This window comes from Microbacterium sp. Y356, assembly GCF_059445355.1.
The window spans coordinates 222428-279293 of the sequence record NZ_JCAIUE010000001.1; the positions used below are offsets into that span (position 1 = coordinate 222428).

Consider the following 56866-nt stretch of genomic DNA (forward strand, 5'->3'; position numbering starts at 1 on the left):
GCCTAACCTCTCACCACCACTCGCGGTTAGTTTTTGGAGAGGGTGATCGCGGTTCGGATGCTGGCGCGCGCGTCCTTGCGCCGACCCGCGGCATCCTGGACCACGCCCAGTCGATACATTGCGCGCCAGTCGGTTGATGCGGCATCAGCCTCAGCTGCGTAACGCTGAATGAGCGGCTCCGCGTCTGCCTTGGTGATGCGGCCACTGGCGGTCAGTTCGGTCTCAGCCTCCGGCATGCCGCCCTCGGCATTGAGCTTCGTACCGAGCTTCTCGGCCTGCACGCCGAACTGGATCTCGCGCACAAGAGCCCAGACTCCAATCAGCGGAAGCACTATCAGTGCGATCCCCATCGCGATGCCGATCGGGTCACCACTCGCGATGAACAGCACCGCCTTCTGTCCCATGAGCACGAAGTAGAGGATCAGGGCAGCCCCGATCAGCGCCACCCCGATGCGCGTCATCACGAGCGGGCCTGAATTCCGATGTCGATCATGTTCTCCAGCCCGACAACGACACCGCGTGCCTCTGCCGCAAACGGGACAGCGAGACGGATGCCGGGGGCATAAGCCTGCGCGGATTCCACCGTGTCGTGAGTGATCGTGAGTGACTCTCCCGGCCCGGAGAGGATGACATCCTGACGAGCGATCACACCAGGACGGCGCAGCGAGTGGATCGGCACGCTCGCCACCTGCTGCCCGCGCGCACGTTGGTCGACATGGGGCGCGTTGACCGGCCCCTCATCCGCGCGAGCTGCGGCGATGAGCTCGGCCGTGCGCACAGCCGTGCCACTGGGCGAATCGATCTTGGTGTCACGGTGCGCCTCGATGATCTCCACGGACGGGAAGAACGGAGCGGCAGCGGCTGCCAAAGCTGAGCCGAGTACCGACCCCAGCGAGAAGTTCGGAATGAAGACCACGCCAGTTCCGGCAGCCTCCACCAGCGGACGCACCAGCGCGATGCGCTCGGATGACCATCCGGAGGTGCCGACGAGCACGTTGATGCCGAGGTCAATAGAGGTACGAACGACCTCGACACTCACCTGCGGAGTCGATGCATCCACGACGAGGTCCGCGCCCTCGAGCTCGGCGAGATCACTCGAGGAGGAGAGCACTCGCGTCACCTCGAAGCCATCAAGGTCATTGATCACCTGCTTGATGATCGTCCCGAGCTTCCCCGTACTGCCGACAAGTGCCACCTGCTTGGTCATAGCTCCAGTCTATTTAGACCAGCACTGCGCCAGCGCCAGGCGCACGGCAGGGACCGACACACGAGTAGCGTTGATTCATGCTCGAGTTCCGCCCCGCATCACCCACAGCCGTTGAGGCTCACGCAATCCTCGTCGACTATTTCACTCTTCGCGCAGAAGAATTCCCCGGCGGCACGTACACACCAACCTTCCCGACGGAGTCGGCCTTCCAGCCTCCGGCCGGTGTGTTCCTCCTCGCCGGCCCATCAGGTGCACCGGTGGGATGCGGCGGCATCCGACGCCTCGAGGACTCCCCCGCCGGCATCCGCTACGAGGTCAAGCACCTGTTCCTGCGTCCAGAGACCCGAGGCCAGGGTTGGGGTCGCGCGATCCTGGACGAGCTGGAGCGCCGCGCACGCGAGTGGGACGCTGTCGAGCTCGTGCTCGACACCCACCACACGCTCGAGGCCGCCGGCGCGCTCTATGCCCGCAACGGGTTCGAGCCGATCGAGCGCTACAACGACAACCCGAACGCGACCCGCTGGTACCGCAAAGCTCTCTGAGAGCGTCGGCTCAAACCGGAATCGGATCCGGCAGACCAGTTCGCAATTCGACCGGCAGGTGCCCGAGATCGTTGTGATTGATCAGCGTCCAGGGTCGACCCTGTTTCTGCGCGATCACCGTCAATCCACAGTGGGCCTGGTTCAGCGTCATCCAACGCCATTCAGGGGCCCCGAGCACTTCACGCACGAACCATGAGATCACGAAGTTGTGTGTGATCAGTACCTCGTGCACATCGCCCTGCTTGCGGACGAGAAACTCGTTCACGGCATCTGCCATCTGAGCGTTGCCAGCCTCAATTTCCGCGTCAGTCACCGAGCCGAAGAATGGCTCGTAGGCTGACGGCGTCTCGTCCGTCATGCCCGTGGGCACGCAGTCGAACAGCAGCGCAGACGGCTCAGGCACAACGGATGGGAGCCGTTCAGCGATCGCTCGCGCGGTCTCTGTCGCCCGCAGCAGCGGCGAATGCCAGACCCGGTCGAGTGGAAGACCAGAGAGCCGGTCGGCGATCAATTCTGCCTGTCGCTGCCCCCGAGATGAGAGAGGTCCGTCGTCGATGCCGTACTCGGCATCCTGATGTTCGCCGTGTCTGACCAGATAAATGTAATGCGTCACAAACCACTCAATTCGTCGTCGGCTTTCGCCCAGGCGTCATTCCACCCTACCCGGAGCCCCCGACAGTCGGTGGGAGTGTCTCAGTTTCCGGCGCGCGTGAGTTCAGCGATCTGCCCACGAGAAAGGCTGATGCCGGCGCCCTGCATCAGTTCCTCCACGTGTTGCGTCGCAAACGTGTTGACGATGGGAGCGGCGACGGTGCGTTGCGCGAGTAGCCACGCAATGGACACAGCCGCGACCGGAACTCCGAGTTCAGTGGCGACCAGATCGAGCGCACGAAGAATCCGGATGCCTCGGCGATTCAGGTGCCCGCGAAGCTGCTCACCGCGCACCCCCTGCGAGACCAGCGCCTTGCTGCGGTGACGACCAGAGAGAAATCCGTGTTCCAGCGCGTGTGACGGTGTGACCGCGAGGTTCTGAGCCCCGGCGACGAGCCTCAAATCACCTTCGAAGGCCTCACGCCGAATAAGGTTGTACGGCTCATCGAGAACCTCGATGCGTGGGTAACCGGCGGATGCGAGGATGCGTGCCTCCACAAGCCGTTCCGGGGCAAAGCGGAAGGCACCTAACGCACCGATCTTGCCAGCATCCTTCAGCCATTCAGCGGTCGAAAGGGTGTCTTCGAGGTTCGTCGTCTTATCGAGCGTCGCGTCGAGGTAGAGCACATCGATACGCTCGACCCCCAGCCTGGTGAGGGAGCCTTCGACCGCGCGCACAAGGTTGGTGGAGCCAAGGCCGGGATTGTCAGCGTGAGCGCCGATGCGTACGCTCAGCACCGCTCGATCACGAAGACCACGGGATCGAAGCCACTGACCGATAATGTGCTCGCTACGGCCTCCGGAGAACCCGTCAGCCGTGTGAACTGCATTCCCACCGAACTCGATGTACCGGTCAAGGATCGCATGGCTGGTTTCGAGATCGACATTCCAGCCAAACTCGGCGGCTCCGAGCATGAGCGGGAAGGTCTCAATGCCGGTCTCGCCGATCGCCACGCGAATACTTTCGCCGATGCCGGGGCCGACGACGGGAATCGGAGCAGAAGGATGCTCGAGCTGGCGTTCCTCAGCGCTCACTGGCCGAGGATCTGCCCCTGTGCCGAACAATCGCATCTCTCATCCACCTCCGCGCCTGTCTCCCCGTGGAGACCGCCAGCTATGCATGCACCCCCCGGTGCGTAATTCGAGGGTAAGCGAGAACCGTGACCTAACCCGCCATTACAGGTAACAGCTGGCAAACTTCTCATAACGTTTTGATCACTTCAGATACGAAGAAGGCCCGGCTTCCGCTCTCGAGGAGCAGAAGCCGGGCCGACGTCGACTACTTAGGCCTCAGCGGACTCCGCCTCGGGCACAGCTTCTGTTGCAGCAGCTCCGTCGACAACGGGCTCCAGCGACAGCTTGCCGCGGTCATCGATCTTCGTGATCTTGACCAGGATCTTCTGGCCGACGGAGAGAACGTCGTCGACGTTCTCCACACGCTTGCCGCCGGCGAGCTTGCGCACCTCGGTGACGTGCAGCAGGCCATCCTTGCCAGGCAGCAGTGAAATGAACGCACCGAACGATGCGATCTTCACGACCGTGCCGAGGAACTGCTCGCCGATCTCAGGGTTGGTCGGGTTGGCGATCGCGTTGACCTGGGCACGAGCGGCCTCGGCCGACGGACCGTCGACTGCACCGATGTACACGGTGCCGTCTTCCTCGATGGAGATCTGTGCGCCGGTCTCGTCCTGGATCGAGTTGATCGTCTTGCCCTTCGGGCCGATCAGCTCACCAATCTTGTCGACCGGGATCTGCACGCTGATGACGCGAGGCGCGGTCGGCGCCATCTCGTCAGGCGTGTCGATCGCAGCGTTCAAGACACCGAGAATCGTCAGACGTGCGTCGCGAGCCTGCGTCAGTGCGCCGGTGAGGACGTCAGACGGGAGTCCGTCGAGCTTCGTGTCGAGCTGGATCGCGGTGATGAACTCGCTGGTGCCTGCGACCTTGAAGTCCATGTCACCGAGAGCGTCTTCTGCACCCAGGATGTCGGTGAGCGCGGCGTAACGCGTCTGACCGTCAACCTCGTCAGAGACAAGACCCATGGCGATACCGGCAACGGCTGCGCGCAGCGGCACACCCGCGTTCAGCAGCGACAGAGTCGATGCACAGACGGAACCCATCGACGTCGATCCGTTGGAGCTGAGAGCCTCAGACACCTGGCGGATCGCGTAGGGGAACTCCTCGCGGCTCGGCAGCACCGGCACGAGGGCGCGCTCGGCGAGGAAGCCGTGCCCGATCTCGCGACGCTTCGGCGAACCAACGCGGCCGGTCTCACCGGTCGAATAGGGCGGGAAGTTGTAGTGGTGCATGTAGCGCTTGCTCGTGGTCGGAGACAGCGAATCGATCTGCTGCTCCATCTTGAGCATGTTCAGCGTGGTGACACCCATGATCTGGGTCTCGCCGCGCTGGAAGATCGCGGAACCGTGCACGCGCGGGATGACCTGTACCTCTGCATCCAGCGGGCGGATGTCAGCAAGGCCACGGCCGTCCATACGGACGCCCTCAGCCAGCACGCGGCCACGAACGATCTTCTTCGTCAGCGACTTGTAGGCACCGGAGACCTCACCAGCGGCGGATGCCGGCAGAGTGCCAGCCTCAACAGCGGCAGCGACCTCAGCCTTGACGCGGTCCTTGACCTGGTCATCGGCCGTCTGACGCTCGATCTTGTCGGCGATCAGGTAGACCTTCTCGAGGTCAGCCTGTGCGGACGCAGCGATGAAGTCGTACGTAGCCTGCTCGTACGCCGGGAAGACCGGGTAGACGCCCGGAGCCTTCGAGGAGTGCGAAGCCATCTCGGCCTGCGCCTCGACGAGCTGCTTGAGGAACGGCTTGGCGGCCTCGAGGCCACCGGCGACGACCTCTTCGTTCGGCTTTACTGCGCCGCCCTTGATGAGGTTCCAGCTGTTCTCGGTTGCCTCAGCTTCGACCATCATGATGGCTACGTCTTCGGTGCCGTCGGACTTCTTGACGACGCGACCGGCGACCATCAGGTCGAACACTGCTTCAGCGACCTGAGCCTGGTTCGGGAACGCGACCCACTGGTCAGCGTTCTCGCCCTGGCCGGGGATGAGTGCGAGGCGCACACCGGCGATGGGGCCAGAGAACGGCAGACCAGAGATCTGCGTCGATGCGGAAGCCGCGTTGATCGCAAGTGCGTCGTAGTACTCGCCGGGAGCGATCGACAGCACGGTGATGACAACCTGGACCTCGTTGCGAAGACCGTCAACGAACGACGGACGCAGTGGACGGTCGATCAGACGGCAGACCAGAATCGCCTCAGTCGAGGGACGACCCTCACGACGGAAGAACGAACCGGGGATCTTGCCTGCTGCGTAGGAACGCTCTTCAACGTCAACGGTCAGCGGGAAGAAGTCGAAGCCCTCGCGCGGGTGCTTGCCAGCGCTGGTGGCGGAGAGAATCATCGTCTCGCCGTCGAGGTATGCCGCAACTGAACCCTGTGCCTGCTGAGCAAGACGACCAGTTTCGAAGCGGATGGTGCGGGTGCCGAAGCGGCCGTTGTCAAGAACGGCCTCGGCGGCAGTGATTTCAGGACCTTCCAAGAGGTCTCTCCTTCTTTGTTTAGACTCGTCCGTCCGTGTGACGGGCGAGATATTACGTAAGCGTGAACATTGAAGCACGCAAACTGCACACAGCAGTCCACCGTTTACCCTATCAGCGAGCGCCTGAATTCCCGTGATCATCTGGGATCGCGGCGTACGTTCACCGCCCGGCAGTGTGCCGCTGCATGATGGATGCGCGGCCGATATAGACGTAGTCGTCGTGCTTGGCGACCAGCCCGTCACCGGCCACACGTCCGCGCATGCGTCGCCACACCCACGGCAGCGCGTGCTGACGCCACCAGGCCGCTCGCGACGTCACATCCACATCGTGCAGCACCTGGTCGAGCGCCCCGAGCGTCTCAGCGTGCGGCACGCCGAGCAGCTCCCCCGCGCGGTACGCGAGGAAGCGATGACCTCGGCTGCTCAGATGCACGAGGTCCTCACCCCAGTTGGGCCTTGAGGGCAGCTCCGGATGCAGGTCGGTGTCAAGCAGGATCGCCCCATGCCGCTGTGCGATGCGTGCAAGCAGGCTGGCAAACTCTGCGAAGCGTGCGCTGAACAGGCGCGCGGCGCGGCGGTCAGGCAGGAAGGGTGTGACGAGCAACACGTCCGCACCATCTTCGCGAAGTGTGCGAACCGCGACTTCAAGCTGTGCGGCGAGCCCTTCGACATTTACGTGCGACTTCACCAGGTCGTTGGCGCCGATCAGGATCGAGACCAGATCGGGTCGCAGCTCCCGTGCCCTGGTGAGCTGCTCTCCACACACATCACGAACCCGACGTGAGCGCACCGCGAGGTTAGCGAAATGGAGTCCGCCCCGAGCGGAAAGCAGCAGGGCGAGACGGTCGCCCCAGCCGCGCAGCGCACCATCGGGGGCCGGGTCACACAGTCCCTCTGTCAAGGAGTCGCCCAGTGCGACATAGCGCTGCCAACGACGCCCCACGCTCGGTGTCGACAATTCTGGCCGCCTCTGCCGAGGTGAGCGAAGCGAACGGTCCACACCGTGCAGTTCCCGCGCCTCATCGAAATGGCCGAGCAGCTGATCGCAGATCACCTGCCAGCTGCGTCCCTCGACAGCAGTACGGCCTGCGACGCCGAAGGCACGGCGCTTGCGCGCATCGCCGGCGAGGTCAGCAACCCGCATCCGAAGGTCGTCGAGGTCGCCGGGGCGGTACAACCATCCATCGATTCCCATCCGCACCAGATCGAGAGGTCCGCCGCGTCCGGTCGCGATCACCGGGACTCCACTGGCGTGGGCCTCCTGCAGCGTCTGCCCGAAGGTCTCACTTTCGCCCGGATGCACAAAGATATCGATCGAGGCCATCGCCTGCGCAAGCGCATCACCGTCGAGGTGGCCAAGGAACACAGCATTCGGAAGCAGCGCTTGCAACCGAGCGCGCGACGGGCCCTCACCGATGATCACAAGGCGAACACCAGGGATCTGCTGCACGACGCGCAGATCCTCCACCTGCTTCTCTGCGGCAAGTCGTCCCACATAGCCGACGATCACCTCGCCGGCATCATCGCGCTGCCACCGCTCGTCACGACGCGAGGGGTGGAAGCGTTCCGCATCGACTCCCCGTCCCCAGCGGCGCAGGCGGTCGACGCCCAGCGCGGCGAGCTGGTGTTCGGATTCGGCGGAGGGCGCCAGAGTGAGCGTCGCCCGACGGTGCAACCGGACGATGTGGTTCTGAGCGAATGCCGTGGTCGCCGCAACATGGTAGCGCTCGGTATAGGCGGCGATATCAGTCTGGTAGGCCGCGACCGCGGGGATGCCACGGTGCGATGCCGCCGACACGCCACGCCACCCCAGAGCGAACGGCGAGGCGAGGTGCAGGACATCCGGGCGGAAACGGTCGAGCGAGTTTGCAATGCGGCGGGTGGTCGCCGTTCCCACCCGAACATCGCGGTAACCAGGCAGGGGGACGCTCGTCACCGGCTCGACGTGGGCGCCGTGCATCGTTCGTGGAATACCTACGGCATCCGGAGCGATCACGTGCGCCTCGTGTCCGGCGCGCTCGAGGTGGCGCAGGATCTGCAGCACAGACCCCGTCACACCGTTCATGTGTGGCAGGAAGGATTCGGTCACGATTGCGACTCTCACGATGTCAGGATGCCGTGCAAAGTCGCCACTTCCGCGCACAGACGGGGGCTGGCATCGAGTGTTCACCTGTTGCATGGCTGTCCTTCACCAGCCGTCCCCAATTCGGTTTCCGTTCACCTCCGCCAGACACTCTGGCGGAGTGAATCTGGATGCACTCGCGGACGCGGCGAACGGTCCTTGGGCCCTGGGCGTGATGGCGTTGCTCGTACTCGGAGATGCCTTCTTAGTGGTGGTTCCAGGTGAGATCGCGGTGACGGCGCTCGGCGCTCTGTCGATATCCACGGGGAGTCCCCCACTATGGCTGGTGATCGTGTGCGCCGCGGCAGCCGCCACCATCGGAGACCTGCTCTGTTACAGCGTCGGGCGGTGGGTGGGTGTTGATCGTTGGCGGTGGATGCGCGCCGAGCGCGTGCAGCGCGCACAGCACTGGGCGCGAGGGCGTCTGGAATCAGGAACGGCCGTGGTGCTGTTCACTGCACGCTTCATCCCCTTTGCACCCCTCGCCATCAACCTCGTCGCCGGTGCAACCCGAATTCCGATCGGACGGTACGTAGGCCTCGTCGTCCTCGCCACCACAGGCTGGGCCACCTACCAGGTCGCGGTGGGCGCATTCTTCGCCGCGATCCTGCCAGGCGGCCCCATCGTCGCGATCCTCGTGTCGGTCGCCGTCGCGATGGCGATTGGCGCGCTCATCGATCTGCTCATCAGGCGACGGGCTGGCAGTCCCAATTCCTTCCCGGCCGAGCCCCCGTCAGAGTAGGCTGATCCCATGAGCACCGAAGAAGGCGCAGCCTCCTCCTCTGAGGACATGAAGCGCAAGTTTAAGGAAGCGCTCGAGAAGAAGAACGCACATCACCGCAGTGGTGAGACGCATCTGGATGGCGACTCCGCCGTCCATGCGGCACACGCCCCGCAGACGCGGCGCGAGTTCCGACGCAAGAGCGGTTGACCGTCTGAGGGCCACCCCGATCGGGGTGGCCCTCATCTTTTTCCGTTCGCGATCTTCCGTTCGCGGGGTGTTATTGCTCAGCGTTGGGCGCGGGCGCGGGCACGTTGTTCTTTCGCCGCGAGTTCTGCGACGGCCGCTTCTTCCAGGCCCTGTGTGCCGACAGCGTCAGTCGCGGTGGACATCCCGTCGTGAGACGACCCCTCGAGCATCGACTCATCGAAGGGCCGCTCACCGCGGAGCACGCGTCGTGCCTGCTCCGGGTCGATCTCCTTGGTCCATGTACCGATGAGGAGGGTCGCCACTGCGTTTCCGGTGAAGTTCGTCAGCGCGCGCCCCTCCGACATGAAGCGATCGATACCGACGATGACGCCGACGCCGTCGACGAGGTCAGGGCGATATGCCTGCAGGCCACCGGCGAGTGTGGCGAGCCCCGCGCCGGTCACCCCCGCTGCGCCCTTGCTCGCGATGATCATGAAGGCTAGTAGGCCGATCTGCTCGCTGATCGACATCGGCTGTCCCATCCCCGCGGCGATGAACAGTGACGCCATCGTCAGGTAGATCGCCGTGCCATCGAGGTTGAACGAGTAGCCGGTTGGCACCGTGATCCCGACGACCGGTTTGGACACGCCGATGTGCTCCATCTTCGCGATGAGTCGGGGCAGAGCCGACTCGGAGGACGACGTGCCGACGATCAATAGATATTCACGTGCCAGGTACTTGATGAGCTGGAAGATGTTCAGCCGCGTGACGAGGTACAGCAGCGTACCGAGCACGCCGACGATGAACAGGATGCAAGTGATGTAGAAGGCGACCATCAGCAGTCCCAAGCTCCAGATCGCCGCGACACCGGTCTTTCCGACGACGGCGGCGATCGCACCGAATGCGCCGATCGGTGCCAGCCACAGAATCATGCCGAGGATGCGGAACACGAGCACCTGGAGGTGCTTCACGAAACCCATAATCGGTGCACCCTTCGTCCCCAGCCCCTGTACGGTGAACCCGACCAGCAGCGCGATGAAGAGAACCTGCAGCACGCTCTCGCCGGTGAACGCGGAGAAGAACGTGGTGGGGATGATCCCGAGAATGAACTCCTGAGTCGTCTTCGCTTCGGTGTCAGAAGCGTCATAGGAGGCGCCGGCCATGTCGAGGCCGGATCCAGGATGGATGATGTTGCCGACGACAAGACCGATCGCCAACGCGAAGGTGGACATCACCATGAAGTAAGCCAGCGCGAGCCCGCCGATCTTTCCCACCGTCGCGGCCTTCGCAATGGACCCGACGCCCACCACGATCGTGCAGAAAATGATCGGGGCAATCATCATCTTGATCAGTGAGACAAATCCCTTGCCCAGTGGCTCAAGACTCTGGGCGAATTCCGGCCAGATCAGCCCGATCGCAGCGCCCAGCACGACGGCGATGAGAACCGAGACATAAAGCCAGGTGTGTTTGTCCCAGGCGCGCTTGCCTTTGCGCCAGTTGTACCCGGGAAGTGTGAAACCCGTTGTGATAGCCATGTTGTTCCTCCGTGATCATGAACTGCGTCGTCGCATGACGTCCGGCACGTCGCCGGTGAATGGGTATCACCCTCTCGGGGTTCTCAGATGCGCACCATTTGTGGTCGTATTGGTCGTGGACCGCGGAGCCGGTCAAGGATGCAGGAGGAGATCGCGATGACGCGTTCGGAGCGCAGCCGCAGTGCTGCATCGCACGTCTTCCTCGTGCTGCTCATCACTGCGGTCCTGGTAGGAGCCCTGGCCGCGATCATTCTCGCCTTCGAGAGCCAGCGCGCATCACGCGCCGAGGCAGAACAGCTCACCATCGCGCTGGCACAGTCGATCGCCGATTCTCCGAGCGTCATCGATGCTCTCGACGGAGATGACATCGACGGCGCATCCGCCGCACTTCAGCCCTATGCCATGGCCGTCGTGGAGCATTCCGCGCTGGACTTCATCACTGTGATGACTCCCACCGGAATGCGTGTGACACATCCCGACCCCACTCAGCTCGGCGCCCACTATCTGGGCACGATCCCGACCACCCCGGTCGCCCTCACCGAGGAGTTCACCGGCACCCTCGGAGCGTCCATCCGAACGATCACCCCTGTTCTGAACACAGACGATCAAAATGTCGGCTGGGTGGCGGCCGGTGTCACAGTCGAATCCATCGCAGAGTCGTTCTTTCGTCGGTTGCCGTCTGCAATCGTCATCTCAGTGCTCATCGTTGCGGCAGGCTCCCTCGGCGCCTTCCTCGCTCGCCGCTACACCCGCCGCATCGCTGGCGATCTGCCGGCAGGACGGGTACGCGACGCGGTGGCCTCCTACGAATCGGTTCGCACCCTCGGCGAGGCCCTGCGCGCGCAGACACACGAGCACGGGAACCGGATGCACACTGCCATCGCGCTGCTGGAACTCGGACGCACGAAGGAAGCCATCGACATCCTCGCCGAGACTTCACAGCAGAGCCAGTCGCTCGTGGATCAGGTTACTGCGCGAAGAGACGGCGACCCAACCGTCGGGGCGCTGTTGCTGGGCAAGGCATCCCAGGCGAAGGAGCGCGGTATCGACTGGACTGCGAGAATCGCCCCCGATGCGCCGCGCTCAGTGCTTGCTCCGGTCGACAGCGTCGCGGTGATCGGAAACCTGATCGACAATGCACTCGATGCGGCTGCCGGTGCGGACGAACGCTGGGTCCGGGTCACGGTCAGCGCCGCGCCGAACGGCTGGGTGGTGCTGGAGGTCACGGACAGCGGCCCCGGCATTCCCGATTCACTGCGCGACCAGATCTTCCAGCACGGGTTCTCGACGAAGCCCACCGACGCCGACGGCAGGGGCGTCGGGCTCGCGCTCGTGCGCTCCATCGTCACCGGTGTCGGCGGCGCCGTGGTGATCGAAGCCGACCCGACGACATTCCGGGTGACATTGCCCGGAGCTCACAAGTCCGGTCCATCCGAGGAGACCTCCCGACCATGATCCATACCCTCCTCGTCGATGACGATGCACTCACGCTCGAACTGCACCGCGACTACGTCGAGCGGCTGGACGGCTATGACGTCGTCGGAGAGTGCTCCGGCGCCCGTGCCGCATTGCACGCACTTATTGAGGACCCGCCTCAAGAGGGGATCGATCTGGTTCTGCTGGACATGACGATGCCTGATGGCTCAGGACTCGATGTCCTACGCCATCTGCGCGCACGCTCTGTCCCGGTCGACGTCATCGCCATCACCGGTGTCCGCGATGCCGAGACGGTCCGTCAGGTGGCCGCTCTGGGCGTCGTGCAGTACCTCGTGAAGCCGTTCACTTTCGCGACGTTCCGAGAACGCATGGACCAGCACCGCGCGTACCGTGAGCAAGCTGTCGCTGCTGCTGGACAAGCCAGCCAGGCCGAGATCGATGCACTTCTGGGCGCGTCACGCCCCACCGGAAGCATCAGAGTACCCAAGGGCCTCTCCGCGACCTCGCTCGCTCGTGTGACTTCGGCCGCGCGCACGGCGGGCGTTCTGTCGGCGAGCGAGACCGCAGAGCAACTGGGGATGTCGCGTGTGGCGGCCCGCCGCTACCTCGAGCATCTCGCGGACGAGGGCAGGCTTGAGCGCGCCGCCCGGTACCGGGGCCGAGGTCGCCCAGAGACCGAGTACCGATGGCGCTGAGCAGCTCTACTCCCCCGCGAGCCCTCCGAGCAGGTGTCCGAATGAGCGCCCCTCACCGAGGTAGTTCGCCGGGTCGAAGGGGTCGGTCGAGGTGACCGGTGCTTTGCGCGCGATGGCCTCGGCGAGTTCGCGCGTGCCCTTCTCGACGCGCTTCGCCAGCGGGGCGATCTGGTCGCCGGAATCACCCCAGTCGCTCGACGCCGCAAACACGCCCGTCGATACCGGCTCGGCGTGCAGGTAGGCGAACAGCGGACGAATCGCGTAATCGATCGCCAGCGAGTGCCGCGGCGTGCCCGCGTTCGCACCGATCAACACCGGCTTGCCGGTGAGGGCATCCGGATCGAGCACGTCGATGAACGACTTGAACAGTCCGGAGTAACTAGTCGAGAAGATCGGCGTCACCGCGATGAGCGCGTCCGCGGAGTACACCGAGTTGATGGCAGACTCCAGCGCGGCCGGCGCGAATCCGGTGAGCAGGTTGTTGGTGATGTCGTGCGCAAAATCGCGAAGCTCGATGAAATCGACGGTGGCCTCGATGTCACGCTCTGCAAGCTGCTTCACTGACTCCGCGGCCAGACGATCTGCCAGCATCCGGGTGGATGAGGGATTGGAAAGTCCCGCCGAAATGACGGCGATACGACGTGCGCTCATGCTCATGCTTCCTTCCTGCCGAGACCGAATGCGGCACCAGCGGGGGCTGGGGTGTCCTGATAGGGAGAACCAGCGGTGAGGTTGTCGCCGCGGTTGGCGCCTGGGACCGCCTGTCGGGCGGGACCATCCCCGTAGACCGCCTTCACGCGGGCGGCGTGGGTCGGAGCATCCGGCACGCTCGCCGGACGGTTCTTCGCCAGTTCCTTGCGGAGAGCCGGCACCACTTCCCCACCGAGGATGTCGAGCTGCTCGAGCACGACCTTCAGCGGGAGCCCGGCGTGATCGATGAGGAACAGCTGACGCTGATAGTCGCCGAACGTGTCGCGCATCGCCGCGTAGCGATCGATGACCTGCTGCGGTGAGCCCACAGTGAGCGGCGTCATCTCGGTGAAGTCCTCCATGCTCGGGCCGTGACCGTAGACCGGTGCATTGTCGAAGTACGGACGGAACTCGTTCACGGCATCCTGCGACTTGGCGCGCATGAAGACCTGACCACCGATTCCGACGATCGCCTGCTCAGGCGTGCCGTGGCCGTAATGCGCGAAGCGCTGACGGTAGAGCTCGATGAGGCGCTGGTAGTGCTCCTTCGGCCAGAAGATATTGTTCGCGAAGAAGCCGTCGCCGTAATACGCGGCCTGCTCTGCGATCTCCGGGGTGCGGATGGAACCGTGCCAGACAAACGGGGCGACGCCGTCCAACGGACGGGGCGTAGAAGTGAAGCCCTGCAGCGGCGTGCGGAACTTGCCCTCCCAGTCGACGACGTCTTCGTCCCAGAGCTTGCGCAACAGAGCGTAGTTCTCGATTGCGAGGGGCAGGCCCTGGCGGATGTCCTTGCCGAACCACGGGTAGACCGGGCCGGTGTTGCCGCGGCCCAGCATGAGGTCAGTGCGACCGTCGGAGATGTGCTGCAGCATCGCGAAGTCCTCGGCGATTTTCACCGGGTCGTTCGTCGTGATCAACGTCGTCGACGTCGAGAGGATGATGCGCTCGGTCTGGGCAGCGATGGCAGCCAGCGTCGTCGTGGGCGATGAGGACCAGAACGGCGGGTTGTGGTGCTCTCCGACGGCAAACACGTCGAGACCGACCTCTTCGGCGTGCTTCGCGATGGTGATCGCGTCCTTGATCTTCTGACCTTCACTGGGAGTCTCGCCCGTCACGGGGTTCTGCGTGATGTCGCTGACAGTGAAGAGTCCGAACTGGATGCCTGAGGTGTCGGCTGGTTCGCTCATTATGTTCTCCATGATTCGAGGGGTGCTGATGGCATCCACTTCCATGCAAATGAATGTATATGAGATAACACCATCCACGCAACTTTATTCCCGACCGGTAGCCTCATTGAATGAGCAGTACCGCACAAACGCCGACCGGACCGATCACCGGGAGCGTTGCAAGGCCCCGGAGACGTGTGCCGTTCTGGGACAACGCTCGTTACGCTTGCATCGTGTTAGTTGTGCTGGGTCACGCAATCCAGCGCCTCACTTACGACTCCGACATCGCAATGGCGATGTATCTCGCGTTCTACGCCTTCCATATGCCGGCGTTCGCAATCATCGCCGGCTACTTCTCCAAGTCTGCGCCCCCGACGAGGAAGCAGATGGCTCGCGTCATCACCGACATCCTGGTGCCGTATGTGATCTTCGAGCTGCTGTGGACGCTGACGAAATGGCTCGTCGAGGGGCAAGCGAACCCGAACCTCACAGAACCGTCCTGGACACTGTGGTTCCTGCTCGCCCTCGGAATCTTCCGGTTGGTGCTGCCATACCTTGCCCTGTTGCGCTGGCCGCTCCTATGGAGCCTGTTGATCTCGATCGGCGCGGGCTACCTCACCAACGTCGACAGCACATTCTCCCTCTCGCGCACGCTCGGGTTCCTGCCGTTCTTCGTGCTCGGATGGTGGATGCGAGAGCACGATGTTGTGGACCGATTCCGCTTGATCGATTTCCGGCCATGGTGGCTGCGTTTAGTCGCCGTGCTGATCTTCGCAGTGGATGCCTTCGTGGCGTGGAACTGGGTTGAACTCTGGGCCAGCATCGACCTGGACAAGTGGTTCTTCTACGACGACACCTACGCAGACCTCGGCGGAGATGAGTGGTGGTCAGGCGGAATCCGTCTGCTTCTGATCGCCATCGGACTGCTGCTCAGCGCTGCCTTCTTCGTGCTGATTCCCCGTCGCACCACCTGGTGGACCAGGTTCGGGCAGTACACGATGTATGTGTATCTGCTGCATTCGTTCGTGCTCTACCCGTTCCGCGAGTCCGGCATCCTTCGCGACGCAGAGCCGACCTGGATCTGGCTGCCCACCGTGATCATGCTCTCCATCGTGATCGCGCTGGTGCTAGCAACCAAGCCGGTCAGGTGGCTGTTCCGCCCGCTCGTCGAGCCGCGGGCCCGCTGGCTGTTCTCTGATGAACGACTCGGCATCGACACCTCACGACGCGAAGATCCGACGGGCTCGCGCCGCTCTCGCGACAGCTGATCAGGCTATTTTGATGCGACGCGCGCCGAGCACGATGTACCAGACGAGCGCTGCGAGCAGCAGCAGTTCGGCAGCGATGTATCCGTAGTGCAGCCACGACTCGCCCGGATCACCACCGGCGATGATGACGTCGCTGCGCGCGGCAAGTGTCGGCCTGATGACGAATGACTCGACCGCCATGATCACCCACATGGCAGCGATCAGCATCCAACCACTTCTTGTCTCGCGAGGTCGGGCCTGAGCGACCAATGTGAGTACAACGAGAATTATCCAACCGGCGACCGAGAGGGCGATGAATACGAGGCGACCTATGCCAAGGCCGAGGGCCGTAGTGATTCCCGGTGCATGGAACTTCAAGGGCGTCTCCATGAAGCTCAAGCCGATGATCAGACCGATCCAGACGGCAGGCAACACGAGACGTAGTGAGATCCATAGACGAGCCATGCATCCAGGCTATCGGCCGACGTTATCCGTAACACTCGCCCGTCGCAGCGCAGTGTCGGTTTAGCCTCAGGGTCATGGCTGATCTGAATCTCCCCGTCCTCGACCTGTCCGAACTCGACAGGGGCCCGGAGGCGGCCGCGCGTTTCCGCGACGAACTCGCCACGGCCGCACACGACGTCGGCTTCTTCTATCTCACCGGCACGGGAATCGCCCCCGAGCTGTTCCGCCGGCTGCACCGAACTGCCGTCGACTTCTTCAATCTCCCGGAGGACGAGAAGCTCGCGATCGAGAATGTGACGAGCCCGCACTTCCGCGGCTACACACGCGTCGGCGGAGAGCGCACGCAGGGCGAAATCGACTGGCGTGAGCAGATCGACATCGGCCCGGAGCGAGAGCCGATCGAGGACGGCCCGGCGTTCAACCGACTCATCGGCCCGAACCTGTGGCCGGCCGATCAGCCGGAGTTGCGCGAGGTCGCCGAGGAATGGCGTGAGCACCTCACCGGGATCTCCCGCAAGCTGCTGCGCAGCTGGGCTCAGGCGCTCGGTGCAGAGCCAACCCACTTCGACGCCGATTTTGGCGACCCGGCCAGTCTGTTGAAGATCGTCCGCTACCCAGGAACCCACGAGCCCGAGCCCCAACAGGGTGTTGGAGCGCACAAGGACTCCGGCGTGCTGACGCTGCTCTGGGTGGAGCCGGGCAAGGGCGGCCTCCAGGTCGAGCGCGACGGCGACTGGGTCGACGCCCCTCCCGTCGATGATGCCTTCATCGTCAACATCGGTGAGATGCTCGAGTACGCTACCGGTGGTTATCTGAAAGCCACGAACCATCGTGTGATCTCATTGAAGGCTCCGGAGGACCGCATCTCAGCGCCGTTCTTCTTCAGCCCGGCGCTGGATGCGAAGCTGCCGCTGATCGAGCTGCCGGACGAGCTTAAATCCGAAGCGACCGGGGTGTCCGAAGACCCGAGCAACCCGATCCACAGCTTGTACGGGGAGAACGCTCTGAAGTCGCGTCTGCGCGCGCACCCCGATGTCGCCGCGATCCACCATGCGGATCTGGTGGGAACGGCTCAACCGCGCTGACCACCGAACTCGACGATCTCCTGAAGCGCCTGGAGGTGTGCGGCGAAGGTGCGCTCGCCTTTCGCCGTCGAGCGCACCCATGTCCGAGGGCGACTTCCGACATCGCCCCTCCGCGTCGCGACGTAGCCAGCGACATTCAGATGCGAGATCGACTTGCTGAGCGCCGAGTCCCCCACCTGAAGGATGTCGGAAAGGGTACCGAAATCGAGTTCGTTCCCGTCGAGAAGTGCAGCCATCAGCGAGAAGCGGATAGGGCTGGCGAAGTTGTCGTCCAACCGCAGACGCGGGTGCTTCTCAGCCATCTCGACCGTCCAAGAATGCGCTGCCCACGAAAAGCAGCAGGATGGTCATGGCGCCGAAAGGTGCCAGTGCTGCGATGGATGCTGCAAGGCCAAGAAGTTGCGTGGCGATGACCGCGGCCACGGCCGCGCCGGCGAGAGCGAACACCAGCCATTGCGGCCACGCCCACACAGCGCCAAGGGCCGGGAGCCGTTCGCTGATCCGTCCGGCGACCCACCAGCCGAGATAGTAAACCATCACGGACATTGCGAAGAAGGGCGTCAGCACCGGACCACCGGCACCAAGAACCCAGATGCTCGCAGCCATGATCACACCTGCGCCGATGGTCGCCCACCGCTCAGAAAGCGTCAGTCGCCTGCGTTTCACGCTGGTGTCGATAGGTGCAGACCGGCGGATGTCACGGAGAGCGGGGATCCCCATGATGAGGAGCGTGACGACTCCGGGGATGAGGCGCACGATCACGGGAACCTCCACGCCGATGGCGGAGACGACGAACCCACCGACCACAACGACGAGCAGCACCGCGACGAATCCGAGGTTCACCGACCTAGACTGCGCCAGCGGCGAGCCCAGCATTCCATGACTTTCGCGGTACTCGGTGCTGAACTGGATCCAGAGCATGAAGAGTGCCACAAGTACGATGAACGACAAGTTCACCTGCGTCACGCCGATCGCGAAGGCAGCGATCGTCACGTAGATCGACAGAACGATCGCGTTCACCAGCGACATCAGAGCCAGTGCCCGGCGATCGATGCGCTCTTCACGCCGTGAGCGCACCGGAAAGTCCGCGTTCGGTCAACGAGCGACCCGCCATACAACGACGAAGGCCGCCCCACACCTGGGACGGCCTTCGGAAGAAGTGCGATATTACGCTGGTGCGCTGCCTTAGCGGCGAAGTCCAAGCTTCTCGATCAGCGTGCGGTAACGCGCGATGTCGATGTCCTGGAGGTAGCCGAGCAGACGACGGCGCTGACCCACCATAAGGAACAGGCCACGACGCGAGTGGTGGTCGTGCTTGTGCTCCTTGAGGTGTTCGGTGAGGTCCTTGATGCGCTGCGTCAGCATCGCGACCTGCACCTCGGGGGATCCGGTGTCACCGGGGTGCGTCGCGTACTCTTCCATGATCGCCTTCTTGGCGTCAGACTCGAGTGGCATAGATGGGATCCCCTTTCAGTTCGTTGCGCGGCGCCCAACACCTGATGCGTGGGCTCTCTTTATCCGCGGCCGATCAAACGGCAACCTGTACAGCTTACCAGCCCGCAGCACGCTCACGGACCGGCATCGACAGCCGAACAGATAGCCTCGTGACGTGCACAACGCCCTCATCGACCTGCGACCGTTTCGCGCGAGCAAGGCGTTCACGAGAATGTGGATCGGGTCGACCCTCTCCGGACTCGGAGGCCAGCTCACCCTCGTCACCGTCATGCTGCACGTGTACGAGCTCACTGCCAGTACGTTCGCAGTCTCGATGGTCGCAGTGTCAGGACTCATCCCGATGATCCTGGCCGGGCTATACGGCGGAATGCTGGCCGACGCGTTCGATCGTCGCACAGTGGCACTTATCGCCGCAGTCATCACATTCGCCTCCACTGTCGTGCTCGCCGCTCTCACCTGGGGCGAACTCGAGACCATCTGGTGGCTGTACGCGCTCAGCGCAGTCAACGCCGCCGGGAACTCCGTCGGGATGGCAACTCGCAGCGCGATCATCCCACGCCTGATTCCGCGCGAACTGCTGGCCGCAGCATCGGCTCTGAACGGCATCACGATCGGCGTGATGGTCATGGTCGGTCCCGCTCTGGCAGGAGTTCTCGTCGCAGCGACGGGCTATGGCTGGACCTATTCGATCGACGTCGTATTGATGCTGGCGATGTTCATGGGGCTCTGGACCCTGCCGCCGTTGCGCCCAGAAGGCACGATCGTGCGCCCTGGGCTGGAATCACTCGTCGATGGCTGGCGATTCCTCAAGCGCGCCCACAACATTCGGATGCAGTACATCCTCGACATCATCGCGATGACGTTCGGCAACCCGCTTGCGCTGTACCCCGCACTCGGCACGCTGCTACTGGGTGGCGGCGCCGTGACGACGGGAGCGCTGACGGCAGCGGTAGCGGCCGGAACATTCCTGTCGAGCCTGTTCTCCGGCCGAATCGTGCGCTATCGCTGGCACGGTCGAGGCATCCAGCGTGCCATACAGGCCTACGGGGCATCCATTCTTGTATTCGGCGCGGTCCTGTTAACCGGCGTGTGGATGCCGCCGGTCAGTGAAACTACGGCGAATCTCGGCCTCATCATCGCCGCGTGCATCGCACTCGCGGCATCCGGAGCATCTGACAACATCAGCTCGATCTATCGCAACACGATGATGCAGTCGTCTGTGCCCGACAGCATCCGCGGCAGGCTCCAAGGAATCTTCATCATCGTGGTCGCCGGCGGTCCGCGCATCGGCGCGCTCTACGCCGGAACACTCGCAACTCTCACCTCACTCTGGTTCCCGCCCCTCCTCGGCGGCTTCGTCGTGATCGTGCTGGTGGCGATGCTCGTCCGGCTCACGCCTCGATTCCGCGACTACGACGCAGAGAACCCCGAGCCCTGACGGACCCGGGGTTCTCTGAGGAGTGTGATCAATCCTGCTGCAGAGCGCCCTGCAGGTCGAGGTTGATCGTGATGTCCTTGCCGACGAGCACGCCGCCGGTCTCGAGCGCAGCGTTCCAGGTGAGCCCGAACTCCTCACGGTTGATAGTGGTCGTCGCGGACGCACCGGCCTTGTAGTTGCCGTACGGGTCGGTGCCGAAGCCACCGAAGTCGAACTCGAAGCTGACCGGCTTGGTCGTGCCACGGATCGTGAGGTTGCCATCGATGAAGAAGTCGCCGTTGTCGACGCGCGCACCGGTGGAGACGAACTCCATGGTCGGGTAGGTCTCGACGTCGAAGAAGTCCGCTGAACGCAGGTGGCCGTCGCGACCCTCATCATTGGTGTCGATCGAGGTGACATCGACCAACGCATCAACACGTGCGTCGAGTGGGTTCTCGGGAGCGACCAGCGTCGCGCTCTTCATACCAAAGGTGCCGCGCACCTTCGAGATCATCATGTGGCGGACACTGAAGGTGACCTCGCTGTGTGCGGGGTCAAGGATCCAGGTGCCTGCACGGTAGCCGGGGACGTCAATTGCGGTCATGGAGTTTCTCCTCAAAGATTGGGGCCGCTTGGCGGCGTTCACATAGACACAACTTACATGCGGCTGCATCTATTCCACGGAATGGCGAAAAAAGTGAAGGCCCCTGTCCCAGAGGGGACAGAGGCCTTCACTCAATGCGATCAGATCAGCCGACGGCGACCAGGTCGATGATGAAGATGAGGCTCTTCCCGGACAGGAAGTGGCCTGAACCGGCAGGACCGTATGCGAGGTGCGGCGGGATGACCAGTTCGCGACGACCACCGGTCTTCATGCCGGGGATGCCGTCCTGCCAGCCCTGGATCAGGCCGCGCAGCGGGAACTGGATCGTCTCGCCACGACCCCAGGAGGAGTCGAACTCTTCGCCAGAGTCGAACTCGACTCCGGCGTAGTGCACGGTCACGGTGTCGCCGGGCTTGGCTTCAGCACCGTCACCTTCGATGAGGTCTCGGATGACGAGCTCTGCGGGCGCGGGGCCGGTGGGGGCGTCGAACTCGGGCTTTGTGCGATCAGTCATGACTCCATCCAACCGGAGCGACGAGGCGCGGTCAATGCGAGGACACCAGCCCAGAGCGAACACTTCGGCGGGCATAGTGACGAGGCTATTGACATCATCCGCGGTCGGGTGCACCCTAGTGTCAGATCAACTCAGCGCCCGGGAGTCTCGCAGGCATCGCCGCAGCACCGGGCGCTGAGTCTTGCCATTGGCGTTGCGCTCAATACGCGAGCAATGCCGCGCGTGTCGCGCGTGTGCGCGTCAACAGCGCGCGCTCATCCTCAGTCGCGAGAGGATCACGACCGGTGAGCGCGCGCTGGCGGACGGCAGCGAGAGCAGTCGCATCCTTGATGAACTGCTTCATCAGCGGGCGACGGTCACCACGCAGCGAAGCGGCCCAGTTGAGTCCGACCTTGCGTCCGGCTGGAGTCGCCAGCATCGTCACCTCTTCCGGAGTGAACCAGCCCGCCCCGGCATACTCACCGAGCCGCTCTCTGGTGACGCGCGCCTCCTCCTTGCGTAGCGCGACGATCACAAGGATGAAGCCGATGAACAGCGGCACCTGAAGGGTGACGTACAGCGCGAAGAAGTCGGCGAACATCGCCGAGGCGTTCCAGAGACCGTGCAGCAGCATGGCCCCGAGAAGTCCGAGTGCACCCGCGCCGAGCACTGCACCGGCAGAAGCGTGGCGGCGCACCGCGAGCCCCATCGCGAACCCGGTCAGGGCAGTGAACATGGCATGAGCGAAGGGTGAGAGCAATCCGCGCATCACGAACGTCGCAGTCAAGTTCACTCCACCTCCTTCGATCAGACTGATCGCGAAGTACTGGATGTTCTCAGTGAATGCGAAGCCACCACCGATCAATGCGCCGTAGACAATGCCGTCGACCGGCCCATCGAATGCCCGCTTGCCGATCACGAAAATGAGGAAGATCCCTAAGCCTTTGGCAAGCTCTTCCACGATCGGCGCTTGGATGACGGCGGCGAGCGACTCTGCTCGGAGGCCGATGAGCAAAGTGATTGCGAGGTCGACGAGCAGCGTGATGCCAACTGCGGCGATAGCTCCCCAGGCGATGGCGAACGCGATGAACAGCTTCGGTTCCGGCTCCCATCGATCGATGATGTAAACACCGAGGAACACGATGGTCAACGGAATCAGCGCGAGGACGAGGCCGACTCCGGATGCGACGAACCCGAGAGCCCAGACGAAATAGCCGATCAGGATGACGAGCGCGAAGCCCAACACACCGAAAAGCCACACGGACACCGTGCGTCCCTGTTTCACGGGAACCGGCAGTGACGGCAGTGCAGGGGCCGATGCTGGCGCGACCGGAGCCGGCGGCGAGTAGCTCACGGGCTGCGCGAGTGCTGAAGCATATGTGTGTTGCTGAGCCGGCGGCGTGTACTGCGGCTGTGCCGGTCCTCCGAATGTCATAGCCAAAGCCTAGGGGTACTGTCCACACCAGTGGCAACGCGCGGCAGGTAGCGTAGACATCATGCGTTTCGCCCACCTGCGCCGGCCAGATAGCTCCGACGCCCAGCTCGCGGTCATCGAGGACTCCGAGGCCATCATGGTCGCTGATCTCCTCTCCCCCGCTCCCGTCACACTGCAAGAGCTCATCGAGGGCGGTGATGAGACACTCACTGCGCTACGGACAGCACTCGCCGACAGCACCGCAGCGCGGCATCCGCTCTCCGGTTTCGGCTTCGCCTCTGCAGTGTTGAACCCGCCGGTGATCCTTGCTGTCGGGTTGAACTATGCCGCCCATTCCAGTGAGCTCGGCCTGAAGACAGACACCGCCCCGACCGTGTTCACGCTCTGGCCGAACTCGCTCACGGGCCACGAGGCCACGACTGAGTGGCCCCGCAGCCTGAGCGAGTCCATCGACTACGAGGCCGAGCTCGGCGTGCTGATCGGGCGGCCGACGAAGAATGTTTCCACAGAGGAAGCCCTCGACCACGTCTGGGGCTACACGGTCGTCAACGACATCACCGCCCGCGACATCCAGTTCGCCGAGGCGCAGTGGTCGCGCTGCAAGTCCTTCGACGGCTTCACACCGACTGGACCGTTCGTAGTGACCGCAGACGAGATTCCCGACCCGCAGGACCTGCATATCTGGACCATCGTGGATGGCCACACCGTGCAGGATGCCTCGACCGAGCAGATGGTCAGGTCTGTTGCCAAGCTCATCGCCCATCTGTCGCAGTCGATCACGCTGCAGCCGGGGACACTGATCTCCACGGGGAGTCCAGGCGGCGCCGGTTACTCACGCAACCCACAGATCTTCCTACGTGACCGTTCCACCGTCACAGTCGGTATCGACGGCATCGGGGAACTGACCACGCACTGCCGAATCCTCGACTGAAGTCAGCCGGCCCCGAGTGAAGTCAGCCGGGCCGACTGAAGACAGGCAGCCCCGGCTGAAAACAGCCAGCGTCAGATCTGAATCAGATCGTCCGGCAAGATGATGGGGATGGCCGAGGTGACGGCCTCCAGCCCCGAAAGCCGTGCCGGCGACAGCTGCTTGGTGACTTCTTCACGAGACATCAGTTCGGCCTCCACGACGAGATCTGCGACGTTGCGGTTCGTCAGCAGCGCAGCCTTCGCGAGAGCCGCGGCCGCCGCATAGCCGATGAACGGCGTCAGCGCGGTGATGACGCCCACCGACGCGCCAACCATGGCACCGAGACGGTCTTCGTTTGCGGTGATGCCATCCACGCAGTTGACGCGGAGGGTCCACATTGCCTGGCGCATCCACGTGATCGACTGGAAGATCGAGTGCGCGATCACTGGCTCGAAGGCGTTGAGCTGCAGCTGACCGGCCTCGACCGCCATGGTGACGGTCATGTCCGCGCCGACCACTGCAAAGGCCACCTGGTTCACTGCCTCGGGGATCACGGGGTTGACCTTGCCCGGCATGATGCTTGACCCAGCCTGCTTCGCCGGCAGATTGATCTCGCCGAGGCCCGCCTGCGGGCCGGACGACAACAGACGCAGGTCATTGCAGATCTTCGAAAGCTTGATGGCATTGCGCTTGAGCGTTGACGAGAACGACATGAAGGCACCGGTGTCGCTCGTCGATTCGACGAGATCTGTCGCCGTCTCCAGATCGAGCCCGGATATCTCGCGCAGGTGCTTCAACACGTATGGTGCATAGCCTGCGTGGGTCGTGATCCCCGTGCCGATCGCGGTTGCGCCCATGTTTATCTCGAACATGAGTTTGGCGTTCTCAGTAAGACGACTGTGATCCTCCCCCAGCGTCGTCGCGAAGCCGTGGAACTCCTGCCCGAGCGTCATCGGCACGGCATCCTGCAGCTGGGTGCGCCCCACCTTCAGGACATTGTGGAATTCACCTGCTTTACCGAGGAACGAGCGACGCAAGAGGTCGAGTTCATCCAGCAGCGAGCGCAGGTTCAGCGAGAGCCCGATCTTGATCGCTGTCGGGTAGACATCGTTCGTGGACTGGCTGCGATTGGTGTGGTCGATGGGGCTGAGAAACGCGTAATCGCCTTTCTCGCGACCAGCCATCTCGAGGGCAACATTGGTGATGACCTCGTTGGCATTCATGTTCGTCGAGGTTCCGGCACCACCCTGGATGACACCTACAGTGAACTGCTCGTGGAACTCGCCGTCGATGACGCGCTGCGCGGCGGCGTCGATGAGGTTCGCCCGCTCGGCATCCAGAACGCCGATCTCCTTGTTGGCCCTGGCGCTTGCCTGCTTCACCATTGCCAAGCCCCGAATCAGATCCGGATAGACCGAGATCGGTCGTTTCGCGATCGGGAAGTTCGCGACAGCGCGGGCGGTGTGGATGCCCCAATACGCCTCGGCGGGAATTTCCATGCTCCCGAGGGAATCGGTCTCGGTGCGGGTGGTGGTGGGCGCGGCAGAAGCCATGTCACATCCTTGTGGGTCGTGGCGGGTTTCGGGTGATAGTCCCAGTCTAGGCCTCGCGCACCCGCATACGAATTGTCGCCTCAGTGACCCACCACGATGAGGACGATACCGGCGACCACAGCCGCGGCACACACCGCGAAACACGCATAGGCACCGACAAGCGCGACGCGCTTCTGCCCGTCCGTCAGCGGATTCTTCCGCGCAGCCTTTGCCGCCTGCTTGGCGGCGCGATTGGCTTCTTTCTCGGAAATCACGGTGATCGCATCAGTAAACTCCGCAGGAGTCACGACCGGCGCATGGCCGGCGCGCACGAGGAGTCGCAGCCCGAGCGCGTAGAACGTGACGATGACAGTCGCGCCGATAAGCGCAGCGCCGAACACCTGCAGGAATGCGGCCCAGTCAATGACGACGCTCATTGTGCGCTCTCCTGCGTCTTGGAATCGGACTTGGCCTTCGCTTTCGCTGCGGCCTTAGCGTCTGCTTTGGATTTAACCTTCGCGTCTGTTTTCGCTTTGGCCTTTGCATCAGCCTTTGCCTTGGCGCGGACCCTTGCCTCAGTTTTGGCCTGCTCAATACGCTGCCGGCGACGCGTGGGAGGTGGTGTGTCCGGCAGTTCGATCGCGTGGCCGGACTCTGCGACATCGCTCATCGCATTCTCTGAAGTCACCGCGTCACGGCGGGAACGCAGGAAGACCCAGATGATCACAGCGACGGCGAGAACCGCGTCGATCGCGATGCCCCACCCGCCCAGCCATATCACCATCAGCGCTGCGAGTGCGCCGACGCCGCCCGCGGCCGGAAGGGTCAGAACCCAGCCGATTGCGATGCGGCCCGCAGTACCCCAGCGCACCGTTGCACCGCGACGTCCCAGACCGGAACCGATGACAGATCCGGAGGCGACCTGTGTCGTCGAGAGCGCGAAGCCCAGAGCACTGGATGCGAGGATCGTCGCCGCAGTAGAGCTCTCGGCCGCGAAGCCCTGCGCCGGCTTGACGTCGGTGAGTCCTTTGCCGAGCGTGCGGATGATCCGCCAGCCGCCGAGGTAGGTACCCAGAGCGATCGTGCAGGCACAGGCCACGATCACCCAGAACTCTGGTTCGTGGTGCTCACTCGACTGCCACCCAACGGTGATGAGCGCGAGCGTGATCACACCCATCGTCTTCTGAGCATCGTTGGTTCCGTGCGCGAGGGCGACGAGCGAAGAAGTGAAGATCTGACCCCAGCGGAACCCGTCACGGCCGTCCGGCTTGTTGTCATACCGCCGGGTGATCGAGTAAGCGAGCTTCGTCACGGTCAGCGCGATGATTCCGGCGGTGAGCGGCGCGATGAGTGCAGGAAGAATGATCTTGGACAGGACCATGCCGAAGTCGATGCCGCTGGCGCCGACGCCGATGAGGGTCGCTCCGATGAGACCGCCGAAGAGCGCGTGCGACGAACTCGACGGCAGGCCGAGAAGCCAGGTGAGCATGTTCCACGTGATCGCTCCGATGAGTCCCGCGAAGATCAGCGGCAGGAAGACATCAGCACCCATCTCGATGATGGCGTCTTCGCGGACGATGCCGCCGGAGACCGTCTTGGCAACCTCTGTCGACAGGAAGGCGCCGACAAGATTCAGCACTGCGGCGAGAAGGACTGCGGTCTTGGGCTTCAGAGCGCCGGTTGCAATGGGCGTCGCCATCGCATTCGCGGTGTCGTGAAACCCGTTGGTGAAGTCGAAGAACAGCGCCAGCACGATGACCAGCACGACAATGAGGGCTGCGGTTTCCACCATTCGCTTTCGGGTTGGTGTGAAGGAAGACAGATGCCGACGAAATCGGCGTGTTGAACGAAAAGTTCACCGTGGGTTTTACTTCCGTTAACCGGGCCCGATAAATCCTCGCACCCTCCTCGGCATCGGTCAACTTGACAGGGACTACCGTTGAACGGTGACCAATGCTCCCATCGCCGCTCGCCGCACCCACATCCGCACACATCACGCCGACACCTTCAACGATCCATATGAATGGTTGCGCGATAAGGACTCAACCGAGGTCATCGCGCATCTCGAAGCGGAGAATGGGTACACCGAGGCTCAGACTGCGCATCTCGAGCAGCTCCGCGAGACGCTGTTCCAAGAGATCAAGGGCCGCGTACAGGAGACAGATCTGTCTGTGCCGACTCGCAAGGGTGACTGGTGGTATTACGGACGTACTGAGGAAGGTTCGCAGTACGGCATCCAGTGCCGCGCCGCCGCGGTCGCAGGCGACTGGACTCCCCCGGTACTCGCCCCAGGTGTGCCAGTGGCAGGCGAGGAGGTCTTGCTGGACAGCAATGTCGAAGCAGAAGGTCACGAATTCTTCTCGCTCGGGTCTTTCAGCGTCTCAGATGATGCGACAAAGCTGCTCTGGTCGACCGATTTCGATGGCGATGAGCGGTATACGGTCCACGTGCGTGATCTCACCGAGGGCAGTCTGCTCGCCGACGAGATTCCCAACACCGGTGGCGCCTTCTTCACCCCGGATGGCTCCGGCATCGTCTACACCACGTTGGATGACTCCTGGCGCCCCGATACGCTGTGGCTCCACCGGCTGGGCACACCGGTCGAGGAAGACGTGAAGCTGTTCCACGAGCCGGATGAGCGTTTCTGGCTCGGCGCTGGCATCAGCCACAGTCGGCGATATCTGGTAATCGGCGTCGGATCGAGCATCACCAGCGAGGAGTATCTGGTCGATCTGCAAGGCGAGATCACCGCTGAGCCGCAGTTGCTATGGCCGCGCACCGAGGGTGTCGAGTACTCGATCGAGCATGCGATCGTTGATGGCGAAGACCGTATCTACATCCTGCACAATCAGGATGCCTTGGACTTCGAGCTCGTCTCCGTGGCGGCATCCGATCCGCGGGGCGCGCGGCACATCGTGGTCGCACATGAGCCAGGACGACGCCTGCTCGGCATGGAGGCATTCCGCGATTTCGCGACAGTGGAATATCGCCGCGACGGCCTGGAGCAGGTCGGCCTGCTCGACTATGCGACGGATGCCGTCGAGGAGCTCTCCTTCGACGAGCCGCTGTACTCGGCAGGAGTGGGCGGAAATCCCGAGTGGCACTCACCGTTCCTGCGGCTCGGTTACACCTCGTTCGTGACGCCGGGCACCGTGTATGACCTGGATCTCGCAACGCGCGAACTGGTGCTGCGCAAGCAGCAGCCGGTCCTCGGCGGTTATGACCCGGCCGATTACGACCAGGCCCGCGCCTGGGCGACTGCCCCAGATGGCACTCAGGTGCCGATCTCGATGGTCTGGAAGCGCTCGTTCGGTGAGCCAGGCTCAGAGCCGCGCCCCGTGCACCTGTACGGCTACGGATCGTACGAGCACTCCATCGACCCTGGTTTCTCGGTAGCGCGACTTTCGGAGCTCGACCGCGGCGTCATCTTCGCTGTCGCACACGTGCGCGGCGGCGGGGAGATGGGCCGCAAGTGGTACGAAGACGGGAAGATGCTGAACAAGCGCAATACGTTCACCGACTTCGTCGCATGCGCGGAGCACCTCATCAGCACCGGCGTGACAAGTCCTGAGCAGATGGTCGCCGAGGGCGGCAGCGCAGGTGGCCTGCTGATGGGTGCGGTCGCGAACCTCGCGCCCACCCGCTTCGCCGGCATCCTGGCATCCGTCCCCTTCGTTGACCCGCTGACTTCGATTCTCGATCCGTCGCTGCCACTCACGGTGATCGAGTGGGACGAGTGGGGCGACCCGCTGCACAACGCCGATGTGTACGAGTACATGAAGTCGTATACGCCGTACGAGAACGTCCAGGACGGCGTCGCCTACCCGCGCATCCTCGCCGTGACATCGCTGAATGACACCCGCGTGTTGTACGTCGAACCGGCGAAGTGGGTCGCGCGACTGCGCGAGGCAGGGGCATCCGACGTGCTTTTGAAGTGCGAGATGGTCGCGGGCCACGGCGGCGTCAGCGGCCGATACAACTCCTGGAAGGAGCGGGCGTTCGAGCTCGCGTGGATGCTCGACACCCTGGGGCTCGTCTGAGGCGCGCTTCGCCGTCCGAAATCAGGACGAAGTCCCCAGGTCAGGAGGATTCTGCAGCTCCCTCCTGATCTGAGGCAGATGTCCTGATCTGGGCCGCGGCATCCTATTCTGCACAATCACCGCAGGGCGGTACTTATCCCCGGTTCGTGGGTTCAGCCCTCCGCACCGCATGGCTGAGGCTGCAGTGTGGACGCATGTTCCTCGAAGAATGGATGCGATCGCATGACGGCGTCGCGCACAGTTCCCAGATCTACGCCGCCGGGTTCAGCAAACACGCGGTCGCCGCTTTAGTGAGAAGCGGGCGGATGCTGCGCGTACGACGATCGTGGCTGGTTCTTCGTGAATGCGATCCAGCGCGCCTCGCCGCGGCTCGCGTCGGAGGTCGTCTGACCTGCATCAGCGCTGCCCAGGCACTCGAACTTTGGGTCCCAGCCCATGATGAAGTCCACGTGGCGGTGTCCCCCACTGCGGCACGTTTCGACAGCGCCGGCATCCATGTGCACTGGTCCAACGGCCCGGCGCCATATGAGCATCGCGCCGTACTCGATCCGTTGATCAACGTGCTGTTTCACGTCGCGCGCTGTCAGCCGCGGGCGAATGCGCTGGCAATCTGGGAGTCGGCGCTCAACAAGAAGCTGATCAGTAATGACATTCTGAAGGGCGTTGCATGGCACAGCGACGCGGCAAACGGACTGGCGGCGCTGGCATCCGCTTTGTCCGATTCGGGGCTGGAAACGCATTTCTTGGAGCTGATGCGCACGATCGACGTGAGCGTGCGCCAGCAAGTGTGGATCGACGGCCACCCGGTCGACGCGTTGGTAGGCGACCGTTTGATCGTCCAACTTGATGGGTTCGCTTTCCACAGCGATGCGGCCGACCGCCGCCGCGATATCGCCGCGGACGTCAGGCTCCGACTGCTCGGCTTCACCGTGCTTCGCTTCGACTACCAGCAGGTGCTGTTCCAGCCAGAGTTTGTACTGGAATCCGTCCGCACTGCGATGGCTCAGGGACTGCACCTGGCTGCCTAACGGCATCCGAAATCAGGACAAAGTCCCCGGATCAGGAGGGATCTGCCAATTTCTCCTGATCTGGGGCGGATGTCCTGATTTCGGCGCTGCGGGCGCGCGATGCAACCCACGCAAGGGCAATCACCCAAACAGTGCGGCAGCCTCGTCGTAGCGGTAGCGCGGCACCGTGTTGAGCTCGCCCAGCGCCTCTTCGAACGGCACCCGCACGATGTCGGTGCCCTTCAACGCAACCATCTGGCCCCACGCGCCTTCGACGATGGCGTCAGCCGCATGCAGTCCGAGTCGTGTCGCAAGAACGCGGTCGAAGCCCGACGGCGAGCCTCCACGCTGGATGTGGCCAAGAATTGTCGCACGTGTCTCGATGCCAGTGATGCGCTCGATCTCGGGTGCGAGCAGATCGCCGATGCCACCGAGACGCGGACGGTTGAAGGCATCCAGGCCCTTGTCGCTGAAGGCCTCGTCCATGCCCTTGATCTTGAAGCCCTCAGAGACCACGACGAGAGGTGCACGACCACGGTCATGAGCGCTGGCGACGAGCTCGGTGATCTCCTCGATCGACATCGGAACCTCAGGGATGCAGATGACGTGCGCGCCGGCAGCCATTCCCGCATGCAGAGCGATCCAGCCCACGTGGCGGCCCATGACCTCGGCGACCATGCAGCGCTGGTGCGAGTCACCGGTGGTGCGCAGTCGATCCATTGCATCCGTGGCAATGTTCACCGCGGTGTCGAACCCAAAGGAGTAGTCAGTCGCGCGCAGGTCGTTGTCGATCGTCTTCGGCACGCCGAGTACGTTCAGGCCGTCTTTAGCGAGCCGGTCGGCCGCGGCCAACGTCCCTTCGCCGCCGATCGCGACGATGCCGTCGATCTTGTGGCCGAAGAGCGTCTTGGCGATGTTCTCGGCGCCGCCGCGATCGCCCTCATACGGGTTGGTACGGCTGGTTCCAAGGATCGTGCCGCCGACCTTGGAGAGGCCCTTCACTTCGTGGCGGGTGAGGGGCATAAAGTCGCCCTCGACGATGCCACGCCACCCGTCGCGGATGCCGACGAATTCAAGGTCGTACGCGGTGGTGCCCTTCAGCACGATGCCGCGGATGACCGCATTGAGCCCGGGGCAGTCGCCGCCGCTGGTGAGAATACCGATCTTCATGCTGATGCCTTCAGAGGTTTCGGGAGTGGGACGGGCGACGTTGCCTGCTCTCGACCCTAGTGGGCATCAGCGCACCGCGCCATTCGGCAAGCGATGAGAACCGTCGATCTTGCGCAACGATTCGGCTCCGATCGCAGATCTTCTAGAAAACATGCGAAAAATCTCAAATCATTGCGCAAGAAGTACGGTTTTTACGCCACTCAGCGCCACTGTGTCACGCGCCGAGGGCTTGACGCAGCAGATGCATGAGCGCTGCCACCTGTACAGATTCACTCGGGGTCTCATCGAATGCCTCGCCATCCAGAGCGCGAGCGGCAAGCCCCTGCTTCTGGTCGATGAGCTCAGCGATCTTCGTATCGATCGTGTGCGCAGCGATGATGCGCCAGGCAGTGACCGGCTCATCCTGGCCGATGCGGTGCACGCGGTCGATCGCCTGAGTCTGCTCGGCTGCAGTCCAGCTCAACTCTGCGAGTACGACGTTTGACGCCGCCTGCAGGTTGAGGCCGACGCCGGCAGCAGTGAGCGAACACACCGCGATGCCGACACTTTCATCGTCGTTGAAGTCGTCGATGGCCTGCTGCCGAGCGGGTGTCGTCTGGTCACCACGGATCGAGACGTATCGGATGCCGGATGCCGCGAAGTGAGCCTCCGCCTGATCCATGACATCGATGTGTTTGGCGAAGAAGACGACCTTGCCCACCGACCGCTGCAGCTGCGCGGCGTAGTCCGCGGCGAGCTGGGCCTTGGCCTGGCCGATCTTGCGCACCATCGTGAAGACATTGTCTCCACCGGTGCCTGCTGCCTTCGACTCTTCCAGCTCGTTGTGCGCCACGAGACGGACGATATCTTCGTCGATCTCCCCTGGCGCAAGACCGCGGTCGCCGCGGGCCTCGATGATGCGGCGATACTTGGCGGCCAGCCGCTCCCCCAACTCGCGTTCGGCCTGGCGGATGCCCCGACCGAATTCGTCATCGAGCTGCACAGGCAGGTCGGCGATAAGTTTGTCTGGCAGGTCGGCGGCGACGTCTTTCTTCTTGCGCCGGACGATTCCCATAGAGATCACAGCATCGCGGGCCTCGGGATAGAACGCCTTGTCTGCCGGCGTGTGCCCGGTCGCATCCAGCTTCTCCATCAGTTCGGGCCCTGGTTTGTCACCAGTGGTCCAGCCCAGGAAGCGCCAGATTGCATCGAAGTCTTCGACATCGTTGATCAGCGGCGTGCCGGTGAGTGCCAACATCAGCGGATCGCGCGTGTGTTCCCGCACGCGGGATGCCAGCGCCAGCACGTTCTGCGAACGCTGCGAAGAGAGATTCTTGATGAAGTGCGCCTCATCGACAACCATGCCCTTCAGTCCGATCGAGCTGAGCCATGACAGGTGGCGGTCGAGAATCTCATAGTTCACGATGAACACGTCGGCGAACGCGTCGATGTCCGTTCCATCACCCTGGATAACTGTGGCGCGCCGCTGCGGCGTCCAGCGCTCGACTTCGCGCGCCCAGTTCATCTTGACGACGTTCGGAACCACGACGAGCAACGGGTACGCGTCCACGATGGATGCGGCGAGCACGGACTGAGCTGTCTTGCCAAGGCCTGGCTCATCTGCGAGCAGGAAGCTGCGGTGTCCGCCGCGCACAGCTTCAAGGAAGCGCGACTGATGCACCATAACCTCGAGGCCCTTGGGCGAGATGTGGTCATACTCCGGTACCGGCGGGAGATCCATGGATGCCGCTGATCCACCGGCTCCGGTCTCGAACGCCTTGTACAGCGGACCCATGAGTTCCCAGCCATCCAAACGGCGACGAGGTGTCGTCGTCGTTCGCGGCGTGAGGTCTGGAGCGAGGAACGGGTTGGCGAGCTGTCGCGATTCGACAGCGGCCGGAGTCACCTGTCGCTCTGCGAGTGCGGCGGGCACCACTGGCGCCTGCACGGGGGCCACATCGGTGATGATGAGCTCTTCCGGGGCGAGTTCAGCGCCGGATTCCAGCAGCCAATCACGGCGCATCCGCTTGGCGACGGGGCTGGTGGCCTGGTCTGCCTCGAGCAGCTGAATGAGCGAGGTATCGCGTGCGGCGGTCTTCGCGAGAATCGTCGCAACTCCGTCAAGCCGCTTGAGCAACTCGGCACGTGCGGCCGCGGTGAACGTGGCATCCGCCTTCACCCTGGCACGCTCTTCGCGCACCAGGAACGCGATCACCTGGAACTTGACGCGATTGGTGGGACCGAGCTTGCCACGCTGGGCCTTCGCCTCGATCTCGCGCACCTTGCGTGCGAGGATCGGGATCAGCGGGGCCTCGTCGTCGCGACGGGATGTCTTCTTGCGCCGTGTTGCGGCGGTTGCCGTAGTCGGCATGCTCCTCCTGAGCGTGAAATCGAATCACCATGAGAGGCGGTTCGTGCCGTACGAATAGTCCGCGTGTGGCGTGAGCCAGGACCGTGCGAACGCTGTCTGGTCTTCATCGGGGCACCGTTGAGGCGCGCACCAGAAGAAGATCTGATACTAGTTTAGGTCATACCCGCGAGAAAACGCCGAATCGCGGCATTCAGGCTCGCACTTCACCTGTTAGCAGTGCCCGTGCAGCCACGACGTCGGCCGCCATCTGGTCCTTCAGCGCATCAATGCCATTGAAGGCGACCATGCCGCGCAGCCGCTCCGTGAATTCAACTGTGACGTCATGGCCGTACAGGTCGAGGGCATCCTCGTCGAGCACATGAGCCTCGACCTGTCGGATCAGCACGTCATCGAAGGTCGGATTCGTACCGACCGACACGGCAGCGGGATGACGAACGCCGGTGTCGTGGTCGACCAGCCAGCCTGCGTAGACACCGTCGGCCGGAACGAGCGCATCGACGGTCTCGGAGAGGTTCGCCGTAGGGAAGCCGAGTTCCCGTCCGCGCTTGAGCCCGTGCACCACAACGCCTCGGACATCGACCGGACGTTCGAGAACTTCTCCCGCTGCCTTGACGTCGCCCTCGGCGAGCAACTCGCGAATCCAGCTGGAGGAGACTCGTCGCTCAGAGTTTTCGAGATGGACGTCTTCGACCACATCGACCGTGAAGCCGTACTTCGGACCGAGTAGGCGAAGCAGATCCGGTGTTCCCGCTCCACGATGCCCGAACCGGAAATCACTGCCTACCAGCACAGTCGACACATGCAATGCGCCCACCAGGATGTCCGCCACGAAATCTTCCGCATCACGCGATGCGAGCTCCCGATCGAACGTGAGCACCAGTGTGGCATCGAGTCCGAGTTCACCGAGCAGCTCAAGCTTGCGCTCTGTGGTCACCACGTTCTCCGGGCACAGCTCAGGACGCAGCAGAGCGAGCGGGTTGCGATCGAAAGTTACGGCGACAGCGCGCGCGCCGGACTCCGCAGCATCAGCCTTCAGCCTTTCGATGACTGCCCGATGCCCCGCGTGCACGCCGTCGAACTTGCCGATGGCGACGGCTGCGGGGCCGAAGTCGTCCGGCACTTCGCCGGGGCTACGGAAGACGATCATGCGCTCGCCTCGACAGGCTTGTGGGTGCGCAGCCACCAGATCCCGAACAGCGGAAGAATCAGCGGAATGAACAGGTACCCGCGCCCGAACATCGACCAGACGGAATCATGTTGGAAAAGTTCCGGCAGTGCAAGGCTCAGCGTTCCTACGACGAGCACGCCGATGAGCTCGAAGATGATCGCGATCCACGCGACCGTGTACCAACCTCGGCGGCCGGCGAACATGAGCCCGAGCGTCGCAACGATGTAGACGACCGCGGCGAGGGTCGAAAGCGAATACGCCAGCGGTGCCTCATCGAACTTGCGGACGATCTGAACGAAGCTTCGTCCAGTGGCAGCAAGTGCCATCACGGCATAGACGATGACGAGGACACGGCCGATGCCGGTCATCCGAGTGCGAGTTTCGGTGATGCTCATAGCATCCTCCATCCTAATCGCGCGCGGCGCAGCCCAGCGCCGCAGCTACACGACCTGAACCGTCCAGATGACGTCCATACGCCACACCATGATCGCGATCGCGAACGCTGCCACGCCCAGGATCACCGTGCTCCAGCGAGTACGATCCAGCAGCGCCCAGATCGTACCGCCGACCGGAATGAGAACGGCAGAGACGAGATAGACCCAGAATTCAAGGAGATCGCCGGCAGGAGGGTTGCCGGTCAATGGTGCGACGATCGCAACGACGACCTGAACGATCAGCAGCACCTCGACCAACGCGAGGGCCCCGACGGTGAAGTCGCTCGGGCGGCGGCCGACAAGTCCCGCAATCACGCAGAACAGGCCCACAGCGACAGCCACGATGATCTGAATGATCGTGAACCACAGGATCATGATGCTTCCCTCGGCATGTTCATGGCGCTTTTCAGGTCGCGCCCTCGCTTCTCTACGATTCCCACGAGCGCCCCAGCCGGATCGATCGCGGCGGCAAGCGCACCGTCGAGCCTGGATGCCTGATCAGCAAGACGCTTCCCGTGCCCGAGATCGCGTGCTTCGTCGGCGGAAACTTCCAGCGGCTGCAGAATCTGCGCTGCGGCTGCGGCGGGCGTCAATGTCATTGCACCGGCGAGGCCTTCCAGATCGACGGCCTCCGCGACGTCGAACGGGCCGATCCGCGTGCGGCGCAGGGCGGTGAGGTGTCCACCGACTCCGAGTGCCGCCCCCAGATCACGGGCGAGAGCGCGGATGTAGGTGCCGGATGAGCAGTCGACGACGACGTCAAGATCGAGGATGCCGTCGTTGCCGCGCTGCTCCAGAACCTCGAACCGTGAGACAGTGACCTCGCGCGCCTTGAGTTCGACATGCTCGCCGGCGCGCACTCGGTCATAGGCGCGCCGCCCGTCGACCTTGATCGCCGAGACTGCACTGGGAACCTGCGAGATAGCACCGGTGAGCGCCGCGATACCGTCGGCGATCTGCGTGTCGGTCACTGCACTCACGGATGCGGCATCCGCTGTCTCTGTGACATCTCCCTCGGCGTCATCCGTCGAGGTCGCCTGTCCGAGTCTGATCGTCGCGAAGTAGGTCTTGTCGGCACCGACGACATAGGTGAGCAATCGAGTCGCGCCTTCGATCCCGATCACCAACAGACCCGTGGCCATCGGGTCGAGCGTGCCTGCGTGCCCGACCTTGCGCGTCCCGAACGCTTTGCGGGTTCGAGCGACGACGTCGTGACTGGTCAGCCCACCGGGCTTGTCAACGAGAAGTATGCCTGGCGAGACCATCCCTCAAGCCTACCGAGAGTTGCTCGAGCCTCCTGGCCAGGTCGGCCGAAGATCTCATCCGAGACTGTTTGGGCCGCGTGAGTGCCCCATAACATACTCCGCATAAGCTAACGGGGTGCGCACGACCTCGACATCTCCGCTGCAGCTGGCCCCGGTGCTTGCAGATTGGTACGGCTCCAACGCACGGGATCTGCCATGGCGACGGTCTGAGTTCCATGATCGTTTCGGCGCCTGGGGAACACTCGTCAGCGAGTTCATGCTGCAGCAGACTCCGGTGACCAGGGTGATCCCCCATCTCGAAGCGTGGCTAGAGCGCTGGCCGACGCCGCCCGCGATGGCGCAGGCCACACCGGCCCAGGTCGTACAGCAGTGGGCAAATCTGGGGTATCCGCGGCGCGCGGTCTGGCTGCACCGCTCCGCGATCGAGATCACCGAACGCCACGGCGGACAGGTGCCGCGCGATGTCGATGCACTTCTCGCTCTGTCAGGAATCGGTGACTACACCGCACGAGCAGTGGCGGTCTTCTCCTTTGGCGATCGACACCCCGTCGTCGACACCAATACTCGGCGGGTGCTGGCCCGTGTGCTCGACGGCAAGTCTCAGCCTGGACCGGCTGCACGCCGCGACCTCACAGTGATGGATGCAGTGCTCCCAACGCCCGAATCCGAATCCGCGGTTTTCAACGCCGCGATGATGGAGCTCGGGGCCACGGTGTGCACCGCCCGTGCGCCGAAGTGCGAGCAGTGTCCGATTGTCGCGCAGTGCCTGTGGGTGGCATCCGGACGCCCGGACACTGGGGACGACCGGCGTCGCCAGGCACGATACGAAGGATCGGATCGACAGGCGCGCGGAGCCGTACTCAAGGCGCTACGCGCAGCGGACGACAGCACGGTCCCCTTCGATGCCGTTATTCACGACTGGGCGGATCCTGCACAGCGAGACCGTGCGATCGACTCGCTGATCGTGGACGGTCTCGTCGAGGCGGTCGAGGGGATGCTGCGGCTGCCTCGCTGACTACGGCAGCGCAGGTTCAGACGTGCCGTCCCGTGCGATGCGCGAGCACCGTGAGCTCGACGCGCTTACGCACTCCGAGCTTGGCGAAGATACGACCTGTGTGCACCTCGATCGTGCGTACTGAGACATCGAGTTCGTCAGCGATCTCACGATTCGAGGATCCTTCGACGACCCGCATAGCCACCTCGAGTTCTCTCTCGGTGAGTAACGGCGCCCAGACCATCCGACTGGCTTCGAGCGGGTCGACGTCGTGAATGATGGCAATGGGTACCGTGGCGATCTGGGCATTCGCCTCGATCTGCGTGTTCAATCGCCCTAATCGCTCTTCGACGGCGTCACGCCACGCAATAGCTCCGGCGTCTTCGAACAGACTCCGCGCTGCGCGGAGAAAGCGCCGACCGGCACGCGTATCCCCTCTGATGATGTTTGCTGAGCCGAGCATCGCTTCGACCCGTGCGCGAGCAAATGGCGATTGTAGCTGCCGCGCGGCGTCGGCGATGTCAGCGCACTCGCGCCGCCAGCTTGCCTCTGGTAACAAACGGATGCGTCGGCGCAATACCCTGGCTTCGCCCAACTCACACGGTTCCGCATACGCACGCGCAATCATCACAGGACCGATCTCGTCAAGGCCAGGAACCGCGATGGGATGCTGCGGTGCGCCACGGTCATGCCACAGAGTCGTCGCCATCGCAGCGCTCTCCGTGTTGCCTGCGAGATACGCCTCGAGTCCAGTATCGATGAGTCGATCGATACGATTTCCTCCCGGCAACGTCTGCACAAGCGACTGAGCGATCGGCCCCGCCGTGCCGAGCACGGCGATATCAAGACGCTGCGCAAGTGTCGCACCGAGTCCAGCGAATGGAAGCCCGACGGGCAGGTCCACTGAAGCGGCGAACAGCCGATCTCTAGCAGTCGCCACATCGCCACGCCAGAAGTGCAGCAGCACCTCCGTCACGGCAAGGTATGCGTCGATGACGGGGCTGTGCTCGAAACCGGTAATCAACGGATCGACCTCGCGGACCAGACCCGTCTGTGCCCTGCCGAGCAGTTGTAGCCCTCGGTCGATATCGCCGTCCAGTGCTGCACGTAGAGCACTGATCATTCCGCCTGAGAATGGGCCATCCGACGGCGAGCCCGGGTTCTCCGATTCTCCGGTGAGCGTCCAACACAGCGTGACGGCCGCGTCTCGGATCGTACCGTTCGCGCCCGCTCGCAGATCTGCTTCACGAAGCTGGCTGAGCCACGACCGCATCGCAGAGATGGTGCCTCGCTCCGCGCACAGCACGGCCGCAATGCCGGCCGTGCGCGCCCAGGCGCGCCAGTGCGCAATGTCTGACACACGCGGGCGGTGCTCAGTCGGGTCAAGAACCGGAACAACGCCGTGAAGACCCGTTTCGGCGATCAGCAGGCTCGCCAGGGCGTGCACTCGATGCGCTGGCGCGCCGCTAGGGAACAGACTGCCCAGCCAGTCGGCGGCATCCTCGATGCACCCCGCTCCGACCGCCGCGGCGCCGGCGACCAGCCTCGCCTCATCACGATGCTCATCGGTGGCGTGGTCGGCTGCTTCCGTAGCGACGACGAATGCCCAGTCCGGATGCCCACTCTCGGAGAGGTCCCGCGCGCACGCGATCAGATCAGGGACAAGCTGGGGTGTGCGCTCAACCGCACCGCGCGCTCTGTGCCACTGTGCAGGGATCTGCTCCCCTCGTGCGAGTCGCGCCGTCGCCAGTCGGCCGTGCGCCCTACCGCTGTCTGAGGCCGTGGCCGTATGACGTAGCCACACCGGCATCCGCGTATCGAGGAATGCGAAGCGTCCGCGCGCAACGCTCAGATGTGCACCGAGTTCACCCGTCATGACGTCTTCTGCGCTTCGCTCGGATGCGGCAAGCAACAGGTCGAGGTGGTCGTCAGTGCACAGCGCTGCGAGCAGAAGTACGAAGAACTCTTCCGGGGTCAGCAGAACCGAATCGAACCGCAACGAGATCGACGGAACGAGTGGGAGTGGTCGCGGAAGCATCCGGTGTCCACTGCGCTGCGCGGACGTCAGCGCCGCCGCGACCTCGCACACCGTCTGTACGTCGCCGTTCAGCCGCCGGCCGAGCTTCGCCACGACATGCGGTGCGGTGGCGATTCCGCGCTCGAGCAGGCTGGCTGTGAGTTCGGCGACAAGCTCGCGTTCATCGACGGCGGTTGGTCGCAGGCGTATCGTGTCCTGCCCCGCAGTCGACACAAGCCAGCTCCCCTCTGAGCACCCGTGATCACATCAGTGCCAGCCTTGCCGACAATGGGAATTAGATTATCAGACAGCGAGAATTCGACTACTTTGTGTCGTCATCTTCGTCATCAGCGTGCGCGTAGGGATCAGCTTCACCCGCGTGTTCTGCACCGACGGCGAGCTTGGCCACTTCGGCATCGCGCTGTTGCGCTTGATGCAGCAACGCCGTGATGTTGCTCGCGTTGTCCGGGAGAGCATCCAGGATGAACTCGAGCGTAGGCACCAGGCGAGTGTTCAGGTGTCGCCCGACCTCACTGCGCAGCAGCCCGGTCGCAGAAGCGAGCGCAGCGCCACTGGAGATGCGCTCCTCCTCGGTACCGAGCACCGTATAGAACACCGACGCGTTCTGCAGATCACCCGTGACGCGGACGTCCGTGATCGTGACGAAGCCGAGTCGCGGATCCCGCAGACCTTTGTCGAGTCGCTCCGCAAGGATGACACGAATGCGGTCTGCCAGACGAGCCTGTCGTTCTCCAGCCATTTCCTTCTCCTCTGTGACGAATGAGGGGCGCCCGCGGGCGCCCCTCATAGATCGATCAGATCAGCCGCGAGGCTTCTCGATCAACTCTGTGGTCTCGATCTCGTCGCCGACCTGGATGTCGTTGAACTTGCCGAGTCCGATGCCGGCCTCGAAGTCCGTGCGGACCTCGGTGACGTCATCCTTGAAGCGGCGCAGCGACTCGATGGCCAGGCCATCTGCGACGACGACACCATCGCGGATAACACGAGCCTTGGCGTTTCGCGTGATCGTGCCCGAGCGGACGATGACACCCGCGATGTTGCCGATCTTCGAGGAGCGGAACACCTCGCGGATCTCGGCCACACCAGACTTGACCTCTTCGAACTCCGGCTTGAGCATGCCCTTGAGGGAGCCCTCGATCTCGTCGATCGCCGCGTAGATGACCGAGTAGAACCGGACATCCACACCCTCACGTGCCGAAGCCTCACGGGCCTTGGCGTCAGGGCGGACGTTGAATCCGACGATGATCGCGTTGTCGATCGTGGCCAGGTTCACATCCGACTCGGTGATCGCACCGACGCCGCGGTGAATGATGCGCAGCTGCACGGAGTCGTCGACCTCGATCTTGAGCAGCGACTCTTCCAGTGCCTCAACGGCACCGGAGACGTCACCCTTGATGATGAGGTTGAGCGTCTCGACCTTGCCCTCTTCGAGAGCACGGGTGAAGTCTTCGAGCGAGATGCGCTTGCGGGCCTTGGCCAGCAGAGCATTGCGCTGTACGGCTTCACGCTTCTCAGCGATCTGGCGGGCCATGCGGTCTTCCTCGGTGACGATGAAGACGTCGCCGGCGCGCGGCACAGAGTTCAGACCCTGCACCTGCACCGGACGAGACGGGTATGCCTCTTCGACAGCATCGCCGTTCTCATCGAGCATGGCGCGGACGCGGCCGTAAGCCGTGCCGGCCACGATCGAGTCGCCGATGCGCAGCGTTCCGGACTGAATGAGCACCGTCGCGATCGAACCGCGGCCCTTGTCGAGCTTCGCCTCGATGGCGACACCACGGGCAGCCTTGTTCGGGTTGGCGGTCAAGTCGAGACCCGCGTCCGCTACGAGCAGCACAGCATCCAAAAGCTCCTGGATGCCGGTGTTCGCACGTGCCGAGACATCGATGAACATGACGTCTCCGCCATACTCTTCTGCGACGAGACCGTATTCGGTGAGCTGCTGACGAACCTTGGCCGGGTTGGCATCGGGCTTGTCGACCTTGTTCACTGCGACGACGATCGGAACGCCGGCCGCCTGCGCGTGGTTCAACGCCTCAACCGTCTGCGGCATGATGCCGTCATCGGCTGCGACGACCAGGATCGCAAGGTCGGTGACCTGTGCACCACGGGCACGCATGGCGGTGAACGCCTCGTGACCCGGTGTGTCGATGAAGGTGATGGCGCGCTCGTTGCCCTCGTGCTCGGTCCAGACCTGGTAGGCACCGATGTGCTGGGTGATGCCTCCGGCTTCACCGTCGATGACGTTGGTCTTGCGGATCGCGTCGAGGAGGCGCGTCTTACCGTGGTCGACGTGACCCATGACGGTGACGACCGGCGGACGAATCTCAAGATCGTCGTCGCTTTCCTCGCCCAGTTCGCGATCGAGGTCAAGACCGAAGCCCTCGAGGAGCTCCTTGTCCTCATCCTCTGGCGAAACCATCTGGATTTTGTAACCCAGCTCGACACCGAGAACCTCGAAGGTCGCTTCATCCAGCGACTCGGTGGCCGTGGCCATCTCACCGAGGTTGAAGAGAATCGTGACCAGGGTGCCCGGCTGCACTGTGTAGCCGGTCAGCGTCTCGATCTTGTCCGCGAAGTCGGCGATCGACGCGCCGCGACGCATCCGGATGATCTCTCCGTTACCGCGGGTGACATTGACGCCACCAACGATCGGAGCCGACCGCATTTCAAATTCCTGCCGCTTCGCCCTACGCGACTTGCGCTGCTTGGACTTGCCGCCACCCTTACCGAAGGCACCTGCGGTGCCACCGCCAGGTCCACGACCGCGGCCACCGCCGCCACCGGGGCGACCTGCGAAGCCGCCACCTGGGCGTGCACCGGGTGCACCACCGGCACCGGGACCGGCACCGCCGGGACGGCCGGGGCCGCCTGGACGCTGCTGGAACGGTGCACCACCGGGGCGACCACCCTGACCGCCGCGCGGAGCGCCGGGACGAGGTGCGCCCGGTCGCGGAGCGCCAGGACGAGGTGCGCCGGGTCGCGGCGCCTGCGGGCGAGGAATGTTACCGGGCGTCGGACGCTGGCCCATGCCCTGAGCGGATGCGAACGGGTTGTTACCCGGACGCGGACCCGCTGGGCGCTGGCCCATGCCCTGCGAGGAGGAGAAGGGGTTGTTGCCGGGGCGCGGTGCGCCGGGCGTCGGAGCGCCCTTTTCGGCAGACGGTGCAGCAGACTCAGCGGGCTTCTCTGCAGAAGGCTCGGTGGGAGTAGCTGCGGGAGCAGCGGGGGCTGCCTCGGGGGCAGGTGCCGCCGGTGCAGGCTCCGGAGCCGGCTTCGGACCCGGCTTGGGTCCGGGAGTCGGCGCTTTGGGGCCAGGCTTGGCCCCTGCAGGCTTGGCCGTTGCGGGCTTGTCCGCCGCCGACTTGTCAGCTGCGGGCTTGTCAGCCGACGGCTTGACTTCAGCCTTGGGCTTGGCAGCGCTGTCGGCCTCGATGGCCGCGCGAAGCTTGCGAGCCACTGGAGGCTCGATGGTTGATGAAGGGCTCTTGACGAATTCGCCGATTTCCTTCAGCTTTGCAAGTGCGAACTTGCTGTCGACGCCGAGTTCGGCGGCAATCTCGTGTACGCGTGGTTTGGCAGCCACAATTCTCCTGTCTGGGTTGGTCTACCCAGACAGGGCAGACCACTAGTTGCGGACGGGTCTCATTTCGAGCCGTTCACTTTGATTCCATAGCCATTTAGCCGTTTCTCGATGGTCTGCGTATCCAGAGATGTGGACACACGGAGTGCTCGTGCGAAAGCACGACGCCGCAGTGCAGCTGTCATGCATTCCTGCGTCGGATGCAGCCACGCGCCCCTCCCTGGCAGCACGGCACTCTCATCAATGATGAGAACGTCGCCCTGAGCCACCACTCTGAGTAGAGCGGAGCGGGAAGCACGCACGCGACAACCAACGCATGTTCGTACTGGATCCATCTTACACCGTGCCGCCGGGTGACAACTCCGCGACCTTCCGGTCAGTCGAGGATGCTGTCGGGCTGAATGTCGATCTTCGCACCGGTCAGTTTGGCTGCAAGTCGGGCGTTCTGACCTTCCTTACCGATCGCGAGCGACAACTGGTAGTCCGGCACCAGCGCACGCACTGCCTTGGTGTTCGCATCCAGTACGAAGGCGCTCGTGACCTTCGCGGGCGAAAGCGCATGAGCCACGAATGTCGAAAGATCCTCGTCGTAATCGACGATGTCGATCTTCTCCCCTGCGAGTTCCTCGGTGACGGCGCGCACGCGACGACCGAGCTCACCGATGCAGGCGCCCTTGGCATTGATCGACGGATCGTTGGCCTTCACCGCGATCTTCGTGCGGTGACCTGCTTCACGGGCGAGTGCGACAATCTCGACCAAACCGGCCGCGATCTCGGGCACCTCTAAAGCAAAGAGCTTTCGCACGAGGCCAGGGTGAGTGCGGGACACGGTGATCTGCGGGCCCTTGAGCCCCTTGGAAACAGCGGTGACGTATACACGCAGGCGGGAGCCGTGTGCGTAGTCTTCGCCAGGCACCTGCTCCTCAGGAGGAAGAATTGCCTCGACGCTGCCGAGATCGACGTGGATCATGCGCGGGTTCGGGCCCTGCTGGATCACGCCGGCGACGATGTCGCCTTCCTTGTCCTTGAAATCACCGAGCACAACGTCATCGGCGATGTCGCGGAGTCGCTGACTGATGACCTGCTTGGCTGCGAAGGCAGCGATGCGGCCGAAGTCGTCCGGTGTGGCATCTTCTTCGCCGATGATGGCGCCCTCTTCGTCGGTGACCGGCTGAAGAATGGAAACGTGTCCCGACTTGCGGTCGAGCTCGACGCGAACGCCAGCGGGGATGGCACCGTCTTCAGACACGTGCTTTCCGTAAGCCGTGAGAACGGCCTGCTCAATGATCGCGACTAGTTCGTTGAAAGGAATTGCCTTTTCCTTTTCGATACCGCGCAGCAGCCCCAGTTCGATGTCCATAACGGCCTCCATATTCAGCTCTCGCCGCAGCATCCTGCACGCGCGGCACCGTACTACGATACCCGCTCTTCAGCGCTGGCGTCCGTGTGCGGCAGGACACGCACATCTCGTTGGCCGCCGATGTGCACCCAATGTCGACTCGATGGCCACCAGTCGGCAACCTCAGCACGCGATGGTGGCCGGGTCACCTAGGCGATCACGGACCTGTAGAGACCGATCGCCGTCTTTTCTCATCCCCCCATCCGAAGGATTACCTTTTGCGATCCCCCCATTCTCGTTCCACGCGTCGCGCCCGGCTACTGGCTCGATGTACAGCCGGCGCTCTTACAGTCGGCCTCGCCACAAGCCTGCTCGTCACCTCAGCCCTACCTGCCTCGGCACAGTCGTCGGTCGAAGATGGCGCCGACCTGGCGTCACGTTTCACATTCGCCGTCCTACCCGATACGCAGTTCTATTCGCGGTACTCAGCGGATCAGTTCCAGCCTCGATACGGCACGGATCCGTTCAGCACGCAGACACAGTGGATCGCAGACAACGCAGATACGCTCCACATCCCATTCACAGCCCACGTCGGCGACGTCGTCGACCGCGCGACTGTGGACGCAGAATGGCAGGCCGCGGACCGCGCGATGCAGAACCTTGACGATGCCGGACAGCCCTACTCGATCCTCACCGGCAATCATGACGTGCTCAACAGCAGCTCTTCTCTCGTCGATACCGACTACGACCTGTCCGCTGAGCCGTTTCTGAAATGGTTCGGAACCGACCGCGCCGCGTCCGATCCTTCATACCGGGGTAGCGACCCCACTGGGTTGAGTCGCTACCACATCTTCGAGGCGGAAGGACAGCAGTTCATGGTCCTCACCCTCCCTTGGCGCGTCTCTGACACAACGCTGGCATGGGCGGACTCGGTGATGGCGGAGCATCCGACTCTGCCGGTGATCCTCACCAGCCACGAGGTGCTCAACATCGACGCCGATGGCGAGAGTCCCCGCGAGACGGAGTACGGCCTGATGCTGTGGGACAAGCTCATCGCTGACAACGACCAGATCTTCCTCACCTTCAATGGGCACTTCCACGGCGCCACTCGACTGGCCAAGGTCAACAACTTCGGCAACGAGGTCCATGAGGTGCTCATCGACTACCAGATGGCGTTCGAAGGCGGCAACGGATACCTCGGCTTGCTCGAATTCGATCTGACCAACGGCCAGATCAACGCGCAGACGGCTTCGCCGTGGGTCGTCGCCAAGCCGCGGGAGACGCTGACCAGTTACGACCAGCCGTTTCTCGAAGGTGCGCAGCAGCAGTACAGCATCGACATCGACTTCGCGGAGCGGTTCGCCGGATTCAGCCCCGATTTCGGTGTAGGAATCACGCCCGATGAGCCCTCATTGACGCAGCGTGCCCGCGATATTCTTCTGGACGGTTTCGAAGGCCCGGACCCCATCAACACGGCGCATCCTGGCAACGAGCTCGACTTTTCCGAGGTTCCCGGCACGGTCGCGCACTGGCGCTTCAACGGACTCGACGGCATCGTCGACGCTGACACAGTCGTTCCCGACATTGCGGGCGACAACGACCTGCGGCGGGTTGACCCATCCGAGACCAACGCCGTCGGCGCCGAATGGTCGGACGTGACCATAGAAAGCACAGACGTGCACGGGTTCTCATCCGATGGCGCAGCAGTCTGCTTCGCAAATTCCTCCGGTGCGCGGTACAACTACCTGACCACCGCAGCGGATGCCGCGATCAACGACGCCGACCTCAGCGACGGATACACCCTCGAGACCTTCGTGAAAATGGACGTCGACTGGGACGCCTCACAGAATGGATGGTCCAAGGCGCTCGTGCGCACCGGCAATCGGTCCCAGACCGACATGCCACAGAGCCCCTGGGACTACACCGCCTCGCCGACGGCGCTCGGCATCTCGAATCTGCGCGAGTTTCAGTACTCCAGCCTCTCCGAGAATGCGGCAAAGGGCGACCGTGTCAACTGGTCGGGCGAGATCATGACCGACAGCTGGTCGCACGTCGCGATCGTGAATGACCCTGAGTTAAAGTCCACGACCATGTACGTCGACGGCGCACCCGTACTGCGCAACGCCGTAGACACAGTCGGGATGACCTGGAATGAAGGGATGCCTTGGATCCTCGGCTCTGATTGGGTCGATGACGCCGCGCGCAACGGCTGGCACGGATGCATCGGCGAGACCCGCATCATCGATCGGGCGACAACGCCAGATGAGTGGCTGACGCAGCGCGCTGACCTGAGCGGGTTGGGGATCGCTTCACTCCCCACCGGCATCCTGCCGGCCGGCACCGATTCTTTGGAGCTCAGTGGAACAGGGTTCCCTGGCGCCGACGTCCACGTCTCGACATCGACCGCGATTGCCCGCACCGTATCCGCTGCGGCTGAACCACCATCTTCGCCTGTTACAACAGTGGGCGCGGATGGCACGTGGACGTTCACTCTCTCGGACCTGACCGCCGGAACGCACGACGCCCGAGTCGCCCAGGCGCTCGGCGCGCGCATGAGCGGTTCGGTCTCGTTTTCCTTCGAGATCGCCGCAGCACCAGTCGAACCGGAACCGCCCGTTGAGGAAGAGCCAGGCGAGGAACAGCCAGGCAACGAGCAGCCAGGCGAGGAACAGCCAAGCGAGGAGCAGCCAGGCGAGGAACAGCCAGGCAACGAGCAGCCAGGCGAAGAGCAACCAGGCAACGAGCAGCCAGGCGAAGAGCAACCAGGCAACGAGCAGCCAGGCGAGGAACAGCCAAGCGAGGAACAGCCAAGCGACGCGCAGCCAGGCGAGGAACAGCCAGGCAACGAGCAGCCAGGCGAGGAACAGCCAAGCGAGGAACAGCCAAGCAACGAGCAGCCCGTCCAGGAACAGCCCGGAACTGGGCCAGGCTCGGATCCGGGCACAGGCTCGGACGGCGAAGCGGAAGGCTCGCTGCCCGCCACCGGGCTGCAGCAATCCGTCTGGCTGTCGCTGCTGGCGTTGGCGAGTGCACTTCTCGCTGGAGGTGGGCTAATGGCGTTCCGATCCCGGCGCCGCGCACGCAGCTGATCTGATGAACAGCACAAGACCGGCGTCGCGACTGCGGCGCCGGTCTTGTGCTGTTCGTTTCAGCGCGCGGAACCGAGCGCGTTGATCGCGTCGATGAGCCGGTAGAGGCCGCCGACCTCTCGCTGACGCAGACGCAGCCGCAGCCGCGGCAGATCGACACGGTCCTTGTCCACGATCTCGATGGGAAGCGCGTCGGTGGATTCGATGCGCCCCTCAGCCAACAGCGGTGCGAACTCGGCGTTGAGGCTCTCGACCTCAGCGCTGGTTGGTGTGTGCTTCAGACGCAGTACGAGCACGTCGTCTATCCATCGCAGTGAGTCGTAGTTGCGCCAAAATTCGGTGATCTCGGCGACCGCGGCTTCTGCGGAGTCGGTGACGAGCACACGGTCGAAATCATCGGCGGAGATGACTCCTGCCGGAATCAGACTCTCCGAGATGAAGCGCTCCAGGCCCTTCCAGAACGTGCCTCCGGGCTCATCCAGCAGCACGATCGGCATGGGCTCGGCCTTGCCGGTCTGCTGGAGAGTCAGCAGCTCGAACATCTCGTCCATTGTGCCGAAGCCGCCAGGGAGGCAGATGAAGCCGGTGGACTCCTTGACGAGCATGAGTTTGCGGGTGAAGAAGTACTTCATCTCCACCGAGTGCGTGTCGTCCGCAATCACGGCATTCGGCTTCTCTTCGAATGGCAGCTTGATCGAGACGCCGAGCGCCATCTGCTCCCCCGCGCCTTCGGCTGCTGCTTGCATGATGCCAGGGCCCGCGCCAGTGACAACCATCCAGCCGCGTTCGGCGAGTACCGATGCGACCGACCGCGCCTGCACGTAGAGCGGGTCGTCCTGCCTGGTGCGGGCAGAGCCGAAGACGGTCACCTTCGGCACATCTGCATAAGGGCGGAACAACCGGAACGCATCACGCATCTCGACGAGCGCCGCCGATGCGATCTTCAGATCGAGTCGGTCGGTGTTTTCTTGGCCGAGCAGGATGCTGGTACTCAGCATTCGGCGGATTAGCGCGCGGTTGGTGGTGATCGCGGACTCGGCCATGATCTTGTCGACTGCGGCGGTGAGCTCGTCGGGCTGCGGGGCGGTCATATCAGCGGCTGAGTCGTTCGATGGCGTCGTCCAGTGAGAGCGCGTCGCGTTCCCCCGTGCGGCGGTCCCAGAGCTCGACCTGCCCTTCGGCTGCACCGCGGCCGATGACGAGTACGCGGGGGACGCCGACAAGCTCGGCATCGCCGAACTTCACGCCGGGCGACACCTTCGGACGATCGTCGTAGAGCACGTCAAGACCTGCGGCCTCGAGCTGCGCGGATGCCTGCTCGGCAACCTCGTACGCGATCTGATCGCGGCCGGCAGCGACAACGTGCACGTCGAAGGGCGCGACGGATGCCGGCCAGATGAGGCCCTTGTCGTCATTGTTGAGCTCGGCGATGATCGCAAGGATGCGGGTGACGCCGATGCCGTAGGAACCCATCGTGACTGTGACGAGCTTGCCGTTCTCGTTGAGAACCTTGAGTCCGAGGGTCTCAGCAAAGAAGCGGCCGAGCTGGAACACGTGACCGATCTCCATGCCACGGGCGAGCTCGACAGGGCCAGAGCCGTCCGGGGCCGGGTCCCCGGCACGCACGTTGGCGATCTCGACCATTCCGTCTGCGAAGAAGTCACGGCCTGCGATGACGGAATGCGCGTGCTTCTGGTCGATGTTCGCGCCGGTGATCCAGCTCGTCCCCTCGCTGACGCGGGGGTCCGTTAGATATCGGATGCCGGTGGCGGATTCCTCGCCGAGCACGGCGCCCGTGGGCGACCAGGGACCGATGTAGCCCTTGACCAGCAACGGATTCTTTTCGAAGTCGTCTGCAGTGGCCGTCTCTACTACGGCGGGCGCGAACGCAACCTCGGCGCGCTTCTCGTCGACTTCGCGGTCGCCGGGGATGCCGACGACGACTATTTCGCGTGAACCGTCGACGTGTGTGAGTGCGAGCACGACATTCTTCAGGGTGTCGGCAGCCGTGTAGTCACCACCAAGCACGGCGTTCGAGTGTGCGACGAGCGTCTCGATCGTGGGCGTGTTCGGCGAATCGAACACGACTGGGGCAGCATCCGCGTCAAAGGGGACTGCATCCGGAACGGCGGTGGTGAACGCTTCGACGTTCGCGGCATAGCCTCCGTTGCTGCGTACGAAGGTGTCTTCACCGACGGGAGTCGGGTGCAGAAATTCCTCGCTGCGAGCGCCGCCCATCAGCCCGTTGTCGGCGTTCACGATCACGTACTCAAGCCCGAGGCTCTGGAAGATGCGCTCGTAGGCATCGCGCTGGCTCTGGTAGCTGACTTCGAGCCCCGCATCCGAGGCGTCGAAGGAATATGCGTCCTTCATGGTGAACTCGCGACCACGCAGCAGGCCTGCCCGCGGACGAGCCTCATCACGGTACTTGTCCTGGATCTGATAGATCGTCAGCGGGAGGTCCTTGTAGGAGGAGTACAGGTCCTTCACCAGCAGGGTGAACATCTCTTCGTGCGTCGGCGCGAGCAGGTAGTCCGCGCCCTTACGGTCCTGGAGGCGGAAGATGCCCTCTCCGTAGGACTCCCAGCGGCCAGACTGCTCATAGGGCTCACGCGGAAGGAGCGCCGGGAAATGAACTTCCTGCGCACCAGCAATCGCCATCTCGGCGCGGATGATCGCTTCGATGCGCGCCTTGACCTTCAACCCGAGCGGGAGCCAGGTGAAGACTCCGGGCGCTGCCCGCCGAATATATCCAGCGCGGATCAGCAACTTGTGACCCGTAACCTCCGCCTCGGCGGGGTCTTCACGGAGCGTACGGAGGAAGAATTTCGAGAGACGAGTGACCACGGGTCAAGTCTAGTGACCCGAGGTCACTCGTTCTCGGACGATTCAGTTCAGCGCGCGCGTTCCCTCCGGGATGACGCCGTCGGCGTACAGGCTCGTAGCGAGATCCTGCAACGCTGTGAGTGCAACTCGCTGCGTTGTTGGGCCGTAAGAGATTCGAGCGACTCCGAGCGCCTCATATTCGGCGGCGGTCAGCGCACCTGGAAGCCCGATGACGCTGATCTTGCGTTCGCCGATGCCCTCGACGAGCTGGCGAGTGACATCAGCATTCAGGATGCCTGGCACGAAGATGGTCGTCGCTCCGGCCGCGAGATACGCTCGGCCGCGCTCGATGGCATCCGCGATGCTCGCTTCGAGCGGCCGATCACCGGCGCGCACGAAGGCGTCTGTGCGGGCGTTCAGTACGAAGTTGACCCCTTCTGCCTCGCCCGCCTTCACGATTGCCTCGACGTTCGCGACCGACTCGGCAAGGGGCTTCAGGCGGTCTTCGATGTTCGCGCCGACTGCGCCAGCGGCGATCGCGAGGCGCGTGGTCTCCCCCGCGTCGTCGTAGCCATCATCGAGGTCAGCGCTCACCGGCAGGTCTGTCGCTGCGGCAATGCGCGAGACCATATCAAGCATGAGATCACGCGGGATCGTGCCGTCAGCGTAGCCGAAAGTGGCGGCAATCGAATGGCCCGCGGTGGCGAGGGCCTTGGTCTCGGGGAGGGCTGCAATCGCCTTCGCCGAGACAGCATCCCAGACATTTACTAGACGGAGAATCTCCGGTGCTTCGTGGAGTCCGACGAGGGTCTGAGCCTTCTCTGCAATGGTCATGAGTCCACGCTAATACCGACCGCGTGCGGATGGGCGGCTTAGGGTGAAGTCATGCCTCAGCGTCGATCACATATCGCACCATCCGCAGCGCAGAGTGAGCTTGCTTCAGCGCTCACAAAGCTGCGGGAGAAGCTGGAAGTACCCGTGGATTTCTCTGCGGAAGCAATAGCCGAAGCCGAAGCCGCAGTCGCGCCTGCTTCTGATCTCGATCTGCGAGACATCCCGTTCATCACGCTTGACCCTGAAGGGTCCCGCGATTTGGATCAGGCTTTGTATCTCGCCAAGAGCGGCTCAGGTTTCGAAGTCCGCTACGCAATCGCGGACGTTCCTGGGTTCGTCAGACCCGGCGGCGCTTTGGATGCAGCAGCGCGTCAACGCGGTCAGACTCTGTATGCGGCAGACGGGTCCATCCCGTTGCATCCCCGCATTCTGAGCGAAGATCACGCGTCTCTACTGGCAGACCAGGACCGTCCGGCCCTGGTCTGGACCTTCGACCTGGATGACGCCGGAGTCGTGTCGGAATTCCGGCTCGAACGTGCGTTGATTCGCTCACGCGCGCAACTGGAATACGTCACGGCGCAGAGGTCGATCGATAGTGGCGAAGAATCGCCGCTGTCTCTGCTGCCGGTAATCGGCGGATTGCGCCAAGAACTTGAGGCTCAGCGCGGCGGAGCGAGTCTGAACCTGCCAGGCGAGGAGGTCGTGCAGCATGAGGACGGCACGTACAGCATCGAGCGCCGGCATCCGCTGCCCATCGAGGATTGGAACGCGCAGTTGTCTCTGATGACCGGGATGGCCGCAGCATCACTCATGGTCGAAGCAAAGGTCGGTGTACTGCGCACGATGCCTCAGCCGGACGAAACGGCATTCAACGCGTTCCGACGGCAAACCGAAGCACTCGGCCGCCCGTGGAAGACCGGAAAGTACGGAGCATATTTGCGCACGCTCGACCGCGCGGATCCGATGACTCTCCCTGTGCTCGAAGCGGCCGCATCGCTGTTTCGCGGTGCGGGATATGTGACATTCGACGGCTCGGTGCCGGCAGATATCGAACAGGCCGCGATCGCGGCGCCGTACGCGCACGCCACAGCACCGCTCCGCCGGCTGGTGGATCGGTGGTCGCTGGCGATCTGTCTTGCGGCTTCTCGAGGCGCAGAGGTGCCGGCATGGGCGCGCGAGTCCCTCTCGGAGTTGCCAAACCTCATGCAGGAGTCGGGTCAACGTGCCTCGAGGCTGAATTCCGACACGATCAACCATGTAGAGGCGGCTCTCATGGTTCCGCTAGTGGGGTCAACGATCGAGGCCACGGTGATCGAACTGCGCAATGGCGGCGAACGTGCGGAGGTTCAGATCGCCGAGCCTGCGGTGACGGCATCCGCTCCCGTGCCGGCCGGAGCGAAGCCGGGGGCGACCGTGTCGCTGTGTTTGGTGCGTGCCGACATCGCGCGCGGTGAACTGGAGTTCGCAACCGCATGAGTGGCGGGCACGGCGGACGGCTGAGCGATGCCGAGTCGAATCCGACCGCCCCGTAGGCTCGGTTCATGCCGCTGTCCCCGTATGTGAAAGCCCTTCGCGAGCGCGTGGGACACGATCTGCTCCTATTGCCTGCCGTGACAGCCGTGATCCGAGACGGTGACCAATTCTTGATCGCGCGTCAGCGTGATTCCGAACTGTGGAGCCTGATCGGCGGTGGAGTGGAACCCGGCGAGGAGCCTGCGGATGCCCTCAAACGCGAAGTATTTGAAGAGCTGGGCATCCGCCCGGTCATCGAACGGATCATCGGCGCGTACGGCGGTCCGGAGTTGGTGAATACCTATCCGAACGGCGACCGGGTTTCGTATATGACGGTGGCTTACGAATGCTCGCTTCCGCGCGTGGCAGAACTCCAGCTCGACGTCGAGGAGTTGATTGAGATCGATTGGATGCGCGCGGACGAGATCGCTGCGCTGCCCCGGCATGAATGGATCGACCGTGTCATCCTCGAGGCGGCAACGCCCGCGAAACCGCTCGATGGGCATCGACGGTCCTAGTCTCGGACGACCGAGCCGGCCTCCCTACCGCTCGCCGAACAACTCCGGAATCGAGGAAACGAACTCCTCGAAGTGGCTGTACCAAATCGTGTGCGCAGCACCGGGAACCCTTCGCACATCGACGCCGCGAGATTGCAGGCGATCCTCGTCTTCGGCGCTGACGAAATTGCTCGGGTCGGAGCGAACGACGATCGAACCTGCGCGCGGCGTCCAATCCACATCTGCCCCGCAGGAGATCGATGCCGCCGTCGCCGGGTCGAACCGGTCGGCTGCTCTCGCCTCGACGATCGCGTCGGCCTCGCTGTAAAAAGGCCGGGACTCCCGCAGCCAGGCGACATCTCGACGGCGCTGCCGATCCGCTTCATACTGGGCGATCAGCGCAGCCCGATCTTGCCCTCCTTGGAACGAGCACGCCGTGTCGACGTACACCGCGAGTTCGAGCGGGATCCGCGCCGCGGCTGCGGCGAGGACCGTCCCGCCGTACGAATGCCCGATCGCTGCGAGCTGCCGATCCGGAGCCAGCGCCCGCACCGTGTCGATCACGGCATCGGCGGCGGAATCCACTGAGGATTCTGGGTTGCGGTCCGACAGCCCGTGTCCGGGAAGATCGAGCGCGAGCACCCGATACCCGCGATTGGCGAGCACCGGCGTGATCCGCCACCAACTCTCGGCCGAACCCATCATTCCGTGCAGGAGAAGCACGACCTTTTCACCGGCACCAGTGTTGATGGCGTTGAGCAACGTCATGCGTCAGGTTGCAGGTACTGCATTGGTCGTCATCACCATGGTCGGAGATAGCTCCATCTCAGTGCACCGGCGGGATTGTAAAGCTCGCGAGACGGTTGTCATCGATGACGAAGATCCCATCGGATTCTCCATTGAACACATTGCTCGTCCACGAAAAATGCACGGTCGTCGTGTCGCCCTCGGTCGTCGACGAAAGCACCGTCATCCGTGCGCCCGCGCCGATCGCGTCTGAGCCTGCCCAGCTGCGCACACCGTCCGCGCCGCGCAGAACGCGACCCCAGTCATCGACATATCCATCCGGTGTGAACGCCGCAACGAACGCATCCGTGTCGGCAGCATTGATCGCATCCACCAGTGCTTGCACTGGTCCGGGAGTATCAGACATCTTCGTCTCCTTCATCGTTCCCGTCGTCTGCGGGATCGGTTTCAGGCCGTGATCACCTGAGCGGTACCCAGCGCGGCATCCGGGCCCATCTCCGCGGCGAGGCGGTTCGCCTCTTCGATCAGAGTCTTCACGATGTCCGCCTCGGGAACGGTCTTGATGACCTCTCCCTTCACGAAGATCTGGCCCTTGCCGTTACCGGAAGCGACGCCAAGATCCGCTTCTCGTGCCTCACCTGGTCCGTTCACGACACAGCCCATTACGGCAACGCGCAACGGCACTGTCATGTCCTTCAGCCCCTCAGTGACATCGTCGGCCAGAGTGTAAACGTCAACTTGTGCGCGTCCGCATGAGGGGCAGGAGACAATTTCGAGCTTGCGCTCACGCAGGTTCAGCGACTGCAGAATCTGGTGGCCGACCTTTACCTCTTCTGCGGGCGGTGCAGACAGTGAGACGCGGATCGTGTCACCGATGCCCTCCGACAGCAGGATGCCGAAAGCCGTCGCAGACTTGATCGTGCCCTGGAACGCAGGACCAGCCTCAGTCACACCGAGATGCAACGGCCAATCGCCACGCTCCGAGAGCAGACGATAGGCCTTCACCATCACGATCGGGTCGTTGTGCTTCACAGAGATCTTGAAGTCATGGAAGTCATGCTCCTCGAACAGCGAAGCCTCCCAGACAGCGCTCTCGACGAGTGCTTCTGCCGTGGCCTTGCCGTACTTCTCTAGAATGCGCCTGTCGAGAGATCCCGCATTTACACCGATTCGGAGTGACACGTTCGCAGCCTTCGCGGCGGCTGCGATCTTTCCGACATTGCCGTCGAACTCGCGGATGTTGCCCGGGTTCACCCGCACGGCACCACAACCGGCGTCGATCGCGGTGTAGATGTAGCGCGGCTGGAAATGGATGTCAGCGATCACCGGGATCTGGCTCTTCATCGCGATGATCTTCAACGCATCTGCGTCATCCTGATGGGGCACGGCGACGCGAACGATCTCACAACCGGATGCGGTGAGCTCAGCAATCTGCTGGAGCGTCTCATTGATGTCGGTGGTCTTCGTCGTCGTCATCGACTGGACGCTGACGGGGGCATTGCCGCCGACCAACACCTTGCCGACCCGAATCTGACGGGTCTTGCGACGAGGACTCAGGACTTCGGGGACGCGCGGCATCCCAAGATTCACTGCTGGCACATCTCCAGATTACGCTGACCTGATCAACGGAGGCTGGAAGCGGCACAGCCGACGCGTCGCACTGTGATAGTTTCAGCGCATGCCCGCGAACTTCACCTGGTGGCCCGCCTTCTAGGCGGTGTATTCGCGTTCCCACGAATTCAGACCGCCTCCGGGGCGGTCTTTTTGGTGGCCCGAGCCGGAGCCCTGCACAGGAGACCTCGATGACTGATACCGCTGCCCTGCTCGCCACTTTGGCACAGGATGCCACTGCATCCTTCGTTCTGATCGCACGCGATGGTGCACAGAGCGTCGAGTTGCTTACCGGTGAGATCGACGATGTCGACCTGCTCGCCGACATCCCGCTCACTGTCGACGGCGACCCGCGCGAAGTCTTCGCGATGGTGCCCTACCGCCAGGTGCGCGAACGCGGTTTCGACGCGCAGGACGACGGCACGCCACTGCGCTGTCTGCTCGTCGACGAGCACCTGTATCTTCCACTCGCAGACGTGCTTGAAGCGCTGCCCAGCGACACAGTGCCGCTCACTGATCCCGGGTTCGATATCGCTGACGAGGACTATGCCGAGATCGTCAAGACCGTCATCGCCGATGAGATCGGCCGCGGCGAGGGGGCGAACTTTGTCATCCGCCGCGACTACACGGCTTCCGTCGACACCGACGAGCGCACGGCCGCCCTCACCTGGTTCCGTGCGCTGCTCACTCACGAGCGTGGTGCCTACTGGACGTTTGCCGTGGTCACGCCCGGTCACATCGCCGTCGGTGCAAGTCCCGAAGCGCACGTTGTCGCCCGCGGCGGGATCGTCACGATGAACCCGATCTCCGGCACCTTCCGGCACCCGGCCGGGGGCGCCACCAAGGAGACCCTGGTCGAGTTCCTCTCCTCCACGAAGGAGACCGAGGAGCTCTTCATGGTGGTCGACGAGGAGCTCAAGATGATGAGCGCGGTTTGCTCCGACGGCGGACGCATCACCGGCCCGCACCTCAAGCAGATGTCACGCCTCACACACACCGAGTACATGCTGCGCGGGCGTAGCCGCCTCGACCCGCGCGACATTCTTCGCGAGACGATGTTCGCCCCCACTGTCACCGGCTCTCCGATGCAGAACGCGTGTGCGGTGATTCGTCGCCATGAGAGCAAGCCCCGTGGCTACTACTCCGGTGTCGCTGCGCTGTTCAGCCCGAATGGCGAGGGCGGCCACGATCTGGATGCCCC

General features: G+C 63.4%; 53 protein-coding genes (2 of these 53 cut by a window edge). 17 read left to right on the forward strand and 36 right to left on the reverse strand.

What is annotated here, in order from left to right; all coding sequences use genetic code 11:
- On the forward strand, window positions 1-6 hold the 3' end of the coding sequence (locus AC1C2Q_RS01185) for an OsmC family peroxiredoxin (RefSeq protein ID WP_495429236.1). Its footprint begins 420 nt before the window's first position; only the last 6 of its 426 coding nucleotides appear in the window; its start codon lies beyond the left edge, outside the window; it ends in the stop codon at window positions 4-6.
- 20 nt (window positions 7-26) lie between these two features.
- On the opposite strand, the gene AC1C2Q_RS01190 is transcribed toward AC1C2Q_RS01185, so the two are convergent.
- Together AC1C2Q_RS01190 and dapB are read right to left on the reverse strand one after the other, a co-directional pair.
- On the reverse strand, window positions 27-461 hold the full coding sequence (locus AC1C2Q_RS01190) for a hypothetical protein (RefSeq protein ID WP_495450523.1): 435 nt from the start codon (window positions 459-461) through the stop codon (window positions 27-29).
- A complete protein-coding gene (gene dapB / locus AC1C2Q_RS01195) occupies window positions 461-1207 on the reverse strand; it encodes a 4-hydroxy-tetrahydrodipicolinate reductase (RefSeq protein WP_495429237.1) in 747 nt (248 codons plus the stop codon). Before dapB ends, AC1C2Q_RS01190 begins: the two co-directional genes overlap by 1 nt.
- A gap of 77 nt (window positions 1208-1284) precedes the next feature.
- On the opposite strand from dapB, the gene AC1C2Q_RS01200 reads away from it, so the two are divergent.
- On the forward strand, window positions 1285-1749 hold the full coding sequence (locus tag AC1C2Q_RS01200; RefSeq protein WP_495448692.1) for a GNAT family N-acetyltransferase: 465 nt from the start codon (window positions 1285-1287) through the stop codon (window positions 1747-1749).
- 10 nt (window positions 1750-1759) lie between these two features.
- Here the strand turns inward: AC1C2Q_RS01200 and AC1C2Q_RS01205 are convergent, their stop codons facing one another.
- The 4 genes from AC1C2Q_RS01205 to AC1C2Q_RS01220 form a co-directional block, all read right to left on the reverse strand.
- Complete coding sequence (locus AC1C2Q_RS01205; protein ID WP_495448693.1) at window positions 1760-2362, reverse strand: histidine phosphatase family protein; 603 nt, start codon at window positions 2360-2362, stop codon at window positions 1760-1762.
- An 80-nt stretch (window positions 2363-2442) separates the two neighbouring features.
- Window positions 2443-3471, reverse strand: coding sequence for an aldo/keto reductase (locus AC1C2Q_RS01210; RefSeq protein WP_495448694.1), 1029 nt, complete (start codon window positions 3469-3471; stop codon window positions 2443-2445).
- A gap of 212 nt (window positions 3472-3683) precedes the next feature.
- Window positions 3684-5960: a polyribonucleotide nucleotidyltransferase gene (locus tag AC1C2Q_RS01215; protein ID WP_495448695.1), complete on the reverse strand. Its 2277-nt coding sequence runs from the start codon at window positions 5958-5960 to the stop codon at window positions 3684-3686.
- A 160-nt stretch (window positions 5961-6120) separates the two neighbouring features.
- Window positions 6121-8049, reverse strand: a complete 1929-nt coding sequence (locus AC1C2Q_RS01220) for a GDSL-type esterase/lipase family protein (RefSeq protein WP_495448696.1) — start codon at window positions 8047-8049, stop codon at window positions 6121-6123.
- A 154-nt stretch (window positions 8050-8203) separates the two neighbouring features.
- Between AC1C2Q_RS01220 and AC1C2Q_RS01225 the strand changes: the two genes are divergently transcribed.
- Window positions 8204-8824 (forward strand): DedA family protein, encoded by a 621-nt coding sequence (locus tag AC1C2Q_RS01225; RefSeq protein ID WP_495448697.1) that lies wholly within the window; start codon window positions 8204-8206, stop codon window positions 8822-8824.
- A gap of 9 nt (window positions 8825-8833) precedes the next feature.
- On the forward strand, window positions 8834-9013 hold the full coding sequence (locus AC1C2Q_RS01230) for a DUF5302 domain-containing protein (RefSeq protein ID WP_495448698.1): 180 nt from the start codon (window positions 8834-8836) through the stop codon (window positions 9011-9013).
- 77 nt (window positions 9014-9090) lie between these two features.
- Here AC1C2Q_RS01230 and AC1C2Q_RS01235 read toward each other — a convergent pair whose 3' ends face one another.
- Complete coding sequence (locus tag AC1C2Q_RS01235; RefSeq protein ID WP_495448699.1) at window positions 9091-10527, reverse strand: cation:dicarboxylate symporter family transporter; 1437 nt, start codon at window positions 10525-10527, stop codon at window positions 9091-9093.
- Between the two features lie 156 nt (window positions 10528-10683).
- On the opposite strand from AC1C2Q_RS01235, the gene AC1C2Q_RS01240 reads away from it, so the two are divergent.
- Together AC1C2Q_RS01240 and AC1C2Q_RS01245 are read left to right on the forward strand one after the other, a co-directional pair.
- Window positions 10684-11982 (forward strand): sensor histidine kinase, encoded by a 1299-nt coding sequence (locus tag AC1C2Q_RS01240; protein ID WP_495448700.1) that lies wholly within the window; start codon window positions 10684-10686, stop codon window positions 11980-11982.
- Window positions 11979-12659, forward strand: a complete 681-nt coding sequence (locus AC1C2Q_RS01245) for a response regulator (RefSeq protein ID WP_495448701.1) — start codon at window positions 11979-11981, stop codon at window positions 12657-12659. The genes AC1C2Q_RS01240 and AC1C2Q_RS01245 overlap by 4 nt, the downstream gene beginning before the upstream one ends.
- A 6-nt stretch (window positions 12660-12665) precedes the next feature.
- On the opposite strand, the gene AC1C2Q_RS01250 is transcribed toward AC1C2Q_RS01245, so the two are convergent.
- Both AC1C2Q_RS01250 and AC1C2Q_RS01255 read right to left on the reverse strand, forming a co-directional pair.
- Window positions 12666-13310 (reverse strand): FMN reductase, encoded by a 645-nt coding sequence (locus AC1C2Q_RS01250; RefSeq protein WP_495448702.1) that lies wholly within the window; start codon window positions 13308-13310, stop codon window positions 12666-12668.
- A 2-nt stretch (window positions 13311-13312) separates the two neighbouring features.
- The gene (locus AC1C2Q_RS01255) at window positions 13313-14539 is read right to left on the reverse strand and encodes an LLM class flavin-dependent oxidoreductase (protein ID WP_495429249.1); all 1227 of its coding nucleotides are present in this window, start codon (window positions 14537-14539) and stop codon (window positions 13313-13315) included.
- A gap of 110 nt (window positions 14540-14649) precedes the next feature.
- Here AC1C2Q_RS01255 and AC1C2Q_RS01260 point away from each other — a divergent pair, with 110 nt between their 5' ends.
- Window positions 14650-15786: an acyltransferase family protein gene (locus AC1C2Q_RS01260; RefSeq protein WP_495448703.1), complete on the forward strand. Its 1137-nt coding sequence runs from the start codon at window positions 14650-14652 to the stop codon at window positions 15784-15786.
- On the opposite strand, the gene AC1C2Q_RS01265 is transcribed toward AC1C2Q_RS01260, so the two are convergent.
- Entirely contained in the window at window positions 15787-16230 is a 444-nt protein-coding gene (locus AC1C2Q_RS01265) for a hypothetical protein (RefSeq protein WP_495429251.1), read from the reverse strand.
- 74 nt (window positions 16231-16304) lie between these two features.
- Here AC1C2Q_RS01265 and AC1C2Q_RS01270 point away from each other — a divergent pair, with 74 nt between their 5' ends.
- Window positions 16305-17315 (forward strand): isopenicillin N synthase family dioxygenase, encoded by a 1011-nt coding sequence (locus AC1C2Q_RS01270; protein ID WP_495448704.1) that lies wholly within the window; start codon window positions 16305-16307, stop codon window positions 17313-17315.
- Here the strand turns inward: AC1C2Q_RS01270 and AC1C2Q_RS01275 are convergent.
- The 3 genes from AC1C2Q_RS01275 to rpsO all read right to left on the reverse strand — a co-directional run bounded on the left by AC1C2Q_RS01275 (window position 17303) and on the right by rpsO (window position 18770).
- On the reverse strand, window positions 17303-17617 hold the full coding sequence (locus AC1C2Q_RS01275) for a transcriptional regulator (RefSeq protein WP_495448705.1): 315 nt from the start codon (window positions 17615-17617) through the stop codon (window positions 17303-17305). The genes AC1C2Q_RS01270 and AC1C2Q_RS01275 overlap by 13 nt on opposite strands.
- Window positions 17610-18392: a hypothetical protein gene (locus AC1C2Q_RS01280; RefSeq protein ID WP_495448706.1), complete on the reverse strand. Its 783-nt coding sequence runs from the start codon at window positions 18390-18392 to the stop codon at window positions 17610-17612. Before AC1C2Q_RS01280 ends, AC1C2Q_RS01275 begins: the two co-directional genes overlap by 8 nt.
- A gap of 108 nt (window positions 18393-18500) precedes the next feature.
- Window positions 18501-18770 carry a 30S ribosomal protein S15 gene (gene rpsO, locus AC1C2Q_RS01285; protein ID WP_495429255.1) on the reverse strand — a complete coding sequence of 90 codons (270 nt, stop codon included), beginning with the start codon at window positions 18768-18770 and terminating at the stop codon, window positions 18501-18503.
- A 154-nt stretch (window positions 18771-18924) separates the two neighbouring features.
- On the opposite strand from rpsO, the gene AC1C2Q_RS01290 reads away from it, so the two are divergent.
- Window positions 18925-20208, forward strand: a complete 1284-nt coding sequence (locus tag AC1C2Q_RS01290) for an MFS transporter (RefSeq protein ID WP_495448707.1) — start codon at window positions 18925-18927, stop codon at window positions 20206-20208.
- A gap of 28 nt (window positions 20209-20236) precedes the next feature.
- Here the strand turns inward: AC1C2Q_RS01290 and AC1C2Q_RS01295 are convergent, their stop codons facing one another.
- The 3 genes from AC1C2Q_RS01295 to AC1C2Q_RS01305 form a co-directional block, all read right to left on the reverse strand.
- The gene (locus tag AC1C2Q_RS01295) at window positions 20237-20791 is read right to left on the reverse strand and encodes a YceI family protein (protein ID WP_495429257.1); all 555 of its coding nucleotides are present in this window, start codon (window positions 20789-20791) and stop codon (window positions 20237-20239) included.
- 145 nt (window positions 20792-20936) lie between these two features.
- Window positions 20937-21305, reverse strand: a complete 369-nt coding sequence (locus AC1C2Q_RS01300; RefSeq protein WP_495429258.1) for an FKBP-type peptidyl-prolyl cis-trans isomerase — start codon at window positions 21303-21305, stop codon at window positions 20937-20939.
- Window positions 21306-21504: 199 nt separating this feature from the next.
- Complete coding sequence (locus tag AC1C2Q_RS01305; protein WP_495448708.1) at window positions 21505-22719, reverse strand: PrsW family intramembrane metalloprotease; 1215 nt, start codon at window positions 22717-22719, stop codon at window positions 21505-21507.
- A 61-nt stretch (window positions 22720-22780) separates the two neighbouring features.
- On the opposite strand from AC1C2Q_RS01305, the gene AC1C2Q_RS01310 reads away from it, so the two are divergent.
- The gene (locus tag AC1C2Q_RS01310; RefSeq protein ID WP_495448709.1) at window positions 22781-23650 is read left to right on the forward strand and encodes a fumarylacetoacetate hydrolase family protein; all 870 of its coding nucleotides are present in this window, start codon (window positions 22781-22783) and stop codon (window positions 23648-23650) included.
- 71 nt (window positions 23651-23721) lie between these two features.
- On the opposite strand, the gene AC1C2Q_RS01315 is transcribed toward AC1C2Q_RS01310, so the two are convergent.
- The 3 genes from AC1C2Q_RS01315 to AC1C2Q_RS01325 form a co-directional block, all read right to left on the reverse strand.
- Window positions 23722-25182 (reverse strand): aspartate ammonia-lyase, encoded by a 1461-nt coding sequence (locus tag AC1C2Q_RS01315; RefSeq protein WP_495429261.1) that lies wholly within the window; start codon window positions 25180-25182, stop codon window positions 23722-23724.
- Window positions 25183-25262: 80 nt separating this feature from the next.
- Entirely contained in the window at window positions 25263-25598 is a 336-nt protein-coding gene (locus tag AC1C2Q_RS01320; protein WP_495429262.1) for a peptidase, read from the reverse strand.
- Window positions 25595-26950: an inorganic phosphate transporter gene (locus AC1C2Q_RS01325; protein ID WP_495431670.1), complete on the reverse strand. Its 1356-nt coding sequence runs from the start codon at window positions 26948-26950 to the stop codon at window positions 25595-25597. The genes AC1C2Q_RS01320 and AC1C2Q_RS01325 overlap by 4 nt, the downstream gene beginning before the upstream one ends.
- Window positions 26951-27107: 157 nt before the next feature.
- Between AC1C2Q_RS01325 and AC1C2Q_RS01330 the strand changes: the two genes are divergently transcribed.
- Window positions 27108-29201, forward strand: coding sequence for a S9 family peptidase (locus AC1C2Q_RS01330; RefSeq protein WP_495448710.1), 2094 nt, complete (start codon window positions 27108-27110; stop codon window positions 29199-29201).
- A gap of 449 nt (window positions 29202-29650) precedes the next feature.
- Window positions 29651-30229, forward strand: coding sequence for an endonuclease domain-containing protein (locus AC1C2Q_RS01335; protein ID WP_495448711.1), 579 nt, complete (start codon window positions 29651-29653; stop codon window positions 30227-30229).
- Between the two features lie 120 nt (window positions 30230-30349).
- Here AC1C2Q_RS01335 and AC1C2Q_RS01340 read toward each other — a convergent pair whose 3' ends face one another.
- The 6 genes from AC1C2Q_RS01340 to truB all read right to left on the reverse strand — a co-directional run bounded on the left by AC1C2Q_RS01340 (window position 30350) and on the right by truB (window position 36595).
- Window positions 30350-31378: a 6-phosphofructokinase gene (locus AC1C2Q_RS01340; protein WP_495429265.1), complete on the reverse strand. Its 1029-nt coding sequence runs from the start codon at window positions 31376-31378 to the stop codon at window positions 30350-30352.
- Window positions 31379-31592: 214 nt separating this feature from the next.
- Window positions 31593-33728 (reverse strand): DEAD/DEAH box helicase, encoded by a 2136-nt coding sequence (locus AC1C2Q_RS01345; protein ID WP_495429266.1) that lies wholly within the window; start codon window positions 33726-33728, stop codon window positions 31593-31595.
- A gap of 190 nt (window positions 33729-33918) precedes the next feature.
- Entirely contained in the window at window positions 33919-34875 is a 957-nt protein-coding gene (locus AC1C2Q_RS01350; RefSeq protein ID WP_495448712.1) for a bifunctional riboflavin kinase/FAD synthetase, read from the reverse strand.
- Window positions 34872-35291, reverse strand: a complete 420-nt coding sequence (locus AC1C2Q_RS01355; RefSeq protein ID WP_495448713.1) for a hypothetical protein — start codon at window positions 35289-35291, stop codon at window positions 34872-34874. Before AC1C2Q_RS01355 ends, AC1C2Q_RS01350 begins: the two co-directional genes overlap by 4 nt.
- A 45-nt stretch (window positions 35292-35336) precedes the next feature.
- A complete protein-coding gene (locus tag AC1C2Q_RS01360; RefSeq protein ID WP_495448714.1) occupies window positions 35337-35705 on the reverse strand; it encodes a hypothetical protein in 369 nt (122 codons plus the stop codon).
- On the reverse strand, window positions 35702-36595 hold the full coding sequence (truB, locus tag AC1C2Q_RS01365; RefSeq protein WP_495448715.1) for a tRNA pseudouridine(55) synthase TruB: 894 nt from the start codon (window positions 36593-36595) through the stop codon (window positions 35702-35704). The genes AC1C2Q_RS01360 and truB overlap by 4 nt, the downstream gene beginning before the upstream one ends.
- A gap of 115 nt (window positions 36596-36710) precedes the next feature.
- On the opposite strand from truB, the gene AC1C2Q_RS01370 reads away from it, so the two are divergent.
- Entirely contained in the window at window positions 36711-37610 is a 900-nt protein-coding gene (locus tag AC1C2Q_RS01370) for an HhH-GPD family protein (protein ID WP_495448716.1), read from the forward strand.
- Between the two features lie 16 nt (window positions 37611-37626).
- Here the strand turns inward: AC1C2Q_RS01370 and AC1C2Q_RS01375 are convergent, their stop codons facing one another.
- The 5 genes from AC1C2Q_RS01375 to nusA form a co-directional block, all read right to left on the reverse strand.
- Window positions 37627-39840, reverse strand: coding sequence for a helix-turn-helix transcriptional regulator (locus AC1C2Q_RS01375; RefSeq protein WP_495448717.1), 2214 nt, complete (start codon window positions 39838-39840; stop codon window positions 37627-37629).
- A gap of 88 nt (window positions 39841-39928) precedes the next feature.
- Window positions 39929-40366, reverse strand: a complete 438-nt coding sequence (rbfA, locus tag AC1C2Q_RS01380) for a 30S ribosome-binding factor RbfA (protein WP_495429273.1) — start codon at window positions 40364-40366, stop codon at window positions 39929-39931.
- 60 nt (window positions 40367-40426) lie between these two features.
- Window positions 40427-43213 (reverse strand): translation initiation factor IF-2, encoded by a 2787-nt coding sequence (gene infB, locus AC1C2Q_RS01385; protein WP_495448718.1) that lies wholly within the window; start codon window positions 43211-43213, stop codon window positions 40427-40429.
- A 59-nt stretch (window positions 43214-43272) separates the two neighbouring features.
- The gene (locus AC1C2Q_RS01390) at window positions 43273-43545 is read right to left on the reverse strand and encodes a YlxR family protein (RefSeq protein ID WP_495448719.1); all 273 of its coding nucleotides are present in this window, start codon (window positions 43543-43545) and stop codon (window positions 43273-43275) included.
- 41 nt (window positions 43546-43586) lie between these two features.
- Complete coding sequence (gene nusA / locus AC1C2Q_RS01395) at window positions 43587-44570, reverse strand: transcription termination factor NusA (RefSeq protein WP_495429276.1); 984 nt, start codon at window positions 44568-44570, stop codon at window positions 43587-43589.
- A 257-nt stretch (window positions 44571-44827) separates the two neighbouring features.
- Here nusA and AC1C2Q_RS01400 point away from each other — a divergent pair, with 257 nt between their 5' ends.
- The gene (locus AC1C2Q_RS01400; protein WP_495448720.1) at window positions 44828-47638 is read left to right on the forward strand and encodes a LamG-like jellyroll fold domain-containing protein; all 2811 of its coding nucleotides are present in this window, start codon (window positions 44828-44830) and stop codon (window positions 47636-47638) included.
- 59 nt (window positions 47639-47697) lie between these two features.
- On the opposite strand, the gene AC1C2Q_RS01405 is transcribed toward AC1C2Q_RS01400, so the two are convergent.
- The 3 genes from AC1C2Q_RS01405 to AC1C2Q_RS01415 are packed head-to-tail and all read right to left on the reverse strand — an operon-like array spanning window position 47698 to window position 51298.
- Complete coding sequence (locus AC1C2Q_RS01405; RefSeq protein ID WP_495429278.1) at window positions 47698-48729, reverse strand: LOG family protein; 1032 nt, start codon at window positions 48727-48729, stop codon at window positions 47698-47700.
- 1 nt (window position 48730) lies between these two features.
- Window positions 48731-50485, reverse strand: a complete 1755-nt coding sequence (locus AC1C2Q_RS01410) for a proline--tRNA ligase (protein ID WP_495448721.1) — start codon at window positions 50483-50485, stop codon at window positions 48731-48733.
- Window positions 50486-50527: 42 nt separating this feature from the next.
- Window positions 50528-51298 carry an isocitrate lyase/PEP mutase family protein gene (locus AC1C2Q_RS01415; RefSeq protein ID WP_495429280.1) on the reverse strand — a complete coding sequence of 257 codons (771 nt, stop codon included), beginning with the start codon at window positions 51296-51298 and terminating at the stop codon, window positions 50528-50530.
- 51 nt (window positions 51299-51349) lie between these two features.
- Here AC1C2Q_RS01415 and AC1C2Q_RS01420 point away from each other — a divergent pair, with 51 nt between their 5' ends.
- Together AC1C2Q_RS01420 and AC1C2Q_RS01425 are read left to right on the forward strand one after the other, a co-directional pair.
- Window positions 51350-52774, forward strand: a complete 1425-nt coding sequence (locus AC1C2Q_RS01420; RefSeq protein WP_495448722.1) for an RNB domain-containing ribonuclease — start codon at window positions 51350-51352, stop codon at window positions 52772-52774.
- Window positions 52775-52839: 65 nt separating this feature from the next.
- Complete coding sequence (locus AC1C2Q_RS01425; RefSeq protein ID WP_495448723.1) at window positions 52840-53328, forward strand: NUDIX domain-containing protein; 489 nt, start codon at window positions 52840-52842, stop codon at window positions 53326-53328.
- 24 nt (window positions 53329-53352) lie between these two features.
- Here the strand turns inward: AC1C2Q_RS01425 and AC1C2Q_RS01430 are convergent, their stop codons facing one another.
- Genes AC1C2Q_RS01430 through ispG form a run of 3 tightly spaced genes read right to left on the reverse strand, consistent with a single transcriptional unit; the run spans window position 53353 to window position 55653 of the window.
- A complete protein-coding gene (locus AC1C2Q_RS01430; RefSeq protein ID WP_495448724.1) occupies window positions 53353-54075 on the reverse strand; it encodes an alpha/beta hydrolase in 723 nt (240 codons plus the stop codon).
- 58 nt (window positions 54076-54133) lie between these two features.
- Window positions 54134-54460, reverse strand: coding sequence for a nuclear transport factor 2 family protein (locus AC1C2Q_RS01435; protein WP_495429284.1), 327 nt, complete (start codon window positions 54458-54460; stop codon window positions 54134-54136).
- 41 nt (window positions 54461-54501) lie between these two features.
- Window positions 54502-55653: a flavodoxin-dependent (E)-4-hydroxy-3-methylbut-2-enyl-diphosphate synthase gene (ispG, locus tag AC1C2Q_RS01440; RefSeq protein WP_495448725.1), complete on the reverse strand. Its 1152-nt coding sequence runs from the start codon at window positions 55651-55653 to the stop codon at window positions 54502-54504.
- 203 nt (window positions 55654-55856) lie between these two features.
- Between ispG and AC1C2Q_RS01445 the strand changes: the two genes are divergently transcribed.
- On the forward strand, window positions 55857-56866 hold the 5' portion of the coding sequence (locus tag AC1C2Q_RS01445) for a chorismate-binding protein (protein ID WP_495448726.1). It continues 880 nt past the right edge of the window; 1010 of the gene's 1890 nt are visible here — the first part of the coding sequence; it begins with the start codon at window positions 55857-55859; the stop codon falls past the right edge of the window.

What these genes read in the sequence shown, in the direction of transcription:
- AC1C2Q_RS01255 (WP_495429249.1), bottom strand. Translation starts at nt 14,539, where the DNA reads ATGAGCGAACCAGCCGACACCTCAGGCATCCAGTTCGGACTCTTCACT.
- AC1C2Q_RS01295 (WP_495429257.1), bottom strand. Translation starts at nt 20,791, where the DNA reads ATGACCGCAATTGACGTCCCCGGCTACCGTGCAGGCACCTGGATCCTT.
- AC1C2Q_RS01435 (WP_495429284.1), bottom strand. Translation starts at nt 54,460, where the DNA reads ATGTCTGATACTCCCGGACCAGTGCAAGCACTGGTGGATGCGATCAAT.
- rbfA (WP_495429273.1), bottom strand. Translation starts at nt 40,366, where the DNA reads ATGGCTGGAGAACGACAGGCTCGTCTGGCAGACCGCATTCGTGTCATC.
- AC1C2Q_RS01235 (WP_495448699.1), bottom strand. Translation starts at nt 10,527, where the DNA reads ATGGCTATCACAACGGGTTTCACACTTCCCGGGTACAACTGGCGCAAA.
- AC1C2Q_RS01245 (WP_495448701.1), top strand. Translation starts at nt 11,979, where the DNA reads ATGATCCATACCCTCCTCGTCGATGACGATGCACTCACGCTCGAACTG.
- AC1C2Q_RS01405 (WP_495429278.1), bottom strand. Translation starts at nt 48,729, where the DNA reads ATGACCGCCCCGCAGCCCGACGAGCTCACCGCCGCAGTCGACAAGATC.
- AC1C2Q_RS01360 (WP_495448714.1), bottom strand. Translation starts at nt 35,705, where the DNA reads ATGATCCTGTGGTTCACGATCATTCAGATCATCGTGGCTGTCGCTGTG.
- AC1C2Q_RS01350 (WP_495448712.1), bottom strand. Translation starts at nt 34,875, where the DNA reads ATGATCGTCTTCCGTAGCCCCGGCGAAGTGCCGGACGACTTCGGCCCC.
- AC1C2Q_RS01415 (WP_495429280.1), bottom strand. Translation starts at nt 51,298, where the DNA reads ATGACCATTGCAGAGAAGGCTCAGACCCTCGTCGGACTCCACGAAGCA.
- AC1C2Q_RS01250 (WP_495448702.1), bottom strand. Translation starts at nt 13,310, where the DNA reads ATGAGCGCACGTCGTATCGCCGTCATTTCGGCGGGACTTTCCAATCCC.
- AC1C2Q_RS01230 (WP_495448698.1), top strand. Translation starts at nt 8,834, where the DNA reads ATGAGCACCGAAGAAGGCGCAGCCTCCTCCTCTGAGGACATGAAGCGC.
- AC1C2Q_RS01390 (WP_495448719.1), bottom strand. Translation starts at nt 43,545, where the DNA reads ATGGATCCAGTACGAACATGCGTTGGTTGTCGCGTGCGTGCTTCCCGC.
- AC1C2Q_RS01270 (WP_495448704.1), top strand. Translation starts at nt 16,305, where the DNA reads ATGGCTGATCTGAATCTCCCCGTCCTCGACCTGTCCGAACTCGACAGG.
- AC1C2Q_RS01420 (WP_495448722.1), top strand. Translation starts at nt 51,350, where the DNA reads ATGCCTCAGCGTCGATCACATATCGCACCATCCGCAGCGCAGAGTGAG.
- AC1C2Q_RS01210 (WP_495448694.1), bottom strand. Translation starts at nt 3,471, where the DNA reads ATGCGATTGTTCGGCACAGGGGCAGATCCTCGGCCAGTGAGCGCTGAG.
- AC1C2Q_RS01265 (WP_495429251.1), bottom strand. Translation starts at nt 16,230, where the DNA reads ATGGCTCGTCTATGGATCTCACTACGTCTCGTGTTGCCTGCCGTCTGG.
- AC1C2Q_RS01275 (WP_495448705.1), bottom strand. Translation starts at nt 17,617, where the DNA reads ATGGCTGAGAAGCACCCGCGTCTGCGGTTGGACGACAACTTCGCCAGC.
- AC1C2Q_RS01315 (WP_495429261.1), bottom strand. Translation starts at nt 25,182, where the DNA reads ATGGCTTCTGCCGCGCCCACCACCACCCGCACCGAGACCGATTCCCTC.
- dapB (WP_495429237.1), bottom strand. Translation starts at nt 1,207, where the DNA reads ATGACCAAGCAGGTGGCACTTGTCGGCAGTACGGGGAAGCTCGGGACG.
- AC1C2Q_RS01320 (WP_495429262.1), bottom strand. Translation starts at nt 25,598, where the DNA reads ATGAGCGTCGTCATTGACTGGGCCGCATTCCTGCAGGTGTTCGGCGCT.
- AC1C2Q_RS01200 (WP_495448692.1), top strand. Translation starts at nt 1,285, where the DNA reads ATGCTCGAGTTCCGCCCCGCATCACCCACAGCCGTTGAGGCTCACGCA.
- truB (WP_495448715.1), bottom strand. Translation starts at nt 36,595, where the DNA reads ATGGTCTCGCCAGGCATACTTCTCGTTGACAAGCCCGGTGGGCTGACC.
- AC1C2Q_RS01425 (WP_495448723.1), top strand. Translation starts at nt 52,840, where the DNA reads ATGCCGCTGTCCCCGTATGTGAAAGCCCTTCGCGAGCGCGTGGGACAC.
- AC1C2Q_RS01260 (WP_495448703.1), top strand. Translation starts at nt 14,650, where the DNA reads ATGAGCAGTACCGCACAAACGCCGACCGGACCGATCACCGGGAGCGTT.
- AC1C2Q_RS01430 (WP_495448724.1), bottom strand. Translation starts at nt 54,075, where the DNA reads ATGACGTTGCTCAACGCCATCAACACTGGTGCCGGTGAAAAGGTCGTG.
- AC1C2Q_RS01305 (WP_495448708.1), bottom strand. Translation starts at nt 22,719, where the DNA reads ATGACATTCGGAGGACCGGCACAGCCGCAGTACACGCCGCCGGCTCAG.
- AC1C2Q_RS01240 (WP_495448700.1), top strand. Translation starts at nt 10,684, where the DNA reads ATGACGCGTTCGGAGCGCAGCCGCAGTGCTGCATCGCACGTCTTCCTC.
- AC1C2Q_RS01345 (WP_495429266.1), bottom strand. Translation starts at nt 33,728, where the DNA reads ATGCCGACTACGGCAACCGCCGCAACACGGCGCAAGAAGACATCCCGT.
- AC1C2Q_RS01190 (WP_495450523.1), bottom strand. Translation starts at nt 461, where the DNA reads ATGACGCGCATCGGGGTGGCGCTGATCGGGGCTGCCCTGATCCTCTAC.
- AC1C2Q_RS01340 (WP_495429265.1), bottom strand. Translation starts at nt 31,378, where the DNA reads ATGAAGATCGGTATTCTCACCAGCGGCGGCGACTGCCCCGGGCTCAAT.
- nusA (WP_495429276.1), bottom strand. Translation starts at nt 44,570, where the DNA reads ATGGACATCGAACTGGGGCTGCTGCGCGGTATCGAAAAGGAAAAGGCA.
- rpsO (WP_495429255.1), bottom strand. Translation starts at nt 18,770, where the DNA reads ATGCCACTCGAGTCTGACGCCAAGAAGGCGATCATGGAAGAGTACGCG.
- AC1C2Q_RS01300 (WP_495429258.1), bottom strand. Translation starts at nt 21,305, where the DNA reads ATGACTGATCGCACAAAGCCCGAGTTCGACGCCCCCACCGGCCCCGCG.
- AC1C2Q_RS01310 (WP_495448709.1), top strand. Translation starts at nt 22,781, where the DNA reads ATGCGTTTCGCCCACCTGCGCCGGCCAGATAGCTCCGACGCCCAGCTC.
- AC1C2Q_RS01355 (WP_495448713.1), bottom strand. Translation starts at nt 35,291, where the DNA reads ATGAGCATCACCGAAACTCGCACTCGGATGACCGGCATCGGCCGTGTC.